The sequence below is a fragment of the Kitasatospora sp. NPDC004289 genome, from assembly GCF_053602875.1.
This window is the reverse complement of the sequence record NZ_JBSGEL010000007.1, coordinates 110,634-163,993: the sequence shown is the minus strand read 5'-3', so window position 1 is coordinate 163,993 and position 53,360 is coordinate 110,634. Positions and strand designations below refer to the sequence as shown.

58 protein-coding genes (2 of these 58 cut by a window edge) are annotated in these 53,360 nt (G+C 74.5%); 26 read left to right on the top strand and 32 right to left on the bottom strand.

What is annotated here, in order from left to right:
- Together ACWEPF_RS07120 and ACWEPF_RS07115 are read left to right on the top strand one after the other, a co-directional pair.
- Nucleotides 1–1,306: the 3' portion of an IucA/IucC family protein gene (locus tag ACWEPF_RS07120; RefSeq protein WP_452171759.1), read on the top strand. It extends 404 nt beyond the left edge of the window; 1,306 of the gene's 1,710 nt are visible here — the last part of the coding sequence; the start codon falls outside the window, past its left edge; the stop codon is at nt 1,304–1,306.
- Nucleotides 1,306–2,484, top strand: a complete 1,179-nt coding sequence (locus tag ACWEPF_RS07115; protein WP_452171758.1) for a type III PLP-dependent enzyme — start codon at nt 1,306–1,308, stop codon at nt 2,482–2,484. The genes ACWEPF_RS07120 and ACWEPF_RS07115 overlap by 1 nt, the downstream gene beginning before the upstream one ends.
- A gap of 28 nt (nt 2,485–2,512) precedes the next feature.
- Here ACWEPF_RS07115 and ACWEPF_RS07110 read toward each other — a convergent pair whose 3' ends face one another.
- Together ACWEPF_RS07110 and ACWEPF_RS07105 are read right to left on the bottom strand one after the other, a co-directional pair.
- Entirely contained in the window at nt 2,513–2,869 is a 357-nt protein-coding gene (locus ACWEPF_RS07110) for a MerR family transcriptional regulator (protein ID WP_452171757.1), read from the bottom strand.
- Between the two features lie 26 nt (nt 2,870–2,895).
- Nucleotides 2,896–3,681, bottom strand: coding sequence for an SDR family NAD(P)-dependent oxidoreductase (locus tag ACWEPF_RS07105; protein ID WP_452171756.1), 786 nt, complete (start codon nt 3,679–3,681; stop codon nt 2,896–2,898).
- A gap of 123 nt (nt 3,682–3,804) precedes the next feature.
- On the opposite strand from ACWEPF_RS07105, the gene ACWEPF_RS07100 reads away from it, so the two are divergent.
- Nucleotides 3,805–4,626: an inositol monophosphatase family protein gene (locus tag ACWEPF_RS07100; protein ID WP_452171755.1), complete on the top strand. Its 822-nt coding sequence runs from the start codon at nt 3,805–3,807 to the stop codon at nt 4,624–4,626.
- A gap of 20 nt (nt 4,627–4,646) precedes the next feature.
- Here the strand turns inward: ACWEPF_RS07100 and ACWEPF_RS07095 are convergent, their stop codons facing one another.
- Nucleotides 4,647–5,552, bottom strand: coding sequence for an MBL fold metallo-hydrolase (locus ACWEPF_RS07095; protein WP_452171754.1), 906 nt, complete (start codon nt 5,550–5,552; stop codon nt 4,647–4,649).
- A gap of 102 nt (nt 5,553–5,654) precedes the next feature.
- Here ACWEPF_RS07095 and ACWEPF_RS07090 point away from each other — a divergent pair, with 102 nt between their 5' ends.
- Complete coding sequence (locus ACWEPF_RS07090) at nt 5,655–6,587, top strand: AraC family transcriptional regulator (protein WP_452171753.1); 933 nt, start codon at nt 5,655–5,657, stop codon at nt 6,585–6,587.
- Nucleotides 6,588–6,670: 83 nt separating this feature from the next.
- Here the strand turns inward: ACWEPF_RS07090 and ACWEPF_RS07085 are convergent, their stop codons facing one another.
- The 5 genes from ACWEPF_RS07085 to ACWEPF_RS07065 form a co-directional block, all read right to left on the bottom strand.
- On the bottom strand, nt 6,671–7,867 hold the full coding sequence (locus tag ACWEPF_RS07085; protein WP_452171752.1) for a cytochrome P450: 1,197 nt from the start codon (nt 7,865–7,867) through the stop codon (nt 6,671–6,673).
- Between the two features lie 32 nt (nt 7,868–7,899).
- Nucleotides 7,900–8,622: a tRNA-dependent cyclodipeptide synthase gene (locus ACWEPF_RS07080; RefSeq protein WP_452171751.1), complete on the bottom strand. Its 723-nt coding sequence runs from the start codon at nt 8,620–8,622 to the stop codon at nt 7,900–7,902.
- A gap of 360 nt (nt 8,623–8,982) precedes the next feature.
- On the bottom strand, nt 8,983–9,441 hold the full coding sequence (locus ACWEPF_RS07075; protein ID WP_345279094.1) for a peptidylprolyl isomerase: 459 nt from the start codon (nt 9,439–9,441) through the stop codon (nt 8,983–8,985).
- Between the two features lie 48 nt (nt 9,442–9,489).
- Nucleotides 9,490–10,932, bottom strand: a complete 1,443-nt coding sequence (locus ACWEPF_RS07070) for a pyridoxal phosphate-dependent decarboxylase family protein (protein WP_452171750.1) — start codon at nt 10,930–10,932, stop codon at nt 9,490–9,492.
- Nucleotides 10,933–11,197: 265 nt separating this feature from the next.
- Complete coding sequence (locus ACWEPF_RS07065) at nt 11,198–12,535, bottom strand: diaminobutyrate--2-oxoglutarate transaminase family protein (RefSeq protein WP_345279098.1); 1,338 nt, start codon at nt 12,533–12,535, stop codon at nt 11,198–11,200.
- A gap of 273 nt (nt 12,536–12,808) precedes the next feature.
- Between ACWEPF_RS07065 and ACWEPF_RS07060 the strand changes: the two genes are divergently transcribed.
- The gene (locus tag ACWEPF_RS07060) at nt 12,809–14,005 is read left to right on the top strand and encodes a UDP-N-acetylglucosamine--N-acetylmuramyl-(pentapeptide) pyrophosphoryl-undecaprenol N-acetylglucosamine transferase (protein ID WP_452171749.1); all 1,197 of its coding nucleotides are present in this window, start codon (nt 12,809–12,811) and stop codon (nt 14,003–14,005) included.
- Here ACWEPF_RS07060 and ACWEPF_RS07055 read toward each other — a convergent pair.
- Nucleotides 14,002–14,571 carry a putative glycolipid-binding domain-containing protein gene (locus tag ACWEPF_RS07055; RefSeq protein ID WP_452171748.1) on the bottom strand — a complete coding sequence of 190 codons (570 nt, stop codon included), beginning with the start codon at nt 14,569–14,571 and terminating at the stop codon, nt 14,002–14,004. The genes ACWEPF_RS07060 and ACWEPF_RS07055 overlap by 4 nt on opposite strands.
- 83 nt (nt 14,572–14,654) lie before the next feature.
- On the opposite strand from ACWEPF_RS07055, the gene ACWEPF_RS07050 reads away from it, so the two are divergent.
- Complete coding sequence (locus tag ACWEPF_RS07050) at nt 14,655–15,704, top strand: PQQ-dependent sugar dehydrogenase (RefSeq protein WP_452171747.1); 1,050 nt, start codon at nt 14,655–14,657, stop codon at nt 15,702–15,704.
- A 23-nt stretch (nt 15,705–15,727) separates the two neighbouring features.
- Here the strand turns inward: ACWEPF_RS07050 and ACWEPF_RS07045 are convergent, their stop codons facing one another.
- Nucleotides 15,728–16,681, bottom strand: coding sequence for an N-acetyltransferase family protein (locus tag ACWEPF_RS07045; protein ID WP_452171746.1), 954 nt, complete (start codon nt 16,679–16,681; stop codon nt 15,728–15,730).
- Between the two features lie 72 nt (nt 16,682–16,753).
- Between ACWEPF_RS07045 and ACWEPF_RS07040 the strand changes: the two genes are divergently transcribed.
- The 4 genes from ACWEPF_RS07040 to ACWEPF_RS07025 all read left to right on the top strand — a co-directional run bounded on the left by ACWEPF_RS07040 (nt 16,754) and on the right by ACWEPF_RS07025 (nt 18,723).
- Nucleotides 16,754–17,338, top strand: a complete 585-nt coding sequence (locus tag ACWEPF_RS07040; protein ID WP_452171745.1) for a class I SAM-dependent DNA methyltransferase — start codon at nt 16,754–16,756, stop codon at nt 17,336–17,338.
- Nucleotides 17,339–17,415: 77 nt separating this feature from the next.
- Nucleotides 17,416–18,018, top strand: coding sequence for a class I SAM-dependent methyltransferase (locus tag ACWEPF_RS07035; protein WP_345279112.1), 603 nt, complete (start codon nt 17,416–17,418; stop codon nt 18,016–18,018).
- A 28-nt stretch (nt 18,019–18,046) separates the two neighbouring features.
- Nucleotides 18,047–18,331: a hypothetical protein gene (locus tag ACWEPF_RS07030; RefSeq protein WP_452171744.1), complete on the top strand. Its 285-nt coding sequence runs from the start codon at nt 18,047–18,049 to the stop codon at nt 18,329–18,331.
- A 62-nt stretch (nt 18,332–18,393) separates the two neighbouring features.
- The gene (locus tag ACWEPF_RS07025; RefSeq protein ID WP_452171743.1) at nt 18,394–18,723 is read left to right on the top strand and encodes a hypothetical protein; all 330 of its coding nucleotides are present in this window, start codon (nt 18,394–18,396) and stop codon (nt 18,721–18,723) included.
- 9 nt (nt 18,724–18,732) lie between these two features.
- Here ACWEPF_RS07025 and ACWEPF_RS07020 read toward each other — a convergent pair whose 3' ends face one another.
- Entirely contained in the window at nt 18,733–19,440 is a 708-nt protein-coding gene (locus ACWEPF_RS07020; protein WP_452171742.1) for a response regulator, read from the bottom strand.
- On the bottom strand, nt 19,437–21,059 hold the full coding sequence (locus ACWEPF_RS07015) for a sensor histidine kinase (protein WP_452171741.1): 1,623 nt from the start codon (nt 21,057–21,059) through the stop codon (nt 19,437–19,439). The genes ACWEPF_RS07020 and ACWEPF_RS07015 overlap by 4 nt, the downstream gene beginning before the upstream one ends.
- A gap of 157 nt (nt 21,060–21,216) precedes the next feature.
- On the opposite strand from ACWEPF_RS07015, the gene ACWEPF_RS07010 reads away from it, so the two are divergent.
- Complete coding sequence (locus ACWEPF_RS07010; protein WP_452171740.1) at nt 21,217–22,575, top strand: cation:dicarboxylate symporter family transporter; 1,359 nt, start codon at nt 21,217–21,219, stop codon at nt 22,573–22,575.
- 94 nt (nt 22,576–22,669) lie between these two features.
- On the opposite strand, the gene ACWEPF_RS07005 is transcribed toward ACWEPF_RS07010, so the two are convergent.
- The 7 genes from ACWEPF_RS07005 to ACWEPF_RS06975 form a co-directional block, all read right to left on the bottom strand.
- Nucleotides 22,670–23,638: a hypothetical protein gene (locus tag ACWEPF_RS07005; RefSeq protein ID WP_452171739.1), complete on the bottom strand. Its 969-nt coding sequence runs from the start codon at nt 23,636–23,638 to the stop codon at nt 22,670–22,672.
- An 85-nt stretch (nt 23,639–23,723) separates the two neighbouring features.
- Nucleotides 23,724–24,350, bottom strand: a complete 627-nt coding sequence (locus ACWEPF_RS07000; RefSeq protein WP_452171738.1) for a GTP-binding protein — start codon at nt 24,348–24,350, stop codon at nt 23,724–23,726.
- A complete protein-coding gene (locus ACWEPF_RS06995) occupies nt 24,331–24,660 on the bottom strand; it encodes a DUF742 domain-containing protein (protein WP_452171782.1) in 330 nt (109 codons plus the stop codon). Before ACWEPF_RS06995 ends, ACWEPF_RS07000 begins: the two co-directional genes overlap by 20 nt.
- Before the next feature lie 104 nt (nt 24,661–24,764).
- Entirely contained in the window at nt 24,765–25,175 is a 411-nt protein-coding gene (locus ACWEPF_RS06990) for a roadblock/LC7 domain-containing protein (protein ID WP_345279128.1), read from the bottom strand.
- Nucleotides 25,172–27,598 (bottom strand): sensor histidine kinase, encoded by a 2,427-nt coding sequence (locus tag ACWEPF_RS06985; RefSeq protein ID WP_452171737.1) that lies wholly within the window; start codon nt 27,596–27,598, stop codon nt 25,172–25,174. Before ACWEPF_RS06985 ends, ACWEPF_RS06990 begins: the two co-directional genes overlap by 4 nt.
- Before the next feature lie 26 nt (nt 27,599–27,624).
- The gene (locus ACWEPF_RS06980) at nt 27,625–28,404 is read right to left on the bottom strand and encodes an MHYT domain-containing protein (protein WP_452171736.1); all 780 of its coding nucleotides are present in this window, start codon (nt 28,402–28,404) and stop codon (nt 27,625–27,627) included.
- Between the two features lie 164 nt (nt 28,405–28,568).
- A complete protein-coding gene (locus ACWEPF_RS06975; RefSeq protein ID WP_449794631.1) occupies nt 28,569–29,945 on the bottom strand; it encodes a cytochrome P450 in 1,377 nt (458 codons plus the stop codon).
- Between the two features lie 192 nt (nt 29,946–30,137).
- Between ACWEPF_RS06975 and modA the strand changes: the two genes are divergently transcribed.
- The 3 genes from modA to ACWEPF_RS06960 all read left to right on the top strand — a co-directional run bounded on the left by modA (nt 30,138) and on the right by ACWEPF_RS06960 (nt 33,008).
- Nucleotides 30,138–30,938: a molybdate ABC transporter substrate-binding protein gene (modA, locus tag ACWEPF_RS06970; RefSeq protein WP_345279137.1), complete on the top strand. Its 801-nt coding sequence runs from the start codon at nt 30,138–30,140 to the stop codon at nt 30,936–30,938.
- Nucleotides 30,935–31,756, top strand: coding sequence for an ABC transporter permease (locus tag ACWEPF_RS06965; protein WP_345279139.1), 822 nt, complete (start codon nt 30,935–30,937; stop codon nt 31,754–31,756). The genes modA and ACWEPF_RS06965 overlap by 4 nt, the downstream gene beginning before the upstream one ends.
- Before the next feature lie 178 nt (nt 31,757–31,934).
- Nucleotides 31,935–33,008, top strand: coding sequence for an ABC transporter ATP-binding protein (locus ACWEPF_RS06960; protein WP_452171735.1), 1,074 nt, complete (start codon nt 31,935–31,937; stop codon nt 33,006–33,008).
- Here the strand turns inward: ACWEPF_RS06960 and ACWEPF_RS06955 are convergent, their stop codons facing one another.
- Genes ACWEPF_RS06955 through ACWEPF_RS06945 form a run of 3 tightly spaced genes read right to left on the bottom strand, consistent with a single transcriptional unit; the run spans nt 33,009 to nt 35,983 of the window.
- On the bottom strand, nt 33,009–34,067 hold the full coding sequence (locus ACWEPF_RS06955; protein ID WP_452171734.1) for a hypothetical protein: 1,059 nt from the start codon (nt 34,065–34,067) through the stop codon (nt 33,009–33,011).
- Between the two features lie 57 nt (nt 34,068–34,124).
- A complete protein-coding gene (locus ACWEPF_RS06950; protein WP_452171733.1) occupies nt 34,125–34,772 on the bottom strand; it encodes a response regulator in 648 nt (215 codons plus the stop codon).
- A complete protein-coding gene (locus ACWEPF_RS06945; RefSeq protein WP_452171732.1) occupies nt 34,769–35,983 on the bottom strand; it encodes a sensor histidine kinase in 1,215 nt (404 codons plus the stop codon). The genes ACWEPF_RS06950 and ACWEPF_RS06945 overlap by 4 nt, the downstream gene beginning before the upstream one ends.
- 133 nt (nt 35,984–36,116) lie before the next feature.
- Between ACWEPF_RS06945 and ACWEPF_RS06940 the strand changes: the two genes are divergently transcribed.
- On the top strand, nt 36,117–37,025 hold the full coding sequence (locus ACWEPF_RS06940) for an ABC transporter ATP-binding protein (RefSeq protein ID WP_452171731.1): 909 nt from the start codon (nt 36,117–36,119) through the stop codon (nt 37,023–37,025).
- Nucleotides 37,022–37,759, top strand: coding sequence for an ABC transporter permease subunit (locus tag ACWEPF_RS06935; protein WP_452171730.1), 738 nt, complete (start codon nt 37,022–37,024; stop codon nt 37,757–37,759). The genes ACWEPF_RS06940 and ACWEPF_RS06935 overlap by 4 nt, the downstream gene beginning before the upstream one ends.
- On the opposite strand, the gene ACWEPF_RS06930 is transcribed toward ACWEPF_RS06935, so the two are convergent.
- The gene (locus tag ACWEPF_RS06930) at nt 37,756–38,274 is read right to left on the bottom strand and encodes a DUF3592 domain-containing protein (RefSeq protein WP_452171729.1); all 519 of its coding nucleotides are present in this window, start codon (nt 38,272–38,274) and stop codon (nt 37,756–37,758) included. The genes ACWEPF_RS06935 and ACWEPF_RS06930 overlap by 4 nt on opposite strands.
- A 92-nt stretch (nt 38,275–38,366) precedes the next feature.
- Nucleotides 38,367–39,083 carry an aminoacyl-tRNA hydrolase gene (locus ACWEPF_RS06925; RefSeq protein WP_452171728.1) on the bottom strand — a complete coding sequence of 239 codons (717 nt, stop codon included), beginning with the start codon at nt 39,081–39,083 and terminating at the stop codon, nt 38,367–38,369.
- A gap of 38 nt (nt 39,084–39,121) precedes the next feature.
- Between ACWEPF_RS06925 and ACWEPF_RS06920 the strand changes: the two genes are divergently transcribed.
- Entirely contained in the window at nt 39,122–39,865 is a 744-nt protein-coding gene (locus ACWEPF_RS06920; RefSeq protein ID WP_452171727.1) for a hypothetical protein, read from the top strand.
- A 7-nt stretch (nt 39,866–39,872) separates the two neighbouring features.
- Here the strand turns inward: ACWEPF_RS06920 and ACWEPF_RS06915 are convergent, their stop codons facing one another.
- Nucleotides 39,873–40,802 carry a hypothetical protein gene (locus tag ACWEPF_RS06915; protein WP_452171726.1) on the bottom strand — a complete coding sequence of 310 codons (930 nt, stop codon included), beginning with the start codon at nt 40,800–40,802 and terminating at the stop codon, nt 39,873–39,875.
- A 73-nt stretch (nt 40,803–40,875) separates the two neighbouring features.
- On the opposite strand from ACWEPF_RS06915, the gene ACWEPF_RS06910 reads away from it, so the two are divergent.
- The gene (locus ACWEPF_RS06910) at nt 40,876–41,247 is read left to right on the top strand and encodes a YbjQ family protein (protein WP_345279161.1); all 372 of its coding nucleotides are present in this window, start codon (nt 40,876–40,878) and stop codon (nt 41,245–41,247) included.
- 42 nt (nt 41,248–41,289) lie between these two features.
- Here ACWEPF_RS06910 and ACWEPF_RS06905 read toward each other — a convergent pair whose 3' ends face one another.
- Nucleotides 41,290–42,390: a M20 family metallopeptidase gene (locus tag ACWEPF_RS06905; protein ID WP_345279167.1), complete on the bottom strand. Its 1,101-nt coding sequence runs from the start codon at nt 42,388–42,390 to the stop codon at nt 41,290–41,292.
- 77 nt (nt 42,391–42,467) lie between these two features.
- Here ACWEPF_RS06905 and ACWEPF_RS06900 point away from each other — a divergent pair, with 77 nt between their 5' ends.
- Complete coding sequence (locus ACWEPF_RS06900) at nt 42,468–43,538, top strand: FAD-dependent oxidoreductase (RefSeq protein ID WP_452171725.1); 1,071 nt, start codon at nt 42,468–42,470, stop codon at nt 43,536–43,538.
- A 25-nt stretch (nt 43,539–43,563) separates the two neighbouring features.
- On the opposite strand, the gene paaE is transcribed toward ACWEPF_RS06900, so the two are convergent.
- The 5 genes from paaE to paaA are packed head-to-tail and all read right to left on the bottom strand — an operon-like array spanning nt 43,564 to nt 47,282.
- A complete protein-coding gene (gene paaE, locus ACWEPF_RS06895; RefSeq protein WP_452171724.1) occupies nt 43,564–44,637 on the bottom strand; it encodes a 1,2-phenylacetyl-CoA epoxidase subunit PaaE in 1,074 nt (357 codons plus the stop codon).
- Nucleotides 44,638–44,640: 3 nt separating this feature from the next.
- A complete protein-coding gene (paaD, locus tag ACWEPF_RS06890; RefSeq protein WP_452171723.1) occupies nt 44,641–45,147 on the bottom strand; it encodes a 1,2-phenylacetyl-CoA epoxidase subunit PaaD in 507 nt (168 codons plus the stop codon).
- Nucleotides 45,141–46,022 carry a 1,2-phenylacetyl-CoA epoxidase subunit PaaC gene (gene paaC / locus ACWEPF_RS06885; protein ID WP_452171722.1) on the bottom strand — a complete coding sequence of 294 codons (882 nt, stop codon included), beginning with the start codon at nt 46,020–46,022 and terminating at the stop codon, nt 45,141–45,143. The genes paaD and paaC overlap by 7 nt, the downstream gene beginning before the upstream one ends.
- A gap of 16 nt (nt 46,023–46,038) precedes the next feature.
- On the bottom strand, nt 46,039–46,326 hold the full coding sequence (gene paaB, locus ACWEPF_RS06880; protein WP_345279177.1) for a 1,2-phenylacetyl-CoA epoxidase subunit PaaB: 288 nt from the start codon (nt 46,324–46,326) through the stop codon (nt 46,039–46,041).
- Complete coding sequence (gene paaA / locus ACWEPF_RS06875) at nt 46,323–47,282, bottom strand: 1,2-phenylacetyl-CoA epoxidase subunit PaaA (RefSeq protein WP_452171721.1); 960 nt, start codon at nt 47,280–47,282, stop codon at nt 46,323–46,325. Before paaA ends, paaB begins: the two co-directional genes overlap by 4 nt.
- Before the next feature lie 277 nt (nt 47,283–47,559).
- On the opposite strand from paaA, the gene ACWEPF_RS06870 reads away from it, so the two are divergent.
- The 3 genes from ACWEPF_RS06870 to ACWEPF_RS06860 all read left to right on the top strand — a co-directional run bounded on the left by ACWEPF_RS06870 (nt 47,560) and on the right by ACWEPF_RS06860 (nt 49,184).
- Nucleotides 47,560–47,868 (top strand): hypothetical protein, encoded by a 309-nt coding sequence (locus tag ACWEPF_RS06870; RefSeq protein ID WP_452171720.1) that lies wholly within the window; start codon nt 47,560–47,562, stop codon nt 47,866–47,868.
- 45 nt (nt 47,869–47,913) lie between these two features.
- Entirely contained in the window at nt 47,914–48,480 is a 567-nt protein-coding gene (locus tag ACWEPF_RS06865) for a YdeI/OmpD-associated family protein (RefSeq protein WP_452171719.1), read from the top strand.
- A gap of 77 nt (nt 48,481–48,557) precedes the next feature.
- On the top strand, nt 48,558–49,184 hold the full coding sequence (locus ACWEPF_RS06860) for a DinB family protein (protein ID WP_345279189.1): 627 nt from the start codon (nt 48,558–48,560) through the stop codon (nt 49,182–49,184).
- A gap of 49 nt (nt 49,185–49,233) precedes the next feature.
- On the opposite strand, the gene ACWEPF_RS06855 is transcribed toward ACWEPF_RS06860, so the two are convergent.
- Nucleotides 49,234–50,559: a M20/M25/M40 family metallo-hydrolase gene (locus ACWEPF_RS06855; protein ID WP_452171718.1), complete on the bottom strand. Its 1,326-nt coding sequence runs from the start codon at nt 50,557–50,559 to the stop codon at nt 49,234–49,236.
- A gap of 555 nt (nt 50,560–51,114) precedes the next feature.
- On the opposite strand from ACWEPF_RS06855, the gene ACWEPF_RS06850 reads away from it, so the two are divergent.
- The 4 genes from ACWEPF_RS06850 to ACWEPF_RS06835 all read left to right on the top strand — a co-directional run.
- A complete protein-coding gene (locus ACWEPF_RS06850; RefSeq protein WP_345279193.1) occupies nt 51,115–51,423 on the top strand; it encodes a GNAT family N-acetyltransferase in 309 nt (102 codons plus the stop codon).
- Complete coding sequence (locus ACWEPF_RS06845; RefSeq protein ID WP_452171717.1) at nt 51,423–51,821, top strand: (4Fe-4S)-binding protein; 399 nt, start codon at nt 51,423–51,425, stop codon at nt 51,819–51,821. The genes ACWEPF_RS06850 and ACWEPF_RS06845 overlap by 1 nt, the downstream gene beginning before the upstream one ends.
- A 72-nt stretch (nt 51,822–51,893) precedes the next feature.
- Nucleotides 51,894–52,898 (top strand): aldo/keto reductase, encoded by a 1,005-nt coding sequence (locus tag ACWEPF_RS06840; RefSeq protein ID WP_452171716.1) that lies wholly within the window; start codon nt 51,894–51,896, stop codon nt 52,896–52,898.
- Nucleotides 52,899–52,936: 38 nt separating this feature from the next.
- Nucleotides 52,937–53,360: the 5' portion of a TetR family transcriptional regulator gene (locus ACWEPF_RS06835; protein ID WP_452171715.1), read on the top strand. Its footprint extends 167 nt past the window's final position; 424 of the gene's 591 nt are visible here — the first part of the coding sequence; its start codon is at nt 52,937–52,939; its stop codon lies off the right edge, out of view.

Below are 53,360 nucleotides of genomic sequence, written 5' to 3'. Positions count from 1 at the left end.
CGCCGGCCCGGACCGCTACCTGGAGTCCGAGCAGGCCCTGGTCTTCGGCCACCGCTTCCACCCCGCCCCCAAGTCCCGCTACGCCGAGCGCGGTTCCTGGGACGACTACGCCCCCGAGGCCCGGGCGGCGTTCCGCCTGCGCCACCTCGCGGTGCGCAGCGAGTACATCGCCCAGGACACCGCCGACCCCGGCGCGCTCACCCTGCTGGACTCGCTCGGCGAGGTGCCCGAGGGCTACACCCTGCTGCCCGCCCACCCCTGGCAGTACGAACTGCTGCACGACCACCCCGGCCTGACCGCCGCGATCGAGCGCGGCGACGTGATCGACCTCGGCGAGCGCGGCGAGGACTTCACCGCCACCGCCTCGGTGCGCACCCTGCACGGCGCGGGCGCCTTCCTCAAGTTCAGCCTGAACGTGCGGATCACCAACTGCCTGCGCAAGAACGCCGCCTACGAGCTGACCGGCGCCGTCACCCTCACCCGGCTGCTGGCCGAGCCCTTCGCCCGGCTGGCCGAGCAGCACCCCGAGGCCGCGATGCTGCGCGAGCCCGCGTTCCGCACCCTGGCCCTGCCCGGGCCCGACGGGGAGGTGGACGTCTCGCTCTTCGAGGGCTTCGGCCTGATCGTCCGCGAGGGCCTGGAGCGCCACCTGAAGCCGGGCACCACCGCCCTGCTGGCCGCCGCGGTGGCCGACGAGTACCCGACCAGCTCCGCCCAGCTCGGCTCCCTGCTGAGCGGTTCGGGTCCGGCCGAGGCGCTGGAGTGGTGGGGCGCCTACCTGCGCCTGGCGGTGCCGCCGGTGCTCTCCGCCTACTTCGAGCACGGCGTGGTGCTGGAGCCGCACCTGCAGAACGTGCTGCTCGGCGTGGACGCCGCGGGCCACCCCGTCCAGGTGCTCTACCGCGACCTGGAGGGCACCAAGCTGCTCCCCGAGCAGAACGCCGCGCTGCTCGCCGCCCTGCCCCCCGAGGTGGCCGGGCCGATGACCTATGACGCCCAGCGCGGCTGGGACCGGGTGGTGTACTGCCTGGTGGTCAACCACCTCTCCGAGTTCGTCTCCGCCCTGGCCGACCTGCACCCGGGGTCGGAGGCCGCCTTCTGGGCCGAACTCCGCGCCGTGCTCGGCGAGTACGCCGACGCGCACGGCTGCCCGCCGCGGCTGGCCGCCCTGCTCGCCGGGGTGCCGCTGCCCGCCAAGGCCAACCTGATGACCCGCTGGGCGCGCAAGGCGGACCGCGAGGCCGGCTACGTCCCGCTGCCCTCGCCGCTGGGCGAGTCCGTCCTCGCACTGAGCTGGAGCGTCTGATGACCGAGTCCGTCCCGCAGCTGGTGGCGTCCCTGACGCCCGAGCAGTTCCCCGTCTACGTCTACGACCTGGCCGCGCTCCGCGCCCACGCCGCCGCCGTCCGGGCCGCGCTGCCCGGGCGGGTCGAGCTGTACTACGCCGCCAAGGCCAACCCCGAGCAGCCGGTGCTGGCCGCCCTGGCCGATGCGGTGGACGGCTACGAGGTCTCCTCCGGCGGCGAGCTGGCCCATGTGCACACCGCCGTGCCGGACCACCCGCTGGCCTTCGGCGGCCCGGGCAAGACCCCGGCCGAGATCGCCGCCGCGCTGGAGCTGGGCGTGCGGCGCTGGCACGTGGAGAGCGAGCACGAGCTGCGCCTGCTGGCCTCGCTTGCGGTCGAGCCGGTGGACGTGCTGCTGCGCGCCAACCTCCCCGTCACCGACGGCTCGCTGGACGGCGTGAAGCTGGCCATGGGCGGCCGGCCCACCTCCTTCGGCCTGGACCCGGCGCTGGTCGAGCGCTGCGTCCGGCTGCTGGCGGAGCCCGGCTTCGAGCGGCTGCGGCTGCGCGGCGTGCACGCCCACCTGGCCAGCGGGCTGGACGCGGAGGCCCAACTCGGCCTGGCCGAGCGGGTGGTGGCCTGGTCGGCGGCGCTGGCCGAGGAGCACGGCTTCCTGCTGCACGAGGTCAACGTCGGCGGCGGCATGGCGGTCGACTACGCCGACCCGTCCGCCCGCTTCGACTGGACCGCCTTCGGCAAGGGCCTGGCCGAGCTGCTGGACCGGCACCCCGGCCTGACCCTGCGGATCGAGCCGGGCCGCGCCCTCACCTCCTACTGCGGGTACTACGCCACCGAGGTGCTGGACGTGAAGCAGAGCCACGGCGAGGACTTCGCCATCGTCCGCGGCGGCACCCACCACCTGCGCACCCCCGCCACCCGCGGCCACGACCAGCCCTTCACCGTCCAGCCGGTCGAGGAGTGGCCGCACCCCTGGGAGCGCCCCGCCGTCTCCACCGGCAAGGTCACCGTCTCCGGCCAGCTCTGCACCCCCAAGGACGTCCTCTCCGCCCACCAGCCGGTGGAGACCCTGCGGGCCGGCGACCGGGTGGTCTTCGCGATGGCCGGGGCCTACGCCTGGAACATCTCCCACCACGAGTTCCTGATGCACCCCCGCCCGGGCTTCCACTACCTGGGCTGAGCACCGCGGCGTCGGGCCGGGCCGGGGGCTACTCCTCCGGCCCGGCCGCCTCCAGCGCCGCCGCCAACCGGTCCCGCAGGACCGTCTGACGGGCGATCCGCTCCTCCAGGACACCCAGCCGGGCCCGGGCCACCGCCAGCCCCTTCCCGGACGGCGGCGCGCTCGTCAGGTCCCCGTCCAGGCAGGTCAGGAACACCTGGACGTCCTCCAGGGTCAGGCCGGCCTCCACCAGGTGCCGGATGTTGCGGACCCGGACGGCCGTCCCCCCGTGGTAACTGCGGTAGCCGTTCGCCGCCCGCTCCGAGCGGATCAGCCCGGCCTGCTCGTAGTGCCGCAGCGCCCTCGCCGTCACCCCCGTCACCGCCGCCAGCTCCCCGATCCGCACCGGCCCCACCTCCGGCCGTCATGGTGTCACGCGACCACCGCCCCGCCGTCCACCGGCAGCACCACCCCGGTCACGAACGACGCCTCCGGCGCGGCGAGCCGGGTGACCGCCCAGGCCACCTCCTCCGGCCGCCCCACCCGCCCCATCGGCGTGTGCGCCACCTGCCAGGCCCGCAGCTCCGCCCGCCGCTCCGGGCTCAGCCCCTGGTGCTCCCCGATCGGCGTGTCCACCGCCCCCGGCGCCACCGCCACCACCCGCACCCCGCGCGGCGCCAGCTCCACCGCCCAGCTGCGGGTCAGCGTCTCCAGGCCGCTCTTGGCGGCCGCGTACACCGAGGCCCCGGCCCACCCCCGCTGCCCCACCGAGGTGGTCACGTTCACGATCACCCCGCCGGTCGCCTCCAGCGCGGGCAGCGCCGCCTCGGCCAGCAGCACCGGCGCCACCAGGTTGACCGCCAACTGCGGCAGCACCCGGTCCGGGGTGAGGGTGCCCAGCGGGCCGGCCTGCACGATCCCCGCGTTGTTCACCAGCACGTCGAGGCGGCCGTGGCGCTCCAGTGCGGTGCTGACGATCCGTCCGGGGCCGTCCGCCGCGGTCAGGTCCGCGGTGAGGACACCGATGCCCGGCCACCCCCGCGCCGTCTCCGCCAGCGGTTCGGCCCGGCGGCCGACCGCCAGCACCCGGGCCCCCTCCGCCGCGAAGGCCCGCGCGGTCGCCCGGCCGATGCCGGTGCCCGCGCCGGTGACCACCACCACCCGACGGTCCCCGGCGCTGACGGTGTCGGTGCGAATCCTGCTGCTGCTCTGGTCCATGCCCGCATCCTGGAACCCTGCCGCCAGTGTCAGGGTCAAGCGACCCGTCCCCTCCCGGCCGCTGACGACCCGTCGGGGGCAACCCGGCAGGTCGGCGCGGGGACGGTCGTGGGAGAGTGGTGGGTGGGTGAAGGGAGCACGACGGTGCTGATGGAGAAGGTGGCCGAGATCCTCGCCGAGGCGTCGGCCGAGGCGGTCGAGCCGCGGTTCCGGGCACTGGCGGCCGGCGAGGTGATGGAGAAGGCCCCCGGCGAGGTGGTCACGGTCGCCGACCGGGAGGCCGAGGTGATCATCTCCCGGCGGCTGCGCGAGCTGCTCCCCGTCCCCGTGGTCGGCGAGGAGGCCGTCGCCGCCGACCCCGCGCTGGCCCGGGCCCTGCTCACCGAACCCGCCGTCTGGCTGGTGGACCCGGTCGACGGCACCTCCAACTTCGCCGCCGGGAAGCCCGACTACGCGGTGATGGCCTCCCTGGTCCGCTCCGGCCGGACGGTGGCCTCCTGGATCTGGCAGCCCGCCACCGGGACGGCCTACGCGGCGGAGCTCGGCGCCGGCGCCTGGCGCAACGGCCACCGGCTGGTCCGGCCGCCGGTCACCGACCCGGCGGAGAAGTGGCGCGGCATCCTCAAGAGCCGCTTCCTGGAGCCCTCCGAGCACCACCGCCTCCAGTCCGCCGCCACCGTCTTCGGCCGCACCTTCGGCGGCCTGAGCGCGGCCGGCATCGAGTACCCCCTGGTCGCCGAGGGCGACCTGGAGTTCATCCTCTACTGGCGCACCCTCCCCTGGGACCACTCCCCCGGCTCCCTCCTGGTCACCGAGTCCGGCGGCGTCTCCGCCCGCCTCGACGGCACCCCCTACGTCCCGGACCCGCCGGGCGGCCCCGAAGGCCTGCTGGTCGCCGCCGACCCGGCCACCTGGGAGCACGTCCGCACCGTCCTGGCGGGCTGACGGGTCGCCGGGCCGACGGGTCAGTCCGCGGCCCACCCGGAGAAGGTGAAGCCCTCGCCGACCCGGCGGACCTCGGTCGCACCGGGGCCGGCCAGGTGCGCCGGGAAGACCAACTCACCGAGGTCGGCGGCGCGTTCGAGGATGCGCCGCCGACTGGCGGCGGCCCCGTCCGGGTCCAGGCAGAAGCAGCTGTTGTGGGACGGGTCGAGGATCTGCACCGGGCTGTGCAACAGGTCGCCGACGAACACCGCCCGGTCGGAGCCGGAGGTCAGCCGCAGCACGGCCGACCCGGGCGTGTGGCCGGGCGCGGACTCCAGCACCAGGTTGCGGTCGACGGCGTGGGCACCGTCCCAGAGCACCAGCTGCCCGGCCCGGCGCACCGGCGCGATGCTGTCCTCGTAGAGCAGCCGGGCGGTCACCGTCGCACCCCGCCCGTAGTCGTTGTCCGGACCGTAGTACCGGTCGTCGGCGGCCGGCAGCAGGTACTGCGCATTGGGGAAGGTCGGCACCCAACTCCCGTTCTCACTCCGGGTGTTCCAACCGACGTGGTCAGCGTGCAGATGGGTGTTGACCACGGTGTCCACCTCCTCCGGGCGGACCCCGGCCTCCGCCAGCCGCTCCAGGAACCGGCCCTGCCGCCGGTGGAACTGCGGCGCGTCCGGCCGCTCCCGGCCGTCGCCCACCCCGGTGTCGACCAGCACGGTCCGGCCGCCGCTGCGCAGCACCCAGGTCTGCAGGGCCATCACCGCCTCACCGCTCGCCGGATCCCAGTGGTCGGGGACGAGCCGGTCGGCGTTCTCCCGCCACAGCTCGGGCGGAGCCTGCGGGACCAGCTCGGCGGCGGGCCGGAACGGCCCCTGGTACTCGACGACCCGGATGGCCTCGACATCGCCGAGGACGATGCGCTGTGCGCTCTCGATGCTCATGCCGACGAGCCTAGGAGCACCGGATGAGCCGTCCAATGCCGTACCGGCTCAGATCAATACGCGATCGTCTCAGGACTGAGGGGGTGGCGCTAGGCTGCGCCCATGGACGTGGTGAGCGACGCGATGGCGGCGGTGCGGGTCGGCCGGCCCTCCAGCAACCGGTTCCGGGCCGCCGGGAGTTGGAGCACCCGGCTGTCCGCGTACGAGGGCGCCGGGTTCCACGTGGTGCTGGAGGGCGGCTGCCGGCTGCTGCTCGACGAGGGCGAGCCGCTCACCCTCCGCACCGGCGACGCGGTGCTGCTCCCGCACGGCACCGGGCACGTCCTGATGGACGCGGACGGCGATCCCGCGGCCGCCGGCGCGGCCGTGCCGTTCGAGCGGCTGACGGACGGCAGCGCGCCCCGGCCGGCCCGCACCGGGCCCGGCCAGGTCGAACTGCTCTGCGGCAAGTACCGGACCGACCGCAGCCGCACCCACCCGCTGATGGCCGAGCTCCCCGCCGTCGTCCACCTGCCCAACCGGGTCGGCGGCCACCCCGAGCTGCGCGCCGCCATCGACCTGCTCGGCGGCGAGCTGCTGGAGCAGCGGCCCGGCGGCCAACTCGCCGTCCCCAGCCTGCTCGACCTGCTGCTGGTGTACATGGTCCGGGCCTGGCTGGCCGAGGGCAGCACCGGCGTGTGGTCCGCCGTGCTCGGCGACCCGGTGGCCGCGGCCGCGCTGCGCGCCCTGCACGCCGACCCGGCCGCCGGGTGGACCAACGACCGCCTGGCCGCCGCGGTCGGCGTCTCCCGCCCGACCCTGGCCCGCCGGTTCACCGCCCTGGTCGGCCGCCCGCCGATGGCCTACCTCACCTGGTGGCGGCTCACCTTCGCGGCCACCCTGCTGCGGGACACCACCGACCCGCTCGCCGCCGTCGCCCACCGGGTCGGCTACCGGACCCCGTACGCGTTCTCGCACGCCTTCGCCCGCCACTTCGGCACCACCCCGGGGCGCTACCGGGCACGGGAGGGAACGGCCGCACCTGCCACCGGCTGACCTGCCCCGACCGCACGCCGGTCCGCCTTCCGTGTTCGCGCAGTTCCCCGCGCCCCGGGGTGGCCGCCATCGCCCCGTGGCCACTACCAGAGGACGGGCAGGCGCTCCGGCAGGCGCTTGATGAAGCCCGGGCGCCAGGCGAGTTGCTCGATCGGGAGGGCGAGGCGCAGCTCGGGGAGGCGTTCCACCAGGACCGACAGGGCGATCTCGGCGTGGGTGCGGCCGAGGGCCGAGGCCGGGCAGAAGTGGCGGCCGGCGCCGAAGGCCAGGTGCGGGTTGGCCTCGCGGTCGAAGTCGATCCGTTCCGGGTCCGGGAAGACCTCCGGGTCGTAGTTGGCGCCCTCGATCAGGACCAGGACCAGCTCGCCCTCGCGGACCAGCACGTCCCCGACCTGGACATCGGCCAGGGCCAGCCGCGGCAGCGCGTCCCCGATCGACAGGTTGTACCGCAGCAGCTCGTCCACCGCCCGCCCGATCACCGCCGGCTCCCGCCGCAGCCGCTCCGCCAGCTCCGGCTGCTTCAGCAGCGCGATGACCGCGTGCAGCAGGAACGCCGAGGTCGACACCGCCCCCGCGCCGAAGAGCGAGAGCGCCACCGTCGCCAGCAGCTCGTCGTCCTCCAGGTCGTCCCGCACCTCCCGCAGCGCCACGAACCGCCCGAGCAGCCCGTCCTTCGGCGCCGGGTCCGCGTTCAACTTCCCCAGCATGTAGCCCAGATCGCGGTACCAGTTCGCCGCCGACCCCTCGAACACCTCGGGGCTGGTCAGGAAGGCCACGTCGATCCCGGACATCAGCTGCCGCCAGTCGTCCGCCGGGATCCCCAGCAGCCGGCAGTGCAGCGCCGCCGAGTACGGATCGGTGAACCCGTCCTTCAGCTCGCCCGGCGCGCCCTTCGCCACCAGCTCGTCGACCAGGCGGTGCGCCTCGGTCTCCAGCCAGCTCGCCAACTCCTTGTCCGCGCGCGGGGAGAGGGTCTTCATCACGGCGTCCCGCAGCCCGGCGCTGTTGATCTTGCCCATGTTGTCGACCACCTCCGGCGGGATGGTCAGCGCGTACTGCCGCGGCACCCCGGGGTTGGCGGTGGCCGGCAGGCTGAGCCGCTCGTCCTCCAGCACCTGCTTGGCCAGCGCGTAGCTGCTCACCAGCCAGGCCGGGTCGCCGGTCAGCGTGGTCACCCGGGCGACGGGGGCCTGCTCCCGCAGCAGGGTGGCCTCCTCGGGCAGTACGTCGCCGCGCCGGGAGAGCGGGAAGGTGTACGGGCACTGCGCACTCGTGGTCATCGAAGGAGCTCTCTCTTCCAAGGTCTCAAGGATCAGGCGGCGTCGGCCAGTTGCGGTGCGACCCGGGGCCGGAGCACCGCGTAGCCCTGGCCGGGGGCCGCCCGCAGGCCGTGGTCACGGCCGAACAGGACGGGGGTGAGCGGGAGTTCGACGTGGTAGCAGGAGACCGAGGACTCCACCCCGAGCAGGCTCGGGGTGTCCAGGAAGAACGGCAGCTCGGCCGCGATGTAGCCGAGCCCGGCGGCCAGTTGCTCCGCCGTGGGCGTCTCGTCCTCGGCCAGCCGGGAGGCCAGGAAGCCGGCCGCCATCAGTTCGGCGGCGGCGCGGAACTCGGCGTCCTCGTCCATCGCGGCCGCCACCTCGCCACGCAGCCGCCGGTAGGCCGTGGTGTCCGCGAACTCGGAGAGGGCGTGCACGCCGACCCCGCTCCGGCCGGCCAGCGCGACGCCGCGTTCGATCCGGCGCCTGGTCGCCTTGATCTCCTTGCCGGCCCGGCGCAGCGCCAGCTCGGCGGGGTAGCCGTTCACCGCGTACTGGGTGTCCACGTGCAGGTCGGCGTAGACCACGTCGACGGTGTCGAAGAACTGGCGTCCCCAACGGACGAGTTGGGCGATCCGCAGTTGACTGAAGTAGCTGTTGCCGGGGCTGACGCCGACCAGCAGGTGGTCGCCGCGCTGCCAGACCCGGTGGCAGCGGTCGGAGAACGGCAGGGCCTGGAAGGTGCTGAAGGTGGTGCTCAGGAGTGTTTCGGTCATGCCGAGGCCTCCGCAGGGCAGGGCTGAGTACGGGGGAAGGTTCGCGTCGATGCGGGAGTGGCCGCGCCGGATGACGGCGGGTTCGCTGCTCCCTCGCGCCGCAAGTCCCAAGGAGCCGTGTGCTCCCGGTGTGGCGGCGGCTACAAGAAGTTACCGCCGGGCTTCTCCTGATCCGCAAGCACACACCGGCGGTTGGCGAAAACCCGTCGGAGTGCGGCCGAAAACAGCTGGACAGCACCGGAGAAGGTATGTCCACGGATCCACCCCGGAATCACCCACGGGGCGTCAACTGCTCTGTCTTACCTACGAATTGTGACAGCCGGAGCGGCGCCCCGGCTGTCCTTTCCACCAAATTCCGGTTCAGTCACCGAGCGTGGCACTGACCACCCGGTCACCCGCCCTGAGCTGCTCGACCACGTCCATCCCCGAGGTGACCCGGCCGAAGACCGCGTAGTTCATGTCCAGGAAGGGGGCCGGGCCGAGGGTGATGTAGAACTGGCTGGAGGCGCTGTTCGGATTCTGGCTGCGGGCCATCGCCACCGCGCCGGCCTCGCCGTGCTGCAGGCCCGGCTTCACCTCCAGCGCGATGGTGCGCTCCCGGCCGGTCTCCGGATCGGTGAATCCACCGGTGCCGTTCCCCTTCGGATCGCCGCCCTGGATGACGAATCCCGGCTCGTGCCGGTGGAAGGTCAGGCCGTCGTAGAAGCCCCGGCCGACCAGGTCCGCGAAGTTCGCCGCCGTCACCGGCGCCTCGTCCTCGTAGAGCTCCACGGTGACCGAGCCCTTGGAGGTCTCGATCAGCACGGTTCGGTTCGCCACCGCCAACCACCTGCCATCACTGGGAGTGTCCTATTTTCGAACCATACGTCACATCTGCCCGGTCCGATCGGTTCTGATCCGCCCTCCGGCCACCACCACCTCGGCCAGCACCGCCGCCGTGTCGGCGGGCGTGGCCTCGGGGTTCAACAGGGTCAGCTTGAGCCGGATCCGCCCCGGCCCCTCACCCGGCAGCTCGGTGCGGCCCACCACCGCCCGGCCGGTCCGCAGCAGCTCCCGCCGCAGCTCGGCATTGAGCCGGTCCAGCTCCTCGGGCCCGGCTCCGCCCTCCGGGCGGTAGCGGAACACCACCGTGGACAGCACCGGCTCGCAGTACAGCTCCAGCCCCGGCATCCCCCGGACCGAGTCGGCGGTGGCCAGGGCCAGTTCACGACAGGCCTCCACCCGGGCGCCCAGCCCGGCCCGCCCGAAGGTCCGCAGCGTGACCAGCAGCTTGAACGCGTCGGCCCGCCGGGTGGTGCGCAGCGAACGGCCCAGCAGGCTCGGGTACCCGGCCTCGTCGTCGTCCGCCGGATTGAGGTAGACCGCCCGGCGCTCCAGCGGCCCGAAGCTCTCCGCCCGCCGGGCCAGGAACACCCCGGCGGCGGTCGGCTGCCAGCCGAACTTGTGCCAGTCGAGCGACACCGAGTCGGCCCGCTCGATCCCGGCGAGCAGCGGGGCCAGCCGCTCGGAGAGCAGCACTCCTCCCCCGTACGCGGCGTCCACGTGCAGCCAGGCCCCGTACTCCGCCGCCAGCTCCGCCGCCTCCGGCAGCGGATCCACCGCCCCGGTGTCCGTCACCCCGGCCGTGGCCACCACCGCCACCGGAGTCCTCCCCTGACGCACCGTCTCCTTCAACCGCTCCGCCAGCGCCGCCGGGTCCATCCTCAGCGTGCGGTCCACGGCGACGGGGAGCACGGCGCGCTCGCCGAGGCCGAGCAGGGCGGCGGCGCGCTGCACCGAGAAGTGCGCGGCCGCCGAGGCGAGGACCACCGGACGGCGGCCGGCCGGGACGCCGTCCACCGAGACCTCGCCGCCGAGGGCGTGGTCCCGGGCGAGGAACAGGCCCATCAGGTTGGACTCGGTCCCGCCCGTGGTCAGCACCCCGGCCGCGGTGGCCGGGTCGAAGCCGACCATCGCGGCGAGCTCGGCGATCAGCTCGGCCTCCATGGTGGTGGCGGCCGGGGCCTGGTCCCAGGAGTCGAGCGAGGGGTTCAGGGCGGAGACGGCGAGGTCGGCGGCGACGGCGACCGGGAGGGGCGGGCAGTGCAGGTGTGCCGCGCACGCCGGATGCCCGGGATCGGCCGAACCGTAGGCGAGCAGCTCGGTGAACCGCAGCAGCGCGTCGTCGTCCTGCTCCTGCAGGCCGAGCACCCCGCGGACCTGCTCCGCCAACGCCTCCGGCCCCACCGCCGGCACCGGCCCGCCCCGCCGGGCGGCCCCCACCTCCAACCCGATCAACGCCAGCTCCACCGCACTGCGAAGCTCGCTCACGCGGGTACTCCTTTCTGCACTTGGCCACGCCCCGGGGGCGCGAAGACCGTAGGTGGTCACCCCGGGGGCGCGAGGACCGTAGGTGGTCACCCCGGGGGCGCGAGGACCGTAGGTGGTCACCCCGGGGGCGCGAGGAACTGCGCGAGTCGGAAGGCGGCCCAGTGCTAGATCGGGGCAGGAGAGCCAGTTGCACGTGCTGCCGTTCCCCTGCGCGCAGTTCCTCGCGCCCCTGCGGGGCGCTCCCGCGGGGCGCTCCCGCGGGGTGTCAGCTCGCTTCGATGGCGTCGGCCAGGCGGTCGAGGACCGCGTCGACCTGGTCGTCGGTGATGGTGAGGGGCGGCAGCAGGCGGAGCACCGCGTCGTGGCGGCCGCCGAGTTCGACGATCAGGCCGCGTTCGAGGCAGGCCTCGCGGACGCGGCGGGCGAGGGCGGGATCGGCGGGGTGGGAGCCGCAGCGGTCCGGTTCGCCCGCCGGGTCGACGAGCTCGACGCCGATCATCAGGCCGCGGCCGCGGACGTCGCCGATCACCGGGAGCCGGCCCTTGAGCCCGTCCAGCCGCGCGGTCATCCGCGCGCCGAGCAGGGCCGCCCGCTCCACCAGCCCGTGCTCCGCGACGTACCGGAGGGTCGCGGCGCCGGCCGCCATCGCCAGGGTGTTGCCCCGGAAGGTGCCGGTGTGGGCACCGGGGAGCCAGCCGTCGTACTCCTCGCGGTAGACCACCACCGCCAGCGGCAGGCTGCCGCCGATGGCCTTCGAGAGGACCATCGCGTCGGGGACGATCCCGCTGTGCTCCACCGCCCACATGGCTCCGGTCCGGCCGACGCCGGTCTGCACCTCGTCCACGATCAGCGGGATCCCCCGCTCCGCCGTGATCCGCCGCATCTCCCGCAGCCAGCCGTCCGGCGCGGGCACCACGCCGCCCTCGCCCTGCACCGCCTCCAGGATCATCGCGGCGGGCGGCAGCACCCCGCCCGACGGGTCGTCAAGGAGCCGCTCCACGTAGGTGGCGGAGAGCTCGGCGCCCCGCGCGCCCTCCCCGAACGGGCAGCGGTAGGCGTAGGGGTACGGCAGCCGGGTGACCTCGCCCCCGGTCGGCAGCGGCTCCTTGACCTCCACCGAGCCGGTGACCGCCAGCGCCCCGGCCGTCATGCCGTGGTAGGCGCCGGTGAAGGCGAGCGCGCCCCGCCGACCCGTCGCGGTCTGCATCAGCTTCAGCGCGGCCTCGACCGCGTCGGTGCCGGCGGGGCCGCAGAAGTGCACCCGGGAGGAGGTGGCGAGGCCCTCGGGCAGGCTCTCGAAGAGCGCGGTGGTGAAGTCGTCCTTCTCGGCCGTGGCCAGGTCGAGCAGGTGGAGCGGGGCGCCGCTGTCCAGGGTGCGGCGGATGGCGGCGAGCACCACGGGGTGGTTGTGGCCGAGCACCAGGGTGCCGGCGCCGGAGAGGCAGTCCAGGTACCGGCGGCCGTCGGCGCCCTCGACCGTCATCCCGTTGGCGCGCACCGGCACGATCGGGAAGGAGCGGGCGTAGGTGCGGGCGGCCGATTCGCGGACGCGCTGGCGGCGCAGGATGGCGGCGCCGGCCGACGGGGCGGCGGTGAGGGACAAGGCGGACTCCCCTTTAGGTTAGGTAAGCCTAACTTTACTGGCCACCGATCCCCGCCCGGCCCGCACCCCGGAGATTCACCTGATCGGGTGCGCCTGACACCCCATCAACGAGCGGGCCGCGCCGAGGAAACGGCTCCCGGGCCACCGGGCCGCGACCGCGCCGGGCCGCCCTCCGGAGACCGCCCGGGACCACGTCATCCGTTCGGGTTACGATCGAGCAACGCCGGGCCTTGACCGCCCGTCACCACAGAGACCCGACGGAGAGCCACCACCGTGTACGACCACCACGCACCGAACGCGGCCCCGGCCACGGGGCGCTCGCTCCGGCTGATCGTCACCGGCGGCGGCACCGGCGGCCACACCTACCCCGCCCTCACCGCGATCCGCACCCTGCAGGCCAGGCTGGCCCGCTCCGGCGGCTCGCTGGACGTGCTCTGGGTCGGCACCGACAAGGGCCTGGAGGCCCGGGTCGCCCCCGCCGAGGGCATCCCGTTCAAGACCGTGGCCACCGGCAAGGTGCGGCGCTCCTCCAACCCGCTGAAGATGCTCTCCCCCGCCAACGTCAAGGACATGGCCCGGGTGCCGCTCGGCGCCGCCCAGGCCCGCTCGGTGGTCGCCGACTTCCGTCCGGACGTGGTGCTCGCCACCGGCGGCTACGTGGCGGTGCCGGTCGGCCTGGCCGCCAAGGCCTGCGGCCGCCCGCTGGTGGTGCACGAGCAGACCGTCCGCCTCGGCCTGGCCAACAAGGTGCTCGCCAAGGTCGCCGCCCGGGTCGCGGTCTCCTCCGAGTCCACCATCGGCCTGCTGCCCGAATCCGCCCGCGCCACCGCCGTGGTGACGGGCAATCCGGTCCGCCCCGAGGTGCTCACCGGGCACCCCGACAAGGCCGTCCAGGCCGTCGGGCTGCACGGCTTCGACCGCACGCTGCCCACCGTCTACGTCACCGGCGGCGCCCAGGGCTCGGCCCAGATCAACGGCCTGATCGCCCAGCTGCTGCCCTGGCTGCTCCAGTACGCCAACGTCTTCCACCAGTGCGGCCCCGCCAACGTCGAGGAGCTGGCCGCCAACGCCGCCGGCCTCCCGCCGCACCTGGCCGGCCGCTACCACCTCACCGGCTTCGTCGGCCCCGAGCTCCCGGACGTCCTGGCCCTCGCCGACGTCGTGGTCTCCCGCAGCGGCGCCGGCACCCTCGCCGAGCTCACCGCCCTCGGCAAGGCCGCCGTCTTCGTCCCGCTCGCCAGCTCGGCCGGCAACGAGCAGGCCCACAACGCCCGCCACCTCCAGGACGCCGGCGCCGCCGCCGCCCTCCTCGGCGAGGCCACCCCCGAGGCCCTCCACCAGCTCATCTCCCCCCTCCTCGCCGACCCCCACCGCCGCGCCGACATGGCCTCCCGCGCCCGCGCCCTGGGCCGCCCCGACGCCGCCGAACGCCTGGTCGACGTCCTCCTCTCGGTCGCCGGAGCCGTCTAACCCACGCGCTCCAGGCGGCGGGCGAGGTGCGGGTAGTCGAGGACCAGGCCCCGGTCGTCGACGGTGAGCTCGCTGTGGAAGTCGCCCGAGGCGTAGCGGACCCGGCCCGGGGCGAGGTGGGTGTAGTGCTGGCGGGACGGACGGACCGTCAGGTCCGGGACGGAGACCCAGGCCGTCAGGAGCTCGTGGGGGCCGGCCGGGCCCGGGGTGTGGTGGAGGGCGTGGCGCAGCACCGGCATGGTGTTGGTGAGCGGCGAGAGCCCGAGGTCGCAGTCGAGGGCCTCGGCCAGCTCGGGGAGGTCGCGGCCGTTGGCCTCCCAGCGGCCGCGTTCGTCGCGCCGCAGGTCCAGCTCGCGGACGCCCTCGGCGGAGTCGGCGGTCACCCGCAGGCGGCGGGTGACGTACCGCGGGCCGGTCTCCAGCCGGTAGGTCAGCCAGTACGGCCGCGGCGCGGTGCCGACCACCCGACCCCGGGCGGCGAGGGTGTCCGGGGTGAGCTCCACCCAGGCGGTCTCGTACCCCTGACTCTCGGTCACTTCCCAGGTCAGCACGGTCTTGGCGGTCATGACCGCCACGGTAGTACGGCCGGGGCTTCCCTCGGCCGAGGCGCCGTGGTGTGCTGGGAGGGATCACCGAGGAGGAGTCCCGGATGAGACCGCACCGAGCCGCCGCTGCCCTGGCCGCCCTGCTGGCCGCCGGCTGCACCCCCGTGCCCCAGCCGGACGCACCGGCACCGGTCAGGGACGACCGCACCGTCCGGGTGACCGCCACGGTGGCCGAGGGCCTGGACACCCCCTGGGGGCTGGCCCGGCTGCCGGACGGCGGACTGCTGGTCGGCTCGCGGGACGAGGGCCGGATCACCCGGATCGCCGCCGACGGCTCCCGCACGGACTTCGGGACGGTGCCGGGCGTGGTGCCGGGCGGCGAGGGCGGGCTGCTCGGCCTGGCCGTCTCCCCGGACGGGCAGCGGCTGTACGCGTACCTGACGGCCGCCGAGGACAACCGCGTCCTGAGCTTCGCCCTGGCCGACGGGGGCCCGGGCCCCGCGAGCACCGTGCTGACCGGCATCCCGAAGGGGCCGACCCACGACGGCGGACGGATCGCCTTCGGCCCGGACGGCCTGCTCTACGTCGGCACCGGCGACGCCGGGCGGCGCGAGGCGGCCCAGGACCGTTCCTCCCTCGGCGGCAAGATCCTGCGCCTCACCCCCGACGGCGACCCGGCCCCCGGCAACCCCTTCCCCGGCTCCCCCGTCTACTCGCTCGGGCACCGCAACGTGCAGGGTCTCGCCTGGGACGCCCAGGGGCAGCTCTGGGCGGCCGAGTTCGGCCAGGACACCTGGGACGAGCTGAACCGGATCACCCCCGGCGCCAACTACGGCTGGCCCGTGGTCGAGGGTCGGGCCGGCCGCGAGGGCTACGCCGATCCGGTGGCCCAGTGGAAGCCCGCCGAGGCCTCCCCGAGCGGCATCGCGTACGCCGACGGCGCGATCTGGCTGGCCGCCCTGCGGGGCAGCCGCCTCTGGCGCGTCCCGGTGGACGGCGGCAGCCCGTCCTCCTACCTGGCCGGCGCGCACGGCCGCCTGCGCACCGTCCTCTCCGAACCGGGCGGCACGCTGCTGCTGACCACCAGCAACACCGACGGCCGCGGCGAGGTCCGCCCGGGCGACGACCACCTGTACCGGGTCGCCGTCCGCTGACGTGGCCGCCGACTGACGCGGCCTCAGACCGGGCGGGTCAACTCCCAGGTGTCGACGGCGAAGTCGAGCGTCATGCCGTGCCGCTCGTAGAGGGCCAGCGCACCCGTGCTGTTGTCGGTGTCGACACCGAGGCCGACCCGGTCGCGGCCGAGGGCGGTGGCGTAGTGGGCGAAGAAGTGCCGCAGCAGGTAGCTGCCGAGGCCGCGGCCACGGGCCGAGTCGAGAACGCCCAGATTGGCCGCCCAGCCCATGGTGGTGCGGTCGTTGCGGGTGCGGAGCGCGGCCACGTCCTCGCCGTCCAGGGAGGCGATCCAGACCAGCGACCAGTCGGCGCGCTCGCCGTCGATGTCGTGCAGCCACTGCTCGTAGCTGCGCGGCTGGTGGTCGAAGTGCTCGGCGAAGCTCTCCTGGAGCAGCCGGTGGGCGGTGCGGCGGTCCGCCTCCTCCGTGCAGTCCCGGAGGGTGACGCCGCTGGGCGGCACGGGCACCGGGTGCGCGGCGGCGACCACGTCCCGGGCCATCACGTTGTAGCGCCGCACCGGGCGCCAGCCGCGGGCGCGCAGGGCGTCGGTGTCGACGGTGGGGGCGGTGTTGAGGTGCATGTGGATCACGGCCCGCTCGGCGCCGTTGCCGGCCGCGCGCTCGACAGCGCGGGCCTCCATCAGCTCGAACAGGTGGAGCGTCCCCGGGAGTTGGTCCGGCAGGACGTACTGGTCCATGTCGATCCGCTCGGCGCCCGAGTCGTCCCAGAGCAGCCCGTAGCCGATCAGCCGCTCGCCCTGGAAGAGCAGCCAGGAGTCCTTCTCCAGGTCCACCTCGGGGTGCTTGAGGTCGGCCTCGACCTCGTTCAGCTCGGTCTCGGCCCGGCCGATCTCCAGCAGGTCGATCTCGTTGAGCAGCGCGCAGACCGCCTCGGCGTCGCCGAGCGTCGCCGGACGCACCGTCAGCCCGGCGGGGGGCGTTCCTGTCGTGGTCATACCCTTCACCCTCCCACCGGGCCCGGCGGGCCGCGAACCATTTTCCGCCCGCGCCGGGACTAGGCTCCGGTCATGCGCACCAGCTCCGAGGTCCGTGCCTTCTTCGCCGAGCGGGCGGCGGGCTGGGACGCCAAGTTCGCCGACGACCCGCCACGGTACGCCGCCGCCATCGCCGAACTCGGCCCGCTGGACGGCGCGTTCATCCTCGACGCCGGATGCGGCACCGGCCGCGCCCTGCCCCTGCTCCGCGCCGCCGTCGGTCCCGCCGGGCGGGTGGTCGGGGTGGACCTGACGCCCGAGATGCTCGCGGAGGCGGCCGCGCACGACGGCGTGGACGCCCTGGCGGTGGCCGACTGCACGCGCCTTCCGCTCCCCGCCGCCACCGCCGACCTGGTCTTCGCCGCCGGCCTGCTCCCCAACCTGCCCGAACCCGCCACCGGCCTGCGTGAGTTCGCCCGCGTCACCCGCCCCGGCGGCCGCCTCGCCCTCTACCTCCCGCTCTCCCGCACCGCCCTCGCCGCCCGGCACGGCCGCGACCCCGCCACCGACCCGCAGTCCGCGCCCCTCCTCCGCCCGCTCCTGGCCGCCACCGGCTGGCACCTCGTCAGCCACCGCGACGCGGACGACCACTTCCTCGCGGTGGCGGTCCGCGCCTGAGCGGGAAGGTGGCGAGGTACGGGCCGGGTCGGCGGCCTCCCGGCCCGATCGCCGCGCCGGCACCTAAGCTGCTGGTCATGGCACACGAAGCGAGCATCTCCGGCATCCGAGAGTTCTTCGCCGCGCGGGCGGACACCTGGGACTCCAAGTACCCCGACGACAGTCCGCGCTACGCCGCCGCCATCGCCGAACTCGGGCCACTGGACGGTGCGTTCATCCTCGACGCCGGATGCGGCACCGGCCGCGCCCTCCCCCTCCTGAAGGCCGCCGCCGGCAAGACCGGCACCGTGCTCGGCGTGGACGTGACCCCCGAGATGCTCCGTCGCGCCGCCGCCCACGCCGCCGAGGCCCGGGTGGTCCTCGCCGACTGCGAGCGGCTTCCCCTCCCCGACGCCACCGCCGACGTGGTCTTCGCCGCCGGCCTGGTCAACCACCTCCCCGACCCCGCGGCCGGCCTGCGCGAACTCGCCCGCGTCACCCGCCCCGGCGGCCGCCTGGTCCTCTTCCACGCCATCGGCCGCGCCGTCCTCGCCGCCCGCCACCAACGCGCCCTCACCCCCGACGACCTCCGCGCCGAACCCAACCTCCGCCCCCTCCTCACCGCCAACGGCTGGCACATGGACACCTACACCGACACCGACGACCGCTACCTGGTGATCGCCACCAAGCACGCAGAGTGAGTGGCATCAGCGGTGGTAACCTTGCGGCATGTCTGAGTCGCCGTTCAAGAAGTACAGCGTCTCGATGCCGGAAGAGGTCGCGGAGGACGTCCGCAACCGCGCCGGCAAAGGCGCCTTCAGCGCGTACGTCACGGCCGCCGTCGAACGGCAGATAGAGCGCGACCGCCTCGCGGAGCTCGTGGACGATCACGAGCAGCGCCACGGCACCGTCCCGGACACGACGGTCCAGGAGGCCACGCGGAGCTTCGACGAGGCCGAGCGGAGGTACGCCAAGTGGCTCGCAGGTCGGACGGAGGAGCCCCTGGCCGGCTGAGCGCCGGGTCCCTCGTCCTGGACAGCCAGGGGCTGGCGCTGGCTGCGGCCGACGATCTGCGGGTGGCCGGCTACCTGAAGTCCGCCGTCGCACGCGACATCCGGGTCGTCACCAGCACGCTCACCCTGCTGGAGGCGGTCAACCCGAAACAGTCGAAGGCCCGCTGGGCGTACCTGCTCTCCCGCATCCAGATCGAGGACGTGACGCTGGAACTGACGATGCGGGCCATGTCCCTGCTTCGCGATTCAGGCCTGCACGGCCACAAGTACGCCATCGATTCGGTGATCGCCGCCACCGCCATGGCGTGTTCGGGCCCGGTCACGATGCTCACCAGCCACGTCGACGACATGTCGAAGCTGTGCGACGGACGCGTCCTGCTCGTCCAGGTGTGACCTGCGGAGCTACGGTCGCGCGCCGCTGCGCCAGCGGTAGTGGAGTTCGGGGCGGCCGACGGTGCCGTAGCGGGGTTCGCGGGCGGCCAGGCCGGTGGTGACGAGGTGTTCGAGGTAGCGGCGGGCGGTGATGCGGGAGACGCCGGTGGCGGTGGCGGCGGCGGTGGCGGTGAGGCCTTCGGGGGCGGTGCGCAGGACGGCGGCGAGGGTGTCGAGGGTGGGGGCGCTGAGGCCCTTGGGGAGGGCGGTGCGGTCGGGGGTGCGGAGGGCGGCGAGGGCCTGGTCGACCTCGTCCTGGCCGGTGGCCTCGCCGGTGCGGGCCAGGGTGGCGTGGTAGCGGGCGTAGCGTTCCAGACGGTCCGTCAGGGCGGCGCTGGTGAAGGGCTTGAGCAGGTACTGGACGACGCCGGCGGAGACGGCCGAGCGGACCATGGCGAGGTCGCGGGCCGAGGTGACGGCGATGACGTCGGCGGTGTGGCCGGCGGCCCGGAGGGTGCGGCAGAACTGGAGGCCGTGGCCGTCGGGGAGGTGGAGGTCCAGCAGGATCAGGTCGACGGGCGTGCCCTCGGCGCGGGCCCGGTCGAGCAGGCGGCGGGCGGCGGCGCAGCTGTGGGCCGTCCCGGCGGCGCGGAAGCCGGGGGTGCGGGAGACGTAGAGGGTGTGGGCGTCGGCGGCGACCGGGTCGTCCTCGACGACCAGGACGGAGATGGTGGTCATGCCGTGGCCTCCCGCTGGAGGGGCAGGCGGACGGTCAGGACGGCGCCGTCGGAGGCGGAGCCGCCGACGGTGACGGTGCCGCCGTTGCGGCGGGCGGTCTGACGGACCAGGGCCAGCCCGAGGCCGCGCCCGCCGGAGGAGGCCTTGGTGGTCCAGCCGCGGTCGAAGACCTCGCCGGCGGCCGCGGGGTCGATGCCGGGGCCGGAGTCGGCGACCCGGAGGAGGAGTTCGGGGCCGTCGACCCGGGCGGTGACGGTGACTTCGGGGGCACGGGCGGCGGCGTTCTCGATGGCGGCGTCGACCGCGTTGTCGACCAGGTTGCCCAGCACGGTGACCAGGTCGCGCGGGGTGAGGCCGGGCGGCAGGACGCCGTCGTCGATCCGGCTGTCCTCGGTGAGGGTGAGGTCGACGCCGCGCTCGAAGGCCTGCGCGGTCTTGCCGAGCAGCAGCGCGGCGAGCACGGGTTCGCCGACGGCGGCCACCACCCGGTCGGTGAGCTGCTGGGCGAGTTCGAGTTCGGCGGTGGCGAACTCCACCGCCTCGCGGTGGCGGCCGAGTTCGATCAGGGAGACCACCGCGTGCAGACGGTTGGCGGCCTCGTGGGCCTGCGCGCCGAGTGCCTCCGCGAAGCCCCGGACGGAGTCCAACTCTCCCGACAGCGACTGGAGTTCGGTGTGGTCCCGGAAGGTGACCACGGTACCGAGGCCCGGGCCGACGGCGGAGGTGTTGACCACCACGACCCGCTCCTCGGTGAGGTGCACCTCGTCGCGGGCGGGGTCGTCCCCGGTGAGCGCCCGCACCAGGGAGGGCGGCAGCCCGAGCGAGCGGACCTCGGCCCCGTCCAACGGGCCGGTGAGGCCGAGGAGTTCGCGGGCGGCGTCGTTGCAGAGCACCACCCGGCCGTGCCGGTCGAGCAGCACCAGGCCCTCCCGGACGGAGTGCAGCGTCGCCTGGTGGTAGTCGTAGAGGTGGCTGAGTTCGGCGGCACCCATGCCGTGGGTGTGGCGGCGCAGCCGGGCGTTGGCCAGGTAGGTGGCGAGGCCGCCGAGCAGGACGGCGGCGGCCGCGACGGCCCCCAGGGCCAGCAGCGGGCCGCGCAGTTGGGCGCTGATGGACTGGACGGTGATGCCCGCGCTGACCAGGCCGACCACCCGGGTGCCGTCCTGCACCGGGACCACCACGCGGACGGAGGGGCCGAGGGTGCCGGTGTAGGTCTCCCGGAACACCTGGCCGGCCAGGGCCTGTTCGGTGTGGCCGAGGAAGCGCTTGCCGATCTGGGCCGGGTCGCGGTGGGTCCAGCGGATGCCGTCGGGGGCCATCACGGTGACGAAGTCGACCCCGGTGTCGCGGCGGACCTGCTCGGCGTACGGCTGGAGCGTGGCGGAGGGGTCGGGGGTCAGCGCGGCGGCCCGCACGTCGGGCGCGTCGGCGACCGAGCGGGCGACGGCGGTGACCTGGCGCAGCGCGGCGTCCTCGGCCCGCCCGGCGGTGAACAGGTAGGCGAGCACCGCTCCCCCGGCCACCACGGCGGCCACGATGACCACCTGCACCACGAAGAGCTGCCCGGCCAGGCTGCGGGCCCGGCGGCGCTTGGGGAGGTCCGGGGGGCGCGCGTCCATGCAGGCCAGTGTGCACTGCCGGGGAGCGGAGCCGGATCCTGCGGGCGCGTGAACTCTATGAACGCAAACGTGACCTGGCTCACGTCCGCACGGGATGGTCTTCTCCGACCCCTCCACCCACGGGTCGACGTCGTACCCAGGCGAAGGAGCCTCCCCCATGACCAGGACAGCAGCCCCGGGCCGCAGAGACCGGACGCACTACCTCTACCTCGCGGTGATCGTCGCCGTGCTGGCCGGTGTCGTGGTCGGTCTGGCCGCGCCGGACTTCGCGGTGGAGCTCAAGCCGGTCGGCACCGGGTTCGTGAACCTGATCAAGATGATGATCAGCCCGGTGATCTTCTGCACCATCGTGCTCGGCATCGGCTCGGTGACCAAGGCGGCCAAGGTCGGCCGGGTCGGCGGCCTCGCGCTCGGCTACTTCCTGGTGATGTCCACCGTCGCGCTGGCCATCGGCCTGCTGGTCGGCAACCTGCTGGAGCCCGGCTCCGGCCTGCACCTGACCCAGGCGCTGGCCAAGGCCGGCCACGCCCAGGCCACCGCCGGGCACGCGCAGTCCACCACCGACTTCCTGCTCGGGATCATCCCCACCACGCTCCTCTCGGCCCTCACCGAGGGCAAGGTGCTGCAGACCCTGCTGGTCGCGCTGCTGGCCGGCTTCGCGCTCCAGGCGATGGGCTCCGCCGGCGCCCCGGTGCTGCGCGGGATCGAGCACGTGCAGCGGCTGGTGTTCCGGGTGATGTCGATGATCATGTGGCTGGCGCCGGTCGGTGCCTTCGGCGCCATCGCCGCCGTGGTCGGGGCGACCGGGACGGCGGCCCTGAAGAGCCTCGCCGTCATCATGATCGGCTTCTACCTGACCTGTCTGCTGTTCGTGGTGGTGGTGCTCGGCGGGCTGCTGCGGCTCGCCGCCGGGGTGAACGTCTTCGGCCTGCTGCGCTACCTCGGCCGGGAGTTCCTGCTGATCCTGTCGACCTCCTCCTCGGAGAGCGCCCTGCCCCGGCTGATCGCCAAGATGGAGCACCTCGGGGTGAGCCGCCCGGTGGTCGGCATCACCGTGCCGACGGGCTACTCCTTCAACCTCGACGGCACCGCGATCTACCTCACCATGGCCTCGATCTTCATCTCCGAGGCGCTGGACAAGCCGATGTCCCTCGGTCAGCAGCTCGGCCTGCTGGTCTTCATGGTGATCGCCAGCAAGGGCGCGGCCGGGGTCACCGGCGCGGGCCTGGCCACCCTGGCCGGCGGCCTGCAGTCCCACCGGCCCGAACTGGTCGACGGCGTCGGCCTGATCGTGGGCATCGACCGCTTCATGTCCGAGGCCCGCGCCCTCACCAACTTCGCGGGCAACGCGGTGGCCACCGTGCTGATCGGCCACTGGACCAAGGAGCTCGACCGGGAGCGGATGGCCGAGGTGCTGGCCGGCCGGCTGCCCTTCGACGAGAGCACCCTGGTCGACGGCGGCCACGGCACCGTCCCGGAGCAGGCCACCGCACCCGTCCTGGAGAAGACCGGCTGACGCCCCCTCATGACTCGCAGGCCCCGCCCGGGAACACCACGACCGGGCGGGGCCTGCGCCGTCCCCGGCCCGGCCCCCGGGTTCACCGGCCCGCTCAGAGGTCGTGGCGGGCGCCGCTGAGCACCCAGGACAGGCCGGTGGCCGGGTCCTCCATGGCCAGGTGCAGGAAGCGCAGCTCGTCGTCCGGCTCGTACCAGGTGAAGCAGCGCAGCCGGGAGACCAGGGCGTTCACCTCGGCCACCGACAGGGCGCACCCCGCCTCCTCGCCGGTCATCGCGGCCAGGATCCGCCAGACCGCGAGGCGGCCCTCGGCGCAGCCCTGCCACGGGCGGTCGGAGGCGGCCTGCACCAGCGCCGGGTAGACCGCGCCGAACGGCAGATGCCCCCCGGTGACCCGGCGCTCCGGGGTCAGCTGTGCGGCGGCGGCCGGCGCGACCCCCCGGACGCAGCGGGCCGTGGCCCACGGTACGGCGGCTGCCAGCAGCCTGGTCGCGGCCAGGCCGAGCACCTGCTCCCCGCGCTCGGGCAGCTCGACCGGGCCGAGGCCCTCCAGGCCGGCCGGCAGGGTGAGCAGCGCCCGCCGCGCACCGCCGGCCGGCAGGTACTCCCGCACCAGGGCATCGGGCTGACCGGCCGCCAGCTCCCAGGGCTCCGCGGCCAGCGGCACGCCTTCGGGATCGGGCTCGGCACCGTGGCCGAGCTGCTCGCCGAGCAGCACCCGGGTGTGCCGCACCAGCCGCCGCACCGGCTCCGGGCCGAGCAACGGGGCCAGCCGGCGCCAGGTGTGACGGGTCGCCAGCACCTCCCAGAGCGGGCCGCTGTCGTGGTCGGCGGTGGTCGCGGTGCTGCCCGGGCCGCCGTCCGGGTCGAACAGCCGCGCCGCCACCTCGGGCGGCGCCCCGTACGCGATCAGGTGCCCGAGCGGGGCGGTCTCGGCCGCCCCCTGGGCCTCGCCGCGCAGCTCGGCGCCGACCGCGCGGGACTCCCGGTAGAGCCCGAGGAGGTCGGGCCAGCGCTCCTCGTCGGCCAGCGTCCGCAGCGAGCGGCACTCGTAGGTGATCACATTTTCAGCGTACGGATCGTGACGGCCCGTCAAGGGAGGCGCGGCCGGTCCGGGCGGTGGACGCTGCGCCGATCGCGCCGCGCGCTCAGCCGCCGACCTGTTCCAGCAGACGGGCGGCGTGCACCCGGCCCGCGTGCTCCACCAGGTTGACCAGGACCTCCTTGCCGGACTCCCGGCGACGGGCGTCGCAGATCACCACGGGGGTGGAGCCGTCCAGGTCCAGCGCCCGGGCGACCTCCTCGGGGCCGAACTCGCGGGTGCCGGCGAAGCGGTTGACCGCGACCACGAAGGGGATGCCCCGGTGCTCGAAGAAGTCCACCGCCGGGAAGCAGTCCGTCAGCCGCCGGGTGTCCGCCAGCACCACGGCTCCCAGGGCGCCCTGGGCCAGCTCGTCCCAGAGGAACCAGAAGCGGTCCTGCCCGGGTGTGCCGAACAGGTAGACCGACAGGCCCTCCCGGATGGTGATCCGGCCGAAGTCCATCGCCACCGTGGTGGTGGTCTTCCGCTCCACCCCGCCGGTGTCGTCCACCCCGGCCCCCGCCAGGGTGAGCTGCTCCTCGGTGCGCAGCGGGCGGATCTCGCTGACCGAGCCGACCAGGGTGGTCTTGCCGACGCCGAAGCCCCCGGCCACCAGGATCTTCAGGGCCAGGTCGGCCTCGGCGTCGGCGTCGGCCGAAGGGGCGGAGGAGCGGTCAGAGCGCGCGGAGTCCATGGATGACCTCACGGAGGATGTGCTCGTCGGGGAGCAGGGCGGGCGGGACGGGGCGGCGGACCCGGATGTAGCCGGCGGTCAGCAGGTCGCCGAGCAGGACCCGGACCACCCCGAGCGGGAGGTCGGTCTCGGCGGCGATCTCGGCCACCGAGAGGGCGTCGTCGCGGCACAGGCCGAGGATCGCGCCGTGCTCGGGCCCCACCGGCGGGTCGGAGCCCTCGGGCAGGTCGCTGACCACCAGGGCGATCAGGTCGAACTCCCGCCCGGTGGGCACGGTGCGGCCCTGGACGAGCGCGTACGAGCGGACCATCGGCCCGGCCTCGCCGTCGTACCAGCGGGTGTGCCGCTCGGGCTCGGACGGGTAGCCGAAGGCGGTGCCGTCCAGGTGGCGGCGCTGCGGGTAGAGCACCGTGCTCACCCGCCGACCGTCGAGCGCGGTGGTGTGTACAGGTGCTCGCCGACCTGACGGACCAGCCGGGCCATCTCGTAGGCGATCAGGCCGAGGTCGGCGTCGGCCCGGGCGAAGACGGCCAGGCAGGTGCCCTCCCCCGCGGCCGCCACGAAGAGGAATCCGTGCTCCAACTCGACCATGGTCTGCCGGACTTCACCTGCCTCGAAGTGCCGCCCGGCGCCCTTGGCCAGGCTGTGGAAGCCGGAGGCGACGGCGGCCAGGTGGTCACCGTCCTCCCGGTCGATCCCGGCCGAGCTGCCGATCGCCAGGCCGTCGGCGGAGAGCATCACGGCGAAGCGGACCTGCGGGACACGGGAGACCAGCTCGTCCAGCAGCCAGTCGAGCTCGCCTCTGCGGTGCGTGGTGCCGTTCATCGGAGCTCTCCCTCGGTCGGTCCGGACTGGGTGTACGGGTGCTGCGGAGCCGGTGGGGCCGGTGGGGACGACGGGCTGACGGTGCGTTGGGCCTTCCCGCGGGCCCAGCCCCGCTGGTAGGCGGACATCGCGGCCCTGGCCTCCTCCGGATTGCGCCCCGCCGGGCGGGGCGGCCGGGCCGCCGCCGGGGGCTGCTCCGGTGCCTGCCGCAGCTGCGGCACCAGGCTGGCCTGCCGCACCCGGCGCGGGAGTTCGTCGGGGTCGGTCACCACGGGCCGCCCCAGCGGCGGCACCCCGAGCGGGGGCACGACCGCCAGCGGCGCGGTGGGCGGGGGCACCTGAGCCGGCGGCACCGCGGCGGGCGGCCCGGCAGCGGCCGACACGGCGGCGGGCGGCACGACGGCCAGACCGGGGAGCTCCAGCGCCTCCGGCAGCTCCGTGTGCTCCAGCTGCTCCGACGAGGGTCCGCGCCCCGTTGCCCGCCAACCCTCCTCCTCCAGCAGTGCGTTGGGCAGCAGCACCACCGCCGTGGTCCCTCCGTACGCCGAGGGGCGCAGTGAGACCCGGACGTCCTGGCGCCGGGCCAGCTTGCTGACCACGAACAGGCCCAGCCGGTCGCTGTCGAAGAGGTCGACCTGCTCGGCGGCCTCGATCCGCCGGTTGGCCTCGGCCAGCGCCTCGGTGCCCATGCCCAGCCCGCGGTCCTCGATCTCCAGCGCGTAGCCGTTGCCGACCTGCTCTCCCCGCACGTGCACCTTGGTGTGCGGGGGCGAGAACCCGGTGGCGTTCTCGACCAGTTCGGCCAGCAGGTGCACCAGGTCCGCCACCGCCTGGCCGGCCACCGCGACCTTAGGCAGCCGGTGCACCTCCACCCGGGGGTACTCCTCCACCTCCGAGACGGCGGCCCGCACCACGTCCATCAGCGGCACCGGATTGCGCCAGCCCCGGCCCGGGGCCGCCCCGGAGAGGATGATCAGACCCTCCGCGTGGCGGCGCATCCGGGTGGTCAGGTGGTCGAGCCGGAACAGGTCGGCCAGCTCCGCAGGGTCCTCGGTGCGGCGCTCCATCGCGTCCAGCAGGGCGAGTTGACGGTGCACCAGCACCTGGCTGCGCCGGGCCAGGTTGACGAAGACCCCGGAGACCCCGGAGAGCACCTCCGCCCGCTCCACCGCCGCGGTGACGGCGGCCCGCTGGACCGAGCCGAGCGCGCCGTGCACCTGCCCGATCTCGTCCGCCCCGTGCGGGCGCTGCGGCGCCTCGCGCTCCACGTCGATCTCCTCACCGGCCCTCAGTCTGCGCATGGTGGCAGGGAGCTTGCGCCCGGCCAGCTCCAGCGCCGAGTTCCGCAGGGCGATCAGCTCGGTGACCAGGCCCCGTCCGATCTGCACCGAGATCAGCAGCGAGGCGACCACCGCGACCAGGCCGAGCAGCACCGCCGCGCCGGAGGCGGAGAACAGCCCGAGCGCGTACGGGCGGGCCTGCGCGGCGGCGGTGGCCCCGGCCTCGGTCTCCACGGTGCGCAGGGTGCGGGCCACGTTCCCGGCCGCCACCATCCACTGCTCGGCGCTGACCGCCTCGGCGGCCGAGCGGCCGTCCGGCGCGGCGCGCACCGCGTCCTCCTGGCGCAGCAGTTCGCGGTGGTCCGGGCCTCCCGTGACGGTCGCCAGCGCGGCCCGGTCGGCCGGGCGCAGGTCGCGCGCGGCGGTCTGCTGGAACAGCCGACGGGCGTACACGGCGGCCGCGAACTCGGCCCGCTGCTCCTCGGTGAGCGCCCCGGCCCGCTGACCGGTGCGGAGCAACGCGTCCTCCCGGGCCAGGAGTTCGCGCGAGCGGGCGAACTCCAGCAACACCCGGGCGGCCGAGCCGGCCCGGTGGTCCTGGAGCCCGCTGACGGCTCCGCCGACCTCCAGCGCCCGGTCGATCGCGGCGGTGTAGCCGGCGTAGGTCTCGTCCCAGCGGACCTCGCGGGAGAGCACCCGGCGGCGCAGCTCGGCCACCGCGGTGAGCGCGCGGCCCAGCTCGTCCAGCCGGCCGGCCGCCTCGGCACCGTAGCCCCGGGCGTCGGCCCGGTTGTAGGAGCCGCCGATCCCGAGCGGGGCGGCCGCCCGGTCGGTGGAGTCGGCGGCCTCCCGCAGGGTGGCCTCGCGGACGGCGCCCGGTGCGGCCAACTGCTGCCCGGCCGCGGCCCGTTCGGCCTGGAGGCCGCCGACGGTCGCGGCCACCGGCGTGAGCAGTTCGGCCTGCACCTGCTGGACCCGAAGCAGGTCGGCGACCTGCTGCGCGGTGGTGACGGTGGCGAAGGACCACAGGGCCATCACCGACACCACCGGGACCATCAGCAGGGCGACGATCCTGGCGCGTACCGTCCGCGGCTTCAGCCGCCGCCATCCGGGGCGGTCGGCCGGTCCGGCGTGGCTTCCCATCGAAAAGGACCCTCTCGGTAGCGGAACTAGACTTCCTCGATGGCCAGTTGGCCGGCTTCCCGGTACGCGGCACGCTCCTGCGCGGTCGGCGAGAGCGCCACGAAGGCCGAGGTCAGGAACAGGAACGAGCCGAGCCCGACCGCCAGCGGGAAGATGAACTGCATCGGCGTGGCGCCGCCCAACTCGACCCGCGAGGGCTCCAGTTCCACCTGGACGGCGGCCATCCCGGTGTAGTGCATCAGGCTCACCGCCACGCCCATCACCAGGGCGGCGGCGGCCGCCGCGTAGACGTTGCGGATGGTGACGGCGGCCCAGAGCGCCGCACTGGCCGCGCCGACCGCGATCAGCACCGAGAGCACCACCGTGCCGGCCTCGTACCGCAGGTGGCCGTGCATCCGCACCGCAGCCATCCCAAGGTAGTGCATGGCGGCCACGCCGAGGCCGGTGATCAGCCCGCCGAGCAGCAGCGCGCGCCCCCGGTGCCGGCCGTAGCCGACCACGAAGACCCCGATCCCGACCACCAGGACGGCGACCAGCAGGCTGAGCACGGTGAGCGGCACGTTGTACCGCAGCTCGGTGCCGTCCACGGCGAAGCCGAACATGGCCACGAAGTGCATGGTCCAGATGCCGGAGCCGATCGCGGCGGCGGCGGTGACCAGCCAGTTGCGCCGCGAGGCGCGGGCGGCGGGTGGAGCCTCCAGGGCGCGCAGGGTGCAGCGCAGGCCGAGAGCGGCTCCGATGCAGGCCATCGCGTAGGCGATGACCGGAGTCGGCCAGCCGAAGCCGAAGTGATCCAGGTGTGCCATCGAGCCCCCGTCCGATGCGGCGTCAGGTGCGGGACGCTACGCAGCGGTGGAAGGGGGCCACCAGAAGATGTGAAAAGCAGCCCACCGGGGGGCTCGCGTGTGCTGAACTGGCGTGCGCCCTGTGCGCCGGGCGCACGCCCTCCCGCTCAGCCGGGGTCCGTGCCTCAGCGGCGCTTCAGCCGCAGCCGGACCGGGCCGGCCGCTTCCAGGGTGATCCCGTGGGTCAGCGGCACCTCGTCGTCCAGCGCCTCGACCTCGAAGGTGCGCAGCAGCGACGCCAGACCGAGCACCGACTCCAGCATCGAGAAGTGCTGGCCGATGCAGGCCCGCGGTCCACCGCCGAACGGGAACCAGGCGTAGCGGTGCCGGGCGGCCTCCGCCTCGGGCGTGAAGCGCTCCGGGTCGAAGCGCTCCGGGTCCTCCCAGTGCTCCGGGTGCCGGTGGGTGACGTAGGGGGCGACCATCACGTTGGACCCGGCCGGGATCACCGTGCCGTCGATCACGGTCTCCGCCACCGACTGGCGGCCGACCACCGGAGCCGCCGGGTAGAGCCGCATCGCCTCCTTCAACACCATGGTCAGGTACGGGAGTTCGTTGTAGTCGGCGGCGGTCGGGCGGCGGCCGCCGGCCAGCAGGCCGTCCAGCTCCTCGTGCACCCGGGCCTGCACCTCGGGGTGGTGGCCCAGCAGGTGCAGGGTGAAGGTGAGCGAGGTGGCGGTGGTCTCGTGCCCGGCCAGCAGGAAGACCAGCACCTGCTCGCGCAGCTCGGTGGCGTCCAGCCGCTCGCCGTCCTCGCCGCGGGCCGCGGCCAGCAGGCCGAGCAGGTCGTCCGAGCCGGCCGCCGCGCCGCCGCGGGCCGCGATGATCGCGTCGCAGACCTCGTACAGCGCCCGCTCGGCGGCCATCGCCTCCCGGTTGGTCGGCGTCGGCCAGGTGCGCGGGATGCGCACCGGCTGGAATCCGCGCGCGGTGACGAAGTGGGCCAGGACGGGGAAGTTGGTCCGCACCGAGTCCAGCGCGGTCTCCACGTCGGCGCCGAACAGGATCCGGGAGACGGCGCGCAGGGCGAAGCGCGACATCTCGTCCACCGCGTCCACCGGGCCGGGCAGCCCGCCCCAGCGGTCCACCAGGGCCTCGGCCTCGATGCCGATGGCGTCCGCGTAGCCGTCCACCCGGCGGCGGGTGAAGAGCGGCTGGATCAGCCGCCGCTGGCGCTGGTAGTCGGTGTCCTGGGAGGTGAGCAGCCCGTTCCCGAAGCTGGCCCGGATCTCCTCGTAGAAGCTGTTCTCCTTGCGGAAGTTGGCCGCCTGGCCGGCCAGCACCTGCTGGGCGCCCTCCGGGGAGTAGACCCCGTAGAACTCGACCCGCAGCCCGGGCGGGCCGGCGGTGAGCCGGACCACGTCCCCGTACGCGCGGTGCGCGGCCAGGTACGTGCCCAGCGGGTCGCGCTTGAGGTCGAACATCGAACCGAGCAGCGGTAGGCCGGCCGGCCCCGGAACCTGTGTGGTCGGCAAAGGATCCCCCCTCGATGGAACAGGCATTCGTTCCCCACGCTAGCTGACGGAGTATCAGCCCAGATAGGGCACGCGTTCGGCCACGGAGGGTCGCCTGTCACTTCGCACATGCTCCCCACACGCCCCCTCGGGCCTGGCCCGTGCAATGAAACAGGGGATATTTCAGCCGCAGCTGCGGCACTATGATCGCCTCACCACATCATGAGGAGACTCGTTCACATGACCGTCACCGTCCGCCGCGCCGCCCTGGCCGCCACCGCCTTCGCCCTGGCCGCCGGGCTCACCGCGTGCAGCAGCTCCGGTTCCACGAGCTCCTCGCCCTCGGCCTCGGCCACCGGCCCCAAGCTCTCCGGCACCGTCACCGTCTTCGCCGCCGCCTCGCTCAAGGAGAGCTTCACCGAGCTCGGCAAGCGCTTCGAGACCGCGTACCCCGGCGTCAAGGTGACCTTCAACTTCGGCGGCTCCTCCGCCCTGGCCACCTCGATCACCTCGGGCGCCCCGGCCGACGTCTTCGCCGCCGCCTCCACCAAGACCATGAAGACCGTCACCGACGCCAAGGCCGCCGCCGACTCCAAGGTCTTCGTCCGCAACACGCTGGCCATCGCCGTCCCCAAGGGGAACCCGAAGCACATCGCCGGCCTCAAGGACCTGGCCGGCGGCGGTCTCAAGGTGGCGCTCTGCGCCAAGGAGGTGCCGTGCGGCGCCGCCGCCCTGGACGCCCTCAAGGCCGGCGGGGTCAACCTGACCCCCGTCACCCTGGAGCAGGACGTCAAGGGCGCGCTCACCAAGGTCGAGCTCGGCGAGGTGGACGCCTCCCTCGTGTACAAGACCGATGTCAAGGCCGATGCTGCCAAGATCGACGGTGTGGACTTCCCCGAGGCCGCCCAGGCCGTCAACGACTACCCGATCGCCGCGCTCGCCAAGGCCCCCAACCCCGACGGCGCCGCCGCCTTCACCGCCTACGTCCAGTCCGCCGACGCCCGCCGGGTGCTCACCGAGGCCGGTTTCCAGGCGCCGTGACACCTGCTCAGCCCCGCACCGGCCGCCGGGCGCGCCCCGCGCGACGCTCGCGGATCCCGTACGCACTGCTGCTTCCCGCACTGATCGGCCTCACCTTCCTGGTGCTGCCGCTGCTCGGGCTGTTGATCCGCGCTCCGTGGAGCGACATGCCCGAGCAGCTCACCAGCCCCGAGGTCTGGGAGGCGCTGCGGCTCTCGCTGCTCTGCGCGACGGCGGCGACGGGGCTCTCCCTGCTCTTCGGGGTCCCGCTCGCCTGGCTGCTCGCCCGGACGGAGTTCCCCGGACGGGGGCTGGTGCGGGCGCTGGTCACCCTGCCGCTGGTGCTTCCGCCGGTGGTCGGCGGCGTGGCGCTGCTCCTGGTGCTCGGCCGCAACGGCATCGTCGGGCGGTACCTGGACGCCTGGTTCGGCGTCACCCTGCCGTTCCACACCTCCGGGGTGGTGCTCGCCGAGGCCTTCGTGGCGATGCCCTTCCTGGTGATCAGCGTGGAGGGCGCGCTGCGGGCCGCCGACCCGCGCTACGAGGAGGCCGCCGCCACCCTGGGCGCCTCCCGGCTCACCGCCTTCCGGCGCGTCACCCTCCCGCTGATCGCCCCCGGCGTGGCGGCCGGCGCCGTCCTCGCCTGGGCCCGCGCGCTCGGCGAGTTCGGCGCCACCATCACCTTCGCGGGCAACTTCCCGGGCAAGACCCAGACCATGCCGCTCGCCGTCTACCTGGCCATGGAGTCCGAACCCGCGGCGGCCATCGCGCTGAGCCTGGTGCTGCTCGCCGTCTCGATCGCGGTGCTCGCCGGACTGCGCGGCCGGTGGATGTCGTGAGCAGGACCGGCGGGCGCACGGGCGAACGTGGTCACCCTGGGGGCGCGAGGAACTGCGCGCAGGGGAACGGCAGAACCTGCAACTGGCTCGCCTGCCCCGATCCCACACCGGGCCGCCTTCCGCTTCGCGCAGTTCCTCGCGCCCCCGGCGGCGTAGCCGATTCCGAAGAGGTCTCCCCGTGACGCTTGATGCCCATCTGATCGTCGAGCGGGCGCCGCAGGCGGGGCGGGCCGGGTTCCGGCTGGACCTCGAACTGGCCGCCGCGCCCGGCGAGGTCGTGGCGCTGCTCGGGCCCAACGGCGCCGGGAAGTCCACCGCCCTGCGGGCGCTCGCGGGGCTGCTGCCGCTGACGGGTGGTCACCTGTCACTGGACGGCGGCCCGCTGGAGGTCCCGGCCGAGGGGGTCCACACGCCCGCCGAGTCCCGGCCCGTCGGCGTGGTCTTCCAGGACTACCTGCTCTTCCCCCACCTCTCCGCCCTCGACAACGTCGCCTTCGGCCTCCGCTGCCAGGGCATGAACCGCCGCGCCTCCCGCGAGGCCGCCCTCCCCTGGCTGGAGCGGATGGGCCTGGCCGAGCACGCCCAGGCCCGCCCCGCCGGGCTCTCCGGCGGCCAGGCCCAGCGCGTCGCGCTCGCCCGCGCGCTCGCCGTCCACCCCCGGCTGCTCCTCCTGGACGAGCCGCTCGCCGCCCTGGACGCCCGGACCCGGCTGGACGTGCGGGCCCAGCTCCGGCGCCACCTGGCCGAGTTCGAGGCGGTGGCCGTGCTGGTCACCCACGATCCGCTGGACGCGATGGTGCTGGCCGACCGGCTCGTGGTGGTGGAGGAGGGGCGCGAGGTGCAGTCCGGCCCGCCGGCCGAGATCGCCCGGCGGCCCCGGACCGACTACATCGCCCGCCTGGTCGGCCTCAACCTCTACCAGGGCGAGGCCTCCGGACACACCGTCACCCTCCCCGGCGGCGGCCCGTCCCTGGTCACCAGCGACGAGCTCACCGGCCCGGCCTTCGTCGCCTTCCCGCCCTCCGCCGTGGAACTGCACCGCTCCCGGCCGGACTCCAGCGCCCGCAACGTCTGGCAGCTGGAGGTCACCGGCCTGGACCTGCACGGCGACCAGGTCCGGGCGGACCTGACCGGGCCGCTCGACCTGGCCGCCGACCTCACCCCGGCGGCGGCCGCCGAACTCGACCTGGCCCCGGGCACTCCGGTCTGGGCCACCGTCAAGGCGGCCCAGACCCACGCCTACCCGGCCTGATCAGCGCCGCCGCAGCCGCCGTCCGGCCACCACCAGACCGGCACCCACCAGCCCGAGCACCGACGCCCCCAGCACCGGCCGCTGCCACCCGAGGCCCGCTCCGGTGTCCGGCAGGCTCCCGCCACCGTCCGGCGGCACCGGGACCGGCGGGGCGCTGCTCCGCGTCGGGCTCGGCGCCGGTGTCACGGTCGGACTCGGCGTGGGAGTCGGGGTGGGAGTCGGCGTGGGGGTGGGAGTCGGCGTGGGGGTCGGCGTCGGGGTGGGGGTCGGCGTGGGTGTGGGAGTCGGCGTGGGGGTCGGGGTGGTGTTGTCCTTGCAGTGCGCGTGCACCTCGCCCAGCCGCATCGTGGTGATGTCCCCCTGGTACACCTGGGTCCCGCCGGTGTCGTTCAGCACCCCGCTGACCTGGATGTCCAGCCAGGCCTCCGCGTCGTACTGGCGGCTCTGGGTGGGCGGGTCCTGATGCGGCGTCACCACCACCGTCAGGGTGCTGGGACCGACGGTCGGCACCCCGAAGTCCGTCCCGGTGACGCTCAGCTGCGTGGTCCCGACCCCGACCCGCTGCCCGAGCACGGTGATCTGGGAGCCGTCCGTGCGGTTGTACGCCAACGCGTAGGGCCCGATCGGCGGCGGCACGCACTCCGCGTAGGAGTCGATCGACGCCACGCCGCTCTCGGCCGTGGACCGGATGGCCAGCAGCGGCCTGCTGTTGTGGGTCATCACCAGGTCGGTGAGCTGGGCCTGCCCGTAGATCTTGCTCTCGGCCGCGTCGGTCCGGCTGACCTGGGTGGCGATGGTCAGCTTGGTGAGCACCCCGTCGGGGTCGCTGAAGTCCCCGTTGTCGGTGTCGCCGATGGCCACGCTGTCCGCCGTGCCGTAGACGCCGCTGAAGGCGGTCATCCCGATCGGGTCCACCTTCTGCTGGGTCAGCTTCACCAGCTCCGAGGTGGCCAGCGCGTTCGGATCCACCGCCCGCGGCCCCACCGCCATCGAGGGCACCATCGCCAACGCACCCAGTGCCACCGCCGTACAACCCGCCACCGCGACCCGTCGTTTCATGGAGTCAGACATACCATCCCAAAACGCCCATACCCGGACCGCCGCGCACACCCACCCCTACCTGGGCACGAACCCCGACTCGTACGCCACGATCACCGCCTGCGTCCGGTCCCGCGCGCCGAGCTTCCCGAGCACGCTGCTGACGTGCGTCTTGACGGTCTGCACGCCCAGGAAGAGCCGCTCGGCGATCTCCCCGTTCGAGAGCCCCTGCGCCACCAGCCGCAGCACCTCCGCCTCACGCTCCGTCAGCCCGGCCCGGTCCAGCGCCTCCCGGGCGGGACGGTTGGCCCGCTCCCCCGCCAGCCGGCGGATCGCGGCCGGGAAGAGCAGCGACTCGCCCGCCGCCACCAGCCGGACCGCGTGCGCGATCTCGGCCGGCCGCGAGCGCTTGAGCAGGAAGCCGTCGGCGCCGGCCCGCAGCGCCTCGTAGACGTAGTCGTCGTTCTCGAAGGTGGTGACCACCAGGATCTTCGGGGCGTCCGCCCCGCCCGAGGCCAGGATCGCCCGGGTCGCGCTCAGCCCGTCCACCTCGGGCATCCGGACGTCCATCAGCACCACGTGCGGCCGCAGCGTGCGGGCCAGCACCATCGCCTCCGCGCCGTCCGCGGCCTCGCCGATCACCCGGAGGTCCCCCTGGGCCTCCAGTACGGCCCGCAGCCCGGCCCGCACCAGCTCCTCGTCGTCCACCAGCAGGATGTCGATCATGCCGACAACCGTAGCGGGAGCCGCACCGAGAGCACCCACTCCACCCCCTCCCACCCGGCGGCCGCCTCCCCGCCCAGCAGGGTCGCCCGCTCCCGGACGCCGCGCAGCCCCTTCCCCCCGCCCCTGCGGGAAGCACCCTCCGCCGACCGCCCGTTGGCGCTGCGGATGAGCAAGTCCCCGTCCTCGATGGCGAGTCGGAGGGTGATCGGCTGCCCGGGGGCATACTTGAGCGCGTTGGTGACGGCCTCCTGGACGATCCGGTACGACTCCCGGGAGAGCACCCCCGGCAGTTCTCCGGGCGCCACCGCGACCACCGCCACCACCGGGCTGCCGGCCGCCCGGGCGGTCTCGAACAGCCCCTCCAGCTGCTCCACCCCTGGCCGCTCCACCGCCGAGCCGTCCGCGCTGTCCCGCAGCAGCACCAGGGTGCGCTCCAGGTCGTCCATCGCCCGGCGGCCGGTCTCCTCGATCACCTCCAGCGCCTTCGCCACGAAGGCCGGATCGGCCACCTCCCGCGCCGCGCCCGCCTGGAGCACCGTCACGGTCAGCGCGTGCCCGATCGAGTCGTGCAACTCCCGTGCCAGCCGGTTGCGTTCCAGCAGCCGCTCGGCGCGCTGCTCCGCCTCGGCCAGCCGCTCCCCCGGAGAGGGGCCCAACAGCCGCACCGCCATGGCCAGTTGCACCCGACCGGCCAGCGAGACCAACCAGATCAGCGCGGCCAGCACCACCGGGACCACCAGCAGGTAGACCAACGGCGGCACGGCATCCGGCAGTTGCAGGCCGAACGGCTTCGGGTGCCGCCCCTCCGCCACGTACGAGACGGTGGAGACCGCGCCCGCCACCCCGAACAACGAGACGTAGCCCACCGGCAGGCCCAGCGCGGTCCGGCCCAGCAGCCAGGCCGCCGTCCGCCGACGGTCGACCCAGCCCACCGAGGAGGCGGTGCCGATCTCCTCCTCGCGCTCCGGCACCAGCAGCAGCCGGGCCTGAACGCCCTCGGCCCGCCGGACCGCCGGGATCAGCGCCACCAGCACCAGCAGCACGGAGACCAGCGCCGCCCACTTGGCGATCATCTCGGCCACCCCGACCCCGGGCTCGATCCCCGGGTAGACGAACAGCACCATCCCGGCGAAGATCATGCCGATCACCAGGTGCAGCCAGCGGGCGTAGGTGACCGGCGAGAACACCGGCGCGAAGATCGTCTTGAGCATCTGCCCATCGTGCCAGGCCCCTGCGGTCGGCGGCTCCCTCCCGGGAGGGAGGCCTTCCCCTCCCCGGCGGGATCCGCCCGTGCCCCGCCCCGGCTGGAATGGACCACGTCGGCAACTCCCCGAGGAGGCGAACGTGATCCAGGTCCAAGGCCTGAGCAAGACCTACGGACGGACCCGCGCCGTGGACGACCTCTCCTTCGAGGTCCGCCCCGGCTCGGTGACCGGCTTCCTCGGCCCGAACGGCGCCGGCAAGACCACCACCGTGCGGATGCTCCTCGGCCTCGACCGCCCCACCGCCGGCCGCGCCCTGGTGGACGGCCGCCCCTACGCCGAACTGACCGACCCGCTCCGCACCGTGGGCGCCCTGCTGGACGCCAACGCCGTGCACGGCGGCCGCACCGCCCGGGGCCACCTGCTCTGCCTCTCCCGCAGCAACGGCCTGGCGGACCGACGGGTGGCCGAGGTGCTGGAGCAGGTCGGCCTGGCCGAGGTGGCCCGGCGCCGGGTCCGCGGCTTCTCGCTCGGCATGCGCCAGCGGCTCGGCGTGGCAGCGGCCCTGCTCGGCGACCCGCCGGCCCTGCTGCTGGACGAGCCGGTCAACGGCCTCGACCCGGAGGGCATCCGGTGGATCCGCGAACTGCTGCGCGGCCTGGCCGCCGAGGGCCGCTCGGTGCTGGTCTCCTCGCACCTGATGACCGAGATGGCCCTGACGGCCGATCACCTGGTGGTCATCGGCCGTGGCCGCCTGCTGGCCGACTCCACCCTGGACGCCTTCATCGCCGAGCACGGCCGCCCCCGGCTGCGGGTGCGTGCCGTCGACCCGGAGAAGCTCGACCGCCTGATGGCCACCGTGTCCCTCACCGCGACCCAGGCCGAGGACGGCGGCTGGGAGGTCGACGGGGTGAGCGGCGAGGAGTTCGCCCGGTACGCCGCCGCGCACGGCGTCGTGCTCTACGAGATCGCGAGCCGTCAGGACTCGCTGGAGGAGGCCTTCATGCGGATGACCGCGGACAGCGTCGAGTACCGGGCGGTGGCGGCATGAGCACCACCACCCTCGTGCTGCGCTCCGAGTGGACCAAGCTCACCACCCTGGTCTCCCAGTGGTCCGCCCCGCTCGTCTCCGTCGTCCTCAGCGTCGGGATCACCCTCCTGGTGAACGTCAACTACTCGGACGACGGCTCGCTCACCGAGGACAAGGGCGTCGGCATCTTCTACGGCTTCAACTTCGGCCAGGTGCCGCTGGCCTGCCTCGGCATCCTGCTGATCGGCCAGGAGTTCAACTCCGGCACCATCCGCGCCTCGCTCACCGCCGTCCCCCGGCGCGGCCGCCTCTACGCCGCCAAGGCCCTGCTCGGCGCGGGCCTCGGCCTGCTGGTCGGCCTGCTGACCACCGGCGGCTCCATGCTCGCGGTCGCCGCGACCACCGGACTCGACCTCTCCGCCCCCGGCATGCTCCGCACCGCCGTGGCCGGGGTGCTCTACTGCCCGATGCTGGTGCTGATCTGCTTCGGCATCACGGCCTGCTTCCGCAACCTCAGCGCCGCCCTCGGCCTGCTCACCCCGCTGGTCTTCTTCGGCACCACCGCCCTGGCCGCCATCCCCGGCGTCCGGGTGGCCGCCCAGTACCTCCCCGACCGGGCCGGCCAGTACGCCTGGAAGCAGCAGCCCGACCCGCACATCGCCTTCGGCCACTGGACCGGCCTGCTCCTGATGGCCGCCTGGACCGTCCTGCTGCTCTGGCTCGGCCACCGCTCCCTGACCCGCAAGGACGTCTAACCGAGCCACGGCCAGGACGGCGACGCCGAGACGGAGGGCTGGACGGAGGGCAGATCCGGGTGGGAGTGGAAGTCGACCAGGCCGAAGCCGACCGCGGCGAACCACAGGCCCACACAGGCGAACGCCAGGGGAAAGGCGACGAACAGCACGGTACGGCCCGCCCCGCCGTACGGGTTCGCGTCCGTGACGGCCGCCTGCTGCGGATCCTCCGGGAGGTACCGGACCCGGACCCGGTCACCGAGCACCCGCGGAACGCCGGAGAGGTCCTCGAACCGGACGTCGCGACCCTCCAGGGTGCGGAAGCCGAGGATCACGTGCCGGACGCCCCGGCCCCCTCCGTTCCCACCGGGCTGGCTCACGTAGGTGTCCAGGCACCGGGCCTCCACCTCGGTACCGCGGGCCAGTGCCCTGCGTGCTCCCCGCACCCGCTTGAGCAGCACGAGGCAGAAGGTCACCCCCACTCCGGCGAACAGCAGACCGAGCACCCCGATGATCACAGTGCCGTCCTCGAACATCCACGTCCCCCGTCGGTCGTCCCACAAGACTCATCAGCGGAAGCAAGGATGTCCGGCGGGTCGGCGTGGTTCCACCGAATTCGAACGAGGCCCTACGGCCGGAAGGCCGGATGGTCGGCGACCACGGTGCAGGAGCCGGGGGCGATCTCGGTGAAGCCGGCGTCGCGGACCACCGGGAGGTGACCGTCCGTCAGGGCGGGCCAGTCCTCCTTCGACGCCGTGCGGACCACCAGCGGGAAGCCGGCCTCGGCCCACTCCTTGCGCTGCGCGCCGTCCAGCCGCCACCAGGCGAGCTGGGCGGCGTGGCCGGTCTGCGCCATGGTCTTGCCGGCGCTCATCTCCAGCTCCGGGTTGAGCCAGAGCACCGGCACCCCGTCCGGGGCCGGGCCCGGCTCCTCGGGATCGTCCAGGTCGGTGCCGGAGACCTGGAGCTTGGCCAGCTCCTTGGGCCAGCCGTCCAGCGGGATCGGCGGGTAGACCCGGACCTCGGCCTGACGGCCCGTCACGGTGATCCCCGGCAGCTCGTTCGCCTTGCGCCACTCGCCGCCGCGGGCCCGCCGCACCACCTTCCGGATCCGCGCGTCCTCCCAGGCGGCCACCCGCTCGGCCCACTCCCCCTCGGCCCCGGTCACCCGCTCGTCGGCCAGCAGGGTCAGCACCGCCCGCGCCGAGGTCTCCAGCGCGTCCGTCCGGGCCGGCGGGTCGGTCTTCTCCAGCTGGACGACCAACGGCAGCACGTACTGCGGGTTGGCGTCCCGGGGGTCCTCGACGGCGGGCGTGCTGGGCGCGGTGAAAGGAGAGCTGGTCACCCGTCGAGCTTAGATCGTCGGCGTGGCACCATGCTCCCGTGCTGCGGACACCCGACTACGAGGACGAACCCCTGACCCCGGGCGAGGACCTGCTCCTGCTCCCCGGCTTCTGGGCGGCCTACCTGCTCTGGCTCGCCGAGGGCGAGGAGCTCGATCCCGAGCCGGCCCTGTTCGGCGTCGACGGCGCGGACGTGGACGCCGCCGTCGAGGTGCTGCACGACCCGGCCGCCTGGCCGGTGATCCGACTGCCGCTCGCCGACGGCCACCGGCTGGTGATCGTCCACCGCAACTTCACCGACGACGAGGGCGTCGACTACCACCTCGACCACCCCGAATGGGACCGCCCGCTCCGGGTGACGAGCACCGAGGGCCACTACACCGGCCCCGGCCTCTCCTGGCGCGAACTCCTGCACCTCGCCCACCATCCCGGCGAGGGCCCCGGCGTCACCGACCCGCACGCCCGGCTGCTCCTGCTGCTGCCCGTCCTCGGCGACGCCGACCTCCCGCCGGACGCCGCGACCACCGTCGCCGAGGCCCTCACCGGCGTCGGCGTGCGGTCCGAGCAACTGCACGAACTGGCCGAGGCCCTGCTGGACCACCCGTTCTGGGACGGCCCGAGCTGGGTGACCGGCGAGGACGCGGTCTCCCCGCTCAGCGGTGCGACCACCACCCCGAGCCGGCTGCCGCGCTGCTCCGAGGAGCACAGCCCCCGACACGCCCGCCTCCCGCTGACCCCCGCCCAGGACGCCCGGCTCGCCGAGGCCCTGGGCGGCGGAGCCTGACGGAGGGTCAGCGGCGGTAGCCCCGGGTGGGGTCGCGCTCCTCGGCGTCCTCGTAGGTGAGGAACCAGCCCTCGGGGTGGGTGGCGGCCAGCAGGACGTCGGTGCGCTCGGTGGCGTCCAGCTCCGGGTCACCCTCGTCGGGGCCGTAGACGCCGAACAGCTCGTCGGCGCAGCCGTCCCAGTCGTAGTCGTAGAGGTCGACCGGGAGGTCACCCATCATGTCGGCCACGGCCTGGGGCTGGGCGCCGAGCAGTTCGCGGGCGTCCACCAGGGCGAGCCGGAGCGCCAGCTCCTCGGCCAGGTTGCGGGGCAGCGGCCACTCGCCGAGGGCCAGGTCGTCCGCGAGGTCGTCGAAGGCCCGGGCGAAGGCGCGGCGCCAGCTGCGGTGCAGCTGCCAGGTGCGCTGCGGCAGGCGGCCGAGCACCGCCCAGTCCGCCTCCTCCTCGTCGGTGACCGGGTCGTCCTCGTGCTCGTCCAGGTCGTCGTACGCGGCGTCGGCCAGGGTGATGAGTTGAGTGTGGATCAGGCAGGCGGTGCGCGGGGTGAGGGTCCAGTCCCCGGTGCCGCCGCCGTCCTCCTCGTCCAGGTCGAGCGGGAAGAGCTCGGCGAAGTCCGGCGCGAAGTCGTCGGTGACGGCGATCTCCAGGGTGCCGCCGATCGCCTCGACGCCGGGGATCGCGGCCACCAGCCGGTCGGGGTGGAGCAGCGCGCCGAGCGCCGCGTTGGGGTCCTCGGAGACCTCGCGCAGCAGTGCCTCCCGCTGCCCCTGCGGATCGATCCCGGTGAAGTGCAGCTCCTCGACGGCGGCCCGTGCGGCACGGCGCAACTGGTCCCAGTCGGTGATCCGGATGCCGAGCACCACCGTCGCTTCGATCTCCTGCGCGCCGGAGTCAGCCGCCGCGCCCGGCCCCTGTGGATGATCGCTTCGCTCGCCCATGGGACCAGGTTTACAGGCTGTGCCCGAGCGAGTCCACCTGCTTGGCCGGTCCCCGGGTTGCAGGATGGCAACCATGAGCAACCTCGAAGAGTTCGGCGGCGGGCAGGGCCCGGGCGCCGACGTGCTGGTGGTCACGACCAACGACGTCCCGGGCTTCCGGGTGGACCGGGTGATCGGGGAGGTGTTCGGCCTGACGGTGCGCAGCCGTCACATCGGAACGCAGATCGGCGCCTCGTTCAAGTCCATGCTGGGAGGGGAGTTGAAGGGGCTGACCAAGACCCTGGTGGAGTCCCGGAACCAGGCGATGGAGCGCCTGGTCGAGCAGACCCGGGCGCGCGGCGGGAACGCGGTGCTGATGATGCGCTTCGACGTCACCGAGGCGGCCGACCTCGGGACGGAGATCTGCGCGTACGGGACGGCCGTGGTGATCTCGCCGCTGCAGTGAGCGAAGGTCGGCGGGCGGCTCCGGTCGCCCGCCGACGGTCCGTCAGGTCTGCCGGATCGCCCCGACCAGGCCGGCCACCAGTTCGGCGCGCTCGACCATCGAGCCGACCAGCAGGTACTCGTCGTCGGAGTGGGCCCCGCCGCCGACCGCGCCCAGCCCGTCGAGGGTCGGGACGCCGAGCGCCGCGGTGTAGTTGCCGTCGCTGCCGCCGCCGACCGCGCGGCCCTCGACCCCGGGGAGCAGCTCCCGGGCCACCGCGAACAGCGAGGCGGAGGCGGACTCCGGCATCGGCGGCCGGCTGATCCCGCCCGAGACGGCGAGCTTCGCGCCCTCCACCCGCGGGGTCAGCGCCGCGAAGGCGGCCTCGACGCGCTCCTTCTCCTGTCGGCTCTCGACCCGGACGTCGACCAGGACGGTCGCGGAGGCGGGCACGACGTTCTCGGCGGTGCCGGCCTCGGCCACGGTCGGGGTGACGGTGGTGCCGAGCTCCGGGCGGCCGAACTCGGCGATGGCGAGCACCTGGTGGGCGGCCTCGATCAGCGCGTTGATCCCGGCCTCGGGCTCCAGCCCGGCGTGCGAGGCCCGCCCGGTGACGGTGACGTGGAAGCCGCCGGTGCCCTTGCGGGCGGTCTTCAGCCCGCCGCCGTCGGCCGCGCCCTCGAAGACCAGCACCGCGCCGCAGGCCAGCGCCCGCTCCTCGATCAGCGCCCGCGAGCTGCGGGAGCCGACCTCCTCGTCCGCGGTCACCAGGATCTCGACGCCCGCCAGGTCGTCCAGTGCGGCCAGCCCGTGCACCGCCTGGACCAGGCCGCCGAGCATGTCGAAGACCCCCGGCCCGGTGACCCGCCCGTCCGCGACCGTGAACGGGCGGCGCTCCAGGGTGCCGAGCGGGAAGACGGTGTCGTGGTGACCGAGGACCAGCACCCGGGGCTCGCCGCCGCCGGACCAGTGGACGTGCGGCAGCCCGTCCAGCTCGACGATCGCGGCCCGCCCGCCCAGGCGCCGCTCGATCACCTCGGCGACCACGTGGGCCGAGGCCTTCAGTGCGGTGGGGTCGTCCGAGGGGGATTCGGTCGTGATGAGCCTCTCGAGGTCTTCGAGCATGGCGTCGACACTCGGGGGAACGGCCTTGCGCATCGTCATGCCCCGAGACTAGTCGGGGTGGGGAACAGCTCTCCCCCCGGTGATGTTTCACCACCGTGACTGTTTACGGTGAAACGATGGTGGACGTCGACGTCGTGGTGATCGGGGCCGGCCAGGCGGGCCTGTCCGCCGCCTACCACCTGCGCCGACGCGGCTTCGCCCCGTACACCGGCTTCGTGGTGCTGGACGCGGACGCCACCCCGGGCGGCGCCTGGGCCCACCGCTCCCCCTCGCTGCGGATGGCCACCGTGCACGGCTTCCACGACCTGCCCGACTTCGAGCTGCCGGAGCCCGACCCGAGCGCGCCGGCCCGCGAGGTGGTGCCGGGCTACTTCGCGGCGTACGAGGCCAGTCACGCCCTGCCGGTGGTCCGGCCGGTCAAGGTCTCCTCGGTCGAGCCGCTGCCCGACGGGCGGCTGCTGGTGAGCAGCGACGCCGGGCAGTGGCGGGCCCGGGCGCTGGTGAACGCCACCGGCACCTGGACCAGGCCCTTCCTGCCCTTCTACCCCGGGCACTTCACGGGCCGTCAGCTGCACTACGCGGACTACCGGGGGCCGGAGGAGTTCGCCGGGAAGCGGGTGCTGGTGGTCGGCGGCGGCGCCTCGGCGATCCAGGTCCTCTCGGAGGTGGCCGCCGTCGGCGAGACGGTCTGGGTGACGCGGCGTGAGCCGGAGTACCGGGACGGGCCGTTCACCCCCGAGTCCGGCCGGGCCGCCGTCGCCCTGGTCGAGCAGCGCGTCCGGGAGGGCCTGCCGGTGCGCAGCGTGGTCAGCGTCACCGGCCTCGGCCCCTCGGTCGCATACCGCCGCGCCGAGGAGCTGGGAGCCCTGCACCGGCGCCCGATGTTCGACCGCCTCACCGAGCACGGCGTGGCCTGGGGCGAGCGGGAGGAGCGCTTCGACGCCATCGTCTGGGCCACCGGCTTCCGTGCCGAGACCGCCCACCTCGCCCCGCTCCACCTGCGCACCCCGGCCGGCGGCATCCGCCTCACCGGCACCCGTGCCACCGACGACCCCCGCATCCACCTGCTCGGCTACGGCCCCTCCGCCTCCACCGTCGGAGCCAACCGGGCCGGCCGGGCCGCCGCGAACGACCTGGTCACCCTCCTCGGCGACCCGAACGAACGCGAGCCCGCCCCGGCCCGGTGAGCGACGGCCGTCCCGGCGTTCCGGGTCAGCGGTCGAAGTCGACCGTCACCTTGTCGGAGACGGGGCGGGCCTGGCAGGTCAGGACGTAGCCGGCGGCGAGCTCCTTCTCCTCCAGGGCGAAGTTGCGGCGCATGGTGGTCTCGCCCTCGGTGACCAGGGCGCGGCAGGTGCCGCAGACGCCGCCCTTGCAGGCGAACGGGAGGTCGGGGCGGGCGCGCTGGGCGCCGTCCAGGATCGAGCGGTCGCGCGGGAGGGAGAGGGTGCCGGAGCGGCCGTCCAGGATGACGGTGACCTCGGCGGCGTCGGCGTCGACGGCCTCCTCCTCGGCCCGCTCGGCGAGCGGCTCGTCCTCGGCGTGGAAGAGCTCCTGGTGGACCCGCTCGGCCGGGACGCCCAGCTCGTGCAGCAGCTCCTTGGCGCCGATCACCATGCCGTACGGGCCGCAGAGCCACCAGTGGTCCACCTCGGGGGCGTCCACCAGAGCGGTCAGCAGGGCCCGGACCCGCTCCGGGTCGAGCCGGCCGCTGAGCAGCTCGGCGTCGCGGCTCTCCCGGGAGAGCACGTGCACCAGCTGGAGGCGGTCGAGGTGACGGTCCTTCAGGTCGGCCAGCTCGTCGGCGAACATCACCGTGTCGCTGCGCCGGTTGCCGTAGACCAGCACCACCCGTGACACGCCGTCGGCCAGCACCGAGGCGGCGATCGAGAGCATCGGGGTGATGCCGGAGCCCGCCGCCAGCAGCACGTGGGTGCCGGGCACCGAGAGGTCGGGGGTGAACAGGCCGACCGGCGGCAGCACCTCCACCTCGGTGCCCACGCCCGCCTCCCGGACCAGCCAGCGGGAGAACAGCCCGCCCGGCACCTCGCGGACCGCGATCCGCAGCGCTCCCCCGGCGGGGGCGCAGATCGAGTACGAGCGCCGCTCGTCCACCCCGTCCACGATCCGACGGACCGTCAGGGTCTGGCCGGGGCGGAAGGCGTACTCCTCGGCGAGCTCCGGCGGCACCTCGAAGGTGACCGCGACGGCGTCCTCGCAGAGCTGCTCCGACGCGGCGATCCGCAGCGAGTGGAAGGCCAGGCGGCGCGGGGCGGTGGTGGTCACGGGTCAGATCTCCTTGATCCGTTCGAAGGGCTCCCGGCAGTCGCGGCAGCGCCAGAGCGCCTTGCAGGAGGTGGAGCCGAAGCGGGACAGCTCCTCCGTCTCCCGGCTGCCGCACTGCGGGCAGAGCACCGCGAGCCTGGTCCGCCCGAGGGTGAGGGCGAGCGGCCCGGGGGACGCGGCGGCGACGGCGTGCGGCGGGGCGATCCCGGCGGCGGCCAGCTTGGCCCGGCCGGCCTCGGTGATCAGGTCGCTGGACCACGGCGGGTCCAGCCGCAGCCGCACGTCCACCTCCCGGTACCCGGCGGCCCGCAGCCGGCCCGCCACGTCGGCGGCCATCTCGGCCACCGCCGGGCAGCCGGAGTAGGTCGGGGTGAGCCAGGCGGTGACGGCGTCGCCGCGCTGCTCGACCTCGGCCAGCACGCCGAGGTCGGCCAGGGTCAGCATCGGCAGCTCCGGGTCGGGCACCTCGGCGGCGACCTCCAGAGCGGGCCGCAGGGTCGTGGTCACCACGTCGCCCCCGGGTGCGCCCTGGCCACCACCTGGAGCTCGGCGAGCATCAGGCCGAGCGCCTCGGTGTGCACGCCGTCCCGCCCGGCCCGGCCGCCGACCCGGGCCATCGGCGCGGCCTCCGGCAGCTCCAGCCCCGCCGCGGCCAGCACCTCCGCCAGCGTGGCCAGCACCGGCTCGCGCAGCTCGGCGACGTCCACCCCGAGCGCCAGCTCCACCCGGTGCGGCGTGAACAGCTCGTCCAGCAGCGGCCAGACCGCCGTCAGACCGGCCCGCATCCGCTCGGCGGAGTACGCGGTGCCGTCGCCGAGCCGGAGCGTCCAGGCGGCGGCGTACTCGCGGTGGTAGGCCAGCTCCTTGACTCCCCGGGCCGCGACCGCCGCGAGCACCGGGTCGGCGTGGCCGGCCAGCCGCTCGAAGAGGGCCAGGCGGGCGGTGGAGAACAGCAGCAGCCGGGCCACGGTGTGCGCGAAGTCGCCGTTGGGGACCTCGACCAGGCGCACGTTGCGGAACTGGTGGTCCTCGCGCCAGTACGCCAGGTCGTCCTCGGTCCGCTCGGTGCCGTCCAACTGGCCGGAGCGGGTCAGCAGTTGGCGGGCCTGGCCGAGCAGGTCGAGGCCGAGGTTGGCCAGCGCCACCTCCTCCTCCAGCTCGGGCGCCCGGGTGCACCACTCGATCAGCCGCTGGGCCAGGACCAGCGCGTCGTCGCCGAGCATCAGGCAGAACTCGGCCAGGGCGGCCGGGTCGACCCCCGCCGGGACGGCGCGGTCCACCCCGAGCAGCGGGTCGGAGAAGCCGGTGCCGTACGCCCAGCGGGCCTCGCCCTCCGGGCCGTGGTCCGCCTCGGCGAGGGACAGGTACACGTGGTCGTCGCTCATGAGAGGTGCTCCCCCGTCAGATGTGCGGGACATCCTCGGGGATGTCGTAGAAGGTCGGGTGGCGGTAGACCTTGTCGCCGCTGGGGGCGAAGAACGGGTCCTGCTCGTCCGGGGTGGAGGCGGTGATCGCGCTCGACGGCACCACCCAGAGGCTGACGCCCTCGTTCCGCCGGGTGTAGAGGTCGCGGGCGGCGAGCAGCGCCATCCGGTCGTCGGCGGCGTGCAGCGAGCCGACGTGCACGTGGTTCAGGCCCCGCCGGGGGCGGACGAACACCTCGTACAGCGGCCAGTCGGCCTTGCTCATGCCTCGTTCTCCTTCTGCTTCGCCCGCTGCTTGGCCGCGTGGGCCAGGGCGGCCTCGCGGACCCAGGCGCCGTCCTCGTGGGCGGCCCGGCGGCGCTCGACCCGCTGCGCGTTGCACGGGCCCTGACCCTTGATCACCTGCTTGAGCTCGGACCAGTCCGGCTCGCCGAAGTCCCAGCCGCCGCGCTCCTCGTTCCACGCCAGCGCCGGGTCGGGGAGGGTGACGCCGAGGTGCTGCGCCTGGGGCACCGTCATGTCGACGAAGCGCTGCCGCAGTTCGTCGTTGGTGTGGCGCTTGATCCGCCACTCCATGGACTGCGCGGTGTTCGGCGAGTCGCCGTCCGGCGGGCCGAACATCATCAGCGACGGCCACCACCAGCGGTCCACCGCGTCCTGCACCATGGCGCGCTGGCCCTCGGTGCCGCGCATCATCGTCATCAGCAGCTCGTAGCCCTGCCGCTGGTGGAAGGACTCCTCCTTGCAGACCCGCACCATCGCCCGGGCGTACGGCCCGTAGCTGCACCGGCAGAGCGGCACCTGGTTGCAGATCGCCGCGCCGTCCACCAGCCAGCCGATCACGCCGACGTCGGCGAAGGTCAGCGTCGGGTAGTTGAAGATCGAGCTGTACTTCTGCCGCCCGCTGATCAGCTTCTCGGTCAGCTCGGCCCGGTCCACCCCGAGGGTCTCCGCCGCCGCGTACAGGTACAGCCCGTGGCCCGCCTCGTCCTGGGCCTTGGCCAGCAGGATCGCCTTCCGGCGCAGCGAGGGGGCCCTGGTCAGCCAGTTCCCCTCGGGCTGCATGCCGATGATCTCGGAGTGCGCGTGCTGCGCGATCTGCCGCACCAGCGTCGCCCGGTACGCCTCCGGCATCCAGTCCCTCGGCTCGATCCGCTGGTCCGCCGCCACCACGGCCTCGAACCGCCCCGCCAAGGCCTCACCCGCATCGGCCACCGTCACCGCAACCCACCTCCCGACTGACCGTTCGGTCGGTACCAGTGTGCAGCCCACCCGCCTCCCCTGACAAGGGCGGCCCGCCGCAGCCTCCGACCGGGCTGTCGGAGGCGCTGTCCGTGGGCGGCGCTACGGTGCTGTGCATCCGCCGGACGGAGCGCCCTCGGGGCTCGCGGCCACGGGGGGTGGGGGCAGTCCCGGCCACGGCTCGGACTCCGTCGACACCGCGACCCACCCCCCGCACCTCCGGTGAGACGGGCCCGGCCGGTGCGACCATGCGGGCATGCGCGCCGGTGACTGGACGACCGAACGGGAGCTGCGGATCGTCCAGGAGTGCCTGGACGCCGCGGTGCACGGGCCGTTCTTCGAGGACTGGGAGTTCCAGACCCTGACGGGGTGGACCAGGGAGGAGATCGCGGCGATCGCCGATGCCTGGCCCGGCGAGGTGGACGAGGAGGCGGTCCAGAGCGTGCTGGGCAATCTCACGGGGTACCCGCACGGCCGCCCCCTCGCGTGGCGCCGCCTCATCTCCGCCACCCCGGAGGAGGTCGGGCGGCTGGACGACGCCTGGCGGGCCGTCGGCGACACGTGACCGGCGGCCTGACGGGGTGTCGGGGCGGGTGGTTAGCCTGGGGGGATGGAGCAGCTGGACGGGGTCGAGGTCATCGCTTTCGCGGACGGGGCGGCGTTCGAGGGGTGGCTGACGGAGCATCACGGGCGGGCGGACGGGGTGTGGGTGAAGGTCGCGAAGAAGGGGGCCGGGGTCCCGTCCGTGACGGAGCAGGAGCTGGTGGACGTCGGGCTGTGCTGGGGGTGGGTGTCGGGGCAGCGGCGGTCACTGGACGGGCAGTGGTACCTCCAGCGGTACGTGCCGCGGCGGCCCCGCAGCCTCTGGTCGCTGGTGAACGTGGAGAAGGTCGCCGAGCTGACCGCCGCCGGGCGGATGCGCGAGCCGGGGCTGGCCGAGGTGCGGCGGGCCCAGCAGGACGGCCGCTGGGCGGGGGCGTACCCGCCGGCCAGCACCGCCGCCGTCCCGCCCGAGCTGGCGGCGGCGCTGGCGGAGGATCCGGCGGCGGCCGCCGCGTTCGAGGGGCTGGATCGGACGGCCCGCTACCAGCTGATGCTGCCGCTGCTCCAGGCCCTCACCCCGAAGAGCCGGGCGAGCCGGCTGGAGCGGGCGCTGCGGCAGCTCGGCGCGGGCTGACCGAACCGGCCCCGGCCCCGGCCCCGGCCCCGTAACCCGGTCGCGGACGGAGCGTCCGCCGTGCCAGGGTTCGCCCCATGACGACCCCTCAGCGCCTGGCGCCCCTGCTCGCCCAGTTCGACTTCGCCCGCAAGCGGCTCACCGACCGGATGGCCGGGCCGACGGTCAACAGCGGGAACGGGCTGGACGTCGCGGTGGTCACCATGACCGACCACGAGTACCGCTGGGAGCCGGTGCCGCGCTGCTGGTCGGTGCGGCGGCGCTCGGAGGGGCCGGGCGAGGCGGCCGGGTTCCTGGTCGGCGGAGGCGAGGGCGAGTGGGGGCGGGACTCGGCGCCGTGGCCGCACCCGGAGCCGACCCCGTTCACCACGCTGGCCTGGCGGCTGTGCCACCTCACCGAGATGCTGTGGCTGCGCTCCGACCACACCGACGGCACCCGTTCGCTGGACCGGGACGACCTGCCGGTGCCGGGCACGGCGGCGGAGGCGGTGGCCGACTTCGAGGCCGCGGCGACGGCGTGGCGGAACACCCTGCTCGCGGCGGGCGACGCCGCGCTGGACACCGTCGGGTACTGCACCTACCCCTACGGCGGGGACGCCGAGGAGCCGTTCGTCGAGATCGTCTGGTGGGTGAACCAGGAGCTGCTGCACCACGGCGCCGAGATCGCGCTGCTGCGCGACCTGTACCGGTACTCCGCGCACTGACGCACCCCTCGGGGCCCGCCTCGTGGGAAAGACGGGCCCTGAGGGACGGTCAGCCGCGCAGGCGGGGCAGGGGTACGGCGAGCAGGGCGGCCAGCAGGGCGATCCTGGGGGCCAGCAGGTCGGTGCGGATGTGCTCGTGGCGGGCGTGCGGGCCGGCGCCGACCGCGCCGAGGCCGTCCAGGGTGGGCAGGCCGCGGGCGCCGGCCGCGTTGGTGTCGCCCGCGCCGCCGGCCGGGGCGCCGTCGAGCTGCTGACCGAGGGCGGCGGCCAGCGAACGGACGTGGCGCAGCAGCGGGTCGCCGGTGCGCACGGGCCACGTCGGGCGGCTGGAGACCACCTCGGCGCGGACCTTGGCGCCGGGCCGCAGCGGGGTGAGCCGGGCCAGCGTGTCCAGGGTGCGGCTCTGCGCCTCGGGGGTGGCGAAGCGCAGGCCGAGCTCGGCCTCGGCCCGGCCCGCGACCACGTTGGCCCGGGTGCCGCCGAGGATGCGGCCGGCGTTGAGCTCGGCGTCGGGGTGGCAGATCAGGCCCCGGACGGCGACCAGCTGGTCGACCAGTTCGTCGACGGCCGAGACGCCGAGGGCCGCGTCGTTGCCCGCGTGCGACTCCTTGCCGGTGACGGTCAGCCGCACCCGGCTGCTGCCGCGGCGGGCGGTCTTCAGCCGGCCGTCGGGGTGCGGCGGCTCCAGGCCCAGCACGGCGGCGGCGCCGCTGAGCTGACGCTCCACCAGGCGGCGCCCGTCCGGGCTGCCGAGCTCCTCGTCGGAGACCACCACCAGCCGCACCGGCCGGTGCGGGCGCTGGCCGAGGTCGGCCAGCAGGGCCAACGCGCCCTCGACCAGGGCGAGTCCGCCCTTCATGTCCAGGACGCCGGGGCCGGTCAGCACCCCGTCCTGCTCCTCCACCGGCCAGTCGGCCAGGATGCCGGCCGGCCAGACGGTGTCGTGGTGGCCGACGATCAGCACCGGGGCGAGGTCCTCGCGCCGCCCGGCCCAGTCCAGCACCAGGTGGTCGCCGGCCTCGTTGGGGACCCGGCGGACGGTGGCGCCGGTGGCGGCGTACCCGGCGGCCAACTCCTCGGCCAGCTGGTTGAGCCGGACGGTGTCCGCGGTCGGCGACTCCATCCGGGCCAGCTCGGCGATCCGGCGGCGGACGGGGCCGGCCAGGGTGCCGGCCCGGGAGCGGAGGGCGGCCGGCAGGCCGGGCAGCGCGCCGGTGTCGGCGGCCTCGGCGGGGCGGCTCCCGGCGGGATCGGCCCCGGCGGAACGACCCTCGGCGGAGCGGTTCTCGGCGGAGCGGTTCTCGGCGGAACGGCCCTCGGCCGGGCGGTCGAGTTCCAGGGCGGGCAGCTGGCCGGGGGCGGACTGGGTGGTCATCGCTCGCCTCCCCGACCGCTGCCGGTACTCGACGCCTGACCCGCCGTCGGGTGCAGCCGGCGTGGTGGGGTGGCGGCCCCGGCGCGCCGGGCGCCTTCGGGGCAGGGCAGGTGGAGCGACCTCGGGCTGGGCAACACTGCGTCCTCCTCGCTCGGTCCGGTGACCCCGGCTCGGCCCGGGGCCCGTGGGACGGCGGCTCCCGCGTGCCGGTGCGGACGGGCACCGGCACGGGGGAAGTCGCGAGGCGAGCCTAGAAGATTCGTTCGTTTCCCTGCGAGTGGCCCGGCGCTCCCCGCACCGGCGACAGGCCTGGGCCAGCCGCCTTCCGGGGCGCTCCCGGCCCGGATCGGCCGGGGCCGCGCTCCCCTCCACTGTGGACCCGGAATGCGGTGGCCGCGCCGCGAACCGCGCCGTCCAGCGTCCGATCCACGCCTGATGGGTGACGGAAGGTCAGCCTTTGGAACCAGTGCCGCCTTCCGGCGGCCGCCGCGCACGTAGGGTGGGTTTCGTCCCGATTTGACCCTCCGTCATCCACGATCGACCAAGGGGCCGACAATGTCAGAAGCAGTCCGGGTGCATGACGTGGAGATGAACAGCCGGTTCGAGGCCACCGTGGCCGGGGAGCTGGCCGGATTCGCCGAGTACATCCGCAACGACCGGCTGGTGGTCTACCCGCACACCGTGGTGGACCCGGGATTCGAGGGCCAGGGCATCGGCGGGATGCTGGCCCGGGCCGCCTTGGACGACGCGCGCCGGCGCGGGCTGCCGGTGCTGGCCACCTGCCCCTTCATCAAGGCCTGGATGCTCAGGCACCCGGAGTACGCCGACCTGGCCTACGAGAACCGGAGCCGGGTGAGCGACTGATGGCCCCCGCGAAGGAGTACCGAGCCGAAGGGGTCTCCGTCAGTTTCGACCCGGGACTCTGTCGCCACGCGGCCGAGTGCGTGGGCGGACTCCCCGAGGTCTTCGACACCGGACGGCGCCCCTGGATCACCCCGGGCGCGGCGGCCCCCGAGGTGGTCGCCGCGGTCGTGCGGCGCTGCCCGACCGGCGCCCTCACCTACCTGCTCACGCCCGGCGGCACCGAACCCCCGGACCGCCCGACCACCGTGACCCGGACCGAGGACGGCCGCCTGCTGCTCCGCGGCGAGCTGCGGATCGGGGAGCGGGCGGCGACCCGCGCCATGCTCTGCGGCTGCGGCCGCACCGCCGAGGCCCCGTACTGCGACCGCTCGGGAGCCTGCGGAACGGAGGATGGCTGACAGATATTGAAATCTGTCATCCCTCATGCCATAGTTGACGTCAGTTGCCCCCGCCATCCCTTGGAGCACCTGATGACCACCACCTCCCGCACCCGCCTCGGCGCCACCGGCCCGGAGACCTCCGCCCTCGGCCTCGGCCTGATGGGCATGTCCGACCTCTACGGGCCGGCCGACGAGGCCGAGTCGATCGCCACCGTCCACGCCGCCCTCGACGCGGGCGTCACCCTGATGGACACCGGCGACTTCTACGGCATGGGCCACAACGAGCTGCTGCTGCACGACGCCCTGCGCGGCCGCGGCCGCGACTCCGTCCAGATCAGCGTCAAGTTCGGCGCCCAGCGCGGCCCGGACGGCAGCTGGCTCGGCTACGACGCCCGCCCGGAGGCCGTGAAGACCGCGCTCGCCTACACCCTGCGCCGCCTGCGCACCGACCACGTCGACGTCTACCGCCCGGCCCGGCTGGACCCGGCCGTGCCGGTCGAGGAGACCGTCGGCGCCATCGCCGAGCTGGTCAAGGCCGGCTACGTCCGGCACATCGGCCTCTCCGAGGTCGGCGCCGACACCCTGCGCCGGGCCGCCGCCGTCCACCCGATCAGCGACCTGCAGATCGAGTACTCGCTGCTCTCCCGCGGCATCGAGCAGACGATCCTGCCGACCGCCCGCGAGCTGGGCATCGGCGTGACCGCCTACGGCGTGCTCTCCCGCGGCCTGCTCAGCGGCCACTGGAGCGGGCGGCAGGAGATGGCGGCCACCGACTTCCGCGGCTTCAGCCCGCGCTTCCAGGGCGAGAACCTGACCCACAACCTCGGGCTGGTCGAGCAGCTCCGCGCCATCGCCGGGGCCAAGGGCGCCACCGTGGCGCAGGTCGCCATCGCCTGGGTCGCCTCCCGGGGCGCGGACATCGTGCCGCTGGTCGGCGCCCGCCGCCGGGACAGGCTCGCCGAGGCGCTCGGCGCACGGCAGTTGGAGCTGACCGCGGCCGACCTGGCCGCGATCGAGGCCGCCGTCCCGGCCGGTTCCGCCGCCGGGGACAGGTACGCTGCGGCACAGATGGCCCACCTCGACAGCGAGCACTGACCCGCCGCCGGGCCCAGCCGCCGCCACCCGAGCAGAGGATGACCGTGCCCAGCGACAGTGCCCTGACCTCCGAGCAGATCCTCAGCGCCGCCGAGGACGTGCTGCGGCGGTACGGGCCCGCCAAGGCCACGGTGGTGGACATCGCCCGGGCGCTCGGCGTCAGCCACGGCAGCGTCTACCGGCACTTCCCCAGCAAGGCCGCGCTGCGCGAGGCCGTCACCCAGCGCTGGCTGGACCAGGCCCACCACGAGCTGGCGGCGGTCACCGCCGACCCGGGCCCGGCCGCCGAGCGGCTGCACCGCTGGCTGGCCACGCTCTTCGCGGCCAAGCGGCACAAGGCGACGGACGACCCCGAGCTGTTCGCCACCTACCTCACCCTGGTCGGCGAGCTCTCCAGCACGGTCGAGGAGCACGTCGACACGCTGGCCGCGCAGATCGCGGTGATCCTGGCGGACGGCGTCC

What these genes read in the sequence shown, in the direction of transcription:
- ACWEPF_RS07115 (WP_452171758.1), top strand. Translation starts at nt 1,306, where the DNA reads ATGACCGAGTCCGTCCCGCAGCTGGTGGCGTCCCTGACGCCCGAGCAG.
- ACWEPF_RS07105 (WP_452171756.1), bottom strand. Translation starts at nt 3,681, where the DNA reads ATGGACCAGAGCAGCAGCAGGATTCGCACCGACACCGTCAGCGCCGGG.
- ACWEPF_RS07095 (WP_452171754.1), bottom strand. Translation starts at nt 5,552, where the DNA reads ATGAGCATCGAGAGCGCACAGCGCATCGTCCTCGGCGATGTCGAGGCC.
- ACWEPF_RS07090 (WP_452171753.1), top strand. Translation starts at nt 5,655, where the DNA reads ATGGACGTGGTGAGCGACGCGATGGCGGCGGTGCGGGTCGGCCGGCCC.
- ACWEPF_RS07085 (WP_452171752.1), bottom strand. Translation starts at nt 7,867, where the DNA reads ATGACCACGAGTGCGCAGTGCCCGTACACCTTCCCGCTCTCCCGGCGC.
- ACWEPF_RS07080 (WP_452171751.1), bottom strand. Translation starts at nt 8,622, where the DNA reads ATGACCGAAACACTCCTGAGCACCACCTTCAGCACCTTCCAGGCCCTG.
- ACWEPF_RS07055 (WP_452171748.1), bottom strand. Translation starts at nt 14,571, where the DNA reads ATGACCGCCAAGACCGTGCTGACCTGGGAAGTGACCGAGAGTCAGGGG.
- ACWEPF_RS07050 (WP_452171747.1), top strand. Translation starts at nt 14,655, where the DNA reads ATGAGACCGCACCGAGCCGCCGCTGCCCTGGCCGCCCTGCTGGCCGCC.
- ACWEPF_RS07045 (WP_452171746.1), bottom strand. Translation starts at nt 16,681, where the DNA reads ATGACCACGACAGGAACGCCCCCCGCCGGGCTGACGGTGCGTCCGGCG.
- ACWEPF_RS07040 (WP_452171745.1), top strand. Translation starts at nt 16,754, where the DNA reads ATGCGCACCAGCTCCGAGGTCCGTGCCTTCTTCGCCGAGCGGGCGGCG.
- ACWEPF_RS07035 (WP_345279112.1), top strand. Translation starts at nt 17,416, where the DNA reads ATGGCACACGAAGCGAGCATCTCCGGCATCCGAGAGTTCTTCGCCGCG.
- ACWEPF_RS07030 (WP_452171744.1), top strand. Translation starts at nt 18,047, where the DNA reads ATGTCTGAGTCGCCGTTCAAGAAGTACAGCGTCTCGATGCCGGAAGAG.
- ACWEPF_RS07020 (WP_452171742.1), bottom strand. Translation starts at nt 19,440, where the DNA reads ATGACCACCATCTCCGTCCTGGTCGTCGAGGACGACCCGGTCGCCGCC.
- ACWEPF_RS07015 (WP_452171741.1), bottom strand. Translation starts at nt 21,059, where the DNA reads ATGGACGCGCGCCCCCCGGACCTCCCCAAGCGCCGCCGGGCCCGCAGC.
- ACWEPF_RS07010 (WP_452171740.1), top strand. Translation starts at nt 21,217, where the DNA reads ATGACCAGGACAGCAGCCCCGGGCCGCAGAGACCGGACGCACTACCTC.
- ACWEPF_RS07000 (WP_452171738.1), bottom strand. Translation starts at nt 24,350, where the DNA reads ATGGACTCCGCGCGCTCTGACCGCTCCTCCGCCCCTTCGGCCGACGCC.
- ACWEPF_RS06995 (WP_452171782.1), bottom strand. Translation starts at nt 24,660, where the DNA reads ATGGTCCGCTCGTACGCGCTCGTCCAGGGCCGCACCGTGCCCACCGGG.
- ACWEPF_RS06990 (WP_345279128.1), bottom strand. Translation starts at nt 25,175, where the DNA reads ATGAACGGCACCACGCACCGCAGAGGCGAGCTCGACTGGCTGCTGGAC.
- ACWEPF_RS06985 (WP_452171737.1), bottom strand. Translation starts at nt 27,598, where the DNA reads ATGGGAAGCCACGCCGGACCGGCCGACCGCCCCGGATGGCGGCGGCTG.
- ACWEPF_RS06980 (WP_452171736.1), bottom strand. Translation starts at nt 28,404, where the DNA reads ATGGCACACCTGGATCACTTCGGCTTCGGCTGGCCGACTCCGGTCATC.
- ACWEPF_RS06975 (WP_449794631.1), bottom strand. Translation starts at nt 29,945, where the DNA reads ATGCCTGTTCCATCGAGGGGGGATCCTTTGCCGACCACACAGGTTCCG.
- modA (WP_345279137.1), top strand. Translation starts at nt 30,138, where the DNA reads ATGACCGTCACCGTCCGCCGCGCCGCCCTGGCCGCCACCGCCTTCGCC.
- ACWEPF_RS06955 (WP_452171734.1), bottom strand. Translation starts at nt 34,067, where the DNA reads ATGAAACGACGGGTCGCGGTGGCGGGTTGTACGGCGGTGGCACTGGGT.
- ACWEPF_RS06950 (WP_452171733.1), bottom strand. Translation starts at nt 34,772, where the DNA reads ATGATCGACATCCTGCTGGTGGACGACGAGGAGCTGGTGCGGGCCGGG.
- ACWEPF_RS06945 (WP_452171732.1), bottom strand. Translation starts at nt 35,983, where the DNA reads ATGCTCAAGACGATCTTCGCGCCGGTGTTCTCGCCGGTCACCTACGCC.
- ACWEPF_RS06935 (WP_452171730.1), top strand. Translation starts at nt 37,022, where the DNA reads ATGAGCACCACCACCCTCGTGCTGCGCTCCGAGTGGACCAAGCTCACC.
- ACWEPF_RS06930 (WP_452171729.1), bottom strand. Translation starts at nt 38,274, where the DNA reads ATGTTCGAGGACGGCACTGTGATCATCGGGGTGCTCGGTCTGCTGTTC.
- ACWEPF_RS06915 (WP_452171726.1), bottom strand. Translation starts at nt 40,802, where the DNA reads ATGGGCGAGCGAAGCGATCATCCACAGGGGCCGGGCGCGGCGGCTGAC.
- ACWEPF_RS06910 (WP_345279161.1), top strand. Translation starts at nt 40,876, where the DNA reads ATGAGCAACCTCGAAGAGTTCGGCGGCGGGCAGGGCCCGGGCGCCGAC.
- ACWEPF_RS06905 (WP_345279167.1), bottom strand. Translation starts at nt 42,390, where the DNA reads ATGACGATGCGCAAGGCCGTTCCCCCGAGTGTCGACGCCATGCTCGAA.
- ACWEPF_RS06900 (WP_452171725.1), top strand. Translation starts at nt 42,468, where the DNA reads ATGGTGGACGTCGACGTCGTGGTGATCGGGGCCGGCCAGGCGGGCCTG.
- paaC (WP_452171722.1), bottom strand. Translation starts at nt 46,022, where the DNA reads ATGAGCGACGACCACGTGTACCTGTCCCTCGCCGAGGCGGACCACGGC.
- paaB (WP_345279177.1), bottom strand. Translation starts at nt 46,326, where the DNA reads ATGAGCAAGGCCGACTGGCCGCTGTACGAGGTGTTCGTCCGCCCCCGG.
- ACWEPF_RS06870 (WP_452171720.1), top strand. Translation starts at nt 47,560, where the DNA reads ATGCGCGCCGGTGACTGGACGACCGAACGGGAGCTGCGGATCGTCCAG.
- ACWEPF_RS06865 (WP_452171719.1), top strand. Translation starts at nt 47,914, where the DNA reads ATGGAGCAGCTGGACGGGGTCGAGGTCATCGCTTTCGCGGACGGGGCG.
- ACWEPF_RS06860 (WP_345279189.1), top strand. Translation starts at nt 48,558, where the DNA reads ATGACGACCCCTCAGCGCCTGGCGCCCCTGCTCGCCCAGTTCGACTTC.
- ACWEPF_RS06855 (WP_452171718.1), bottom strand. Translation starts at nt 50,559, where the DNA reads ATGACCACCCAGTCCGCCCCCGGCCAGCTGCCCGCCCTGGAACTCGAC.
- ACWEPF_RS06850 (WP_345279193.1), top strand. Translation starts at nt 51,115, where the DNA reads ATGTCAGAAGCAGTCCGGGTGCATGACGTGGAGATGAACAGCCGGTTC.
- ACWEPF_RS06845 (WP_452171717.1), top strand. Translation starts at nt 51,423, where the DNA reads ATGGCCCCCGCGAAGGAGTACCGAGCCGAAGGGGTCTCCGTCAGTTTC.
- ACWEPF_RS06840 (WP_452171716.1), top strand. Translation starts at nt 51,894, where the DNA reads ATGACCACCACCTCCCGCACCCGCCTCGGCGCCACCGGCCCGGAGACC.